Genomic DNA, 57,671 nt, shown 5'->3' on the forward strand with positions numbered 1-57,671 from the left:
GGTTGCCGGTTTTCAAGACCGGTGCTTTCGACCACTCAGCCATCTCTCCGTGTTGATGCGCATAATAATGGGCATCTTACTGTTTGTAAACCCTTATTTTTACTGTTTGCTTTATTTATAAGCAAACAGTAAAAATAAGGGTTTGGGTGTCTAAAAACTACACATTTAAGTAGTAAAAAGCCCTAAGACGAGTCTTAGGGCTTGAATATGGTCGGACTGACAAGATTTGAACTTGCGACCCCCGACACCCCATGACGGTGCGCTACCAAGCTGCGCTACAGTCCGATGGGATTAATCTAAACCAGAGCGTTTTACTGGTCAAGGGCAATTAATGTGATTAACTGCTTGATTTACTGACTTTTAGCGTAGAAACGTTGCAGCTCAGTGAAGCCTTGCATCAAGATAGGAAGCTTCGGATTCTTGTTATCCAGCTTATTGTAATCTTTGTCATACAGGCTGTAGTTACCAAACTTGTCGACGACCGTGGTGTCATTTTCAGTCACCAGCGCTAGCTCTCTTGTATCACCTGCGATGATCCACTTACGTTTTCTTTCATCAAACAGGTTACGTCCGCTGCTGAAGTGCCTCGCATTGCTGGACACACCGCTTAGATCTTCCAAAATTGTGGCAGCAAGATCGAGGTGGCTTGTCATATGTCCATAGTCGGCAGCAAGCTTTCCTGGCCAATGAATAACCATAGGCACACGCAGTTGATATTGGCTGTAGTTGGTGTTCGAGCCCCAGCTTCGAGTTTTTGTTTCGTTAAACTCGGTGCCGTGGTTTGATGTCAAAACCACAATGGTGCTGTCTAGCAAGTCTTGGTCAACTAGCGTTTGCAGGATCTTACCAAACTCGGCATCAGCAGCGGTTGCAGCGGCAGAGTAGGCACTCACAAAGCGCTCTTCTGCAGATTGTGCATCGCGTTGTGGTTGGTAATCACTGAAGTTATCCACCGTGGTTAACTCGATAAAGCCAAACCATGGTTGGCTTGAGTCATTAATGATGGCATCACTCCACTGTTCAATGGCTGCGTTGTCTGAGATGGTTTTATCCAGCGTCTCTGACTTTGTTGCAGTCAAATCAATCATCGGGAACTTTCTAAAGATGGTTTCGCTGTAGAGGTCATCTTCAAAGTTATCGCCACTATAGAGTTCAAATCGGTAACCTTGATTGGCTAGGACTGACATGAGTAGAGGTTCAGTTCCCTGAGACTTGATACTGCCCGCATAGCTGCTTGGTAGACCGTACATTAAACCAAACGCGCCGAAGTCGTCATTGCTCGAGCTGTAATGGTTAATGAAGTTTTGATTGTTGAGTGCAAACCCATACGCAACAGGCATAGTCTCTGGGTTGAGCATGTCACCGCGCAGGTTGTTAATACTGACAATTAACACGTTTAGGTTCTCAGAGCGGCGATTGAACTCAATCTCTGTTAGTGGGTAGCGCACTAAATCCGCAGAGCCTTCGTTATTTTTGAGCTTCTGTAGGTATTCTTCTCTGTCTAGTAAGCCATGCTTTTCCATAAATGACTTTGCGGTCATTGGGTAGGAGAGCGGGAAGTTGGCTTTTTGCACAGTAACAGGGTTATAGAAGAATGCATCCGCCCAAATAAAAATCAGGTGGCTGGCAATAAAGCACACAAAAAACAGTGCCGCTAGGGGGCGGCCAATGTGTTTGTGAGACAGTTTGCGCTGCTTACGCCAAACCCACTCAGCAAGCGCGAGCTCGGCTAAGAAAATCGGTGGCAGGACAATGAACAGGTGCTGTAAATCTGAACTAATGGCGCTGTTTTCGTCGCTAAATAGCAGATCCCAAACCACCGGGGATAAGTGTAGATTGATGGTTTGATAGGCCTGGGTGTCAATTAATAGGACAGTGAGGCCAAATGTGGCAAAACACACCGAAATCAATCGAAACAGTTTTCGCGAGGGAACAATAAAAGTCAGCGGAAACAGCACCAACAGATAGAGGGCAAACACCAAAAAGCCAAAGTGGCCGATCCACGACGCGAACAAGTAGAACTGTCCCAGCAATGTATCAGGCCACGGAGAAGAGGCGATATAGCGGGTACCGATGAGCATTGCCGCAATTATATTAAAGAACGCAAACCAGTGACCCCAGCCCACGAGGCGGGAGACCTTTTCTCCGTATGAATTTTCGCTATCTACCATCTGCCGTGTAATCTATCCGTTGTAAAGATTAGTGTTGATCTTTAGTTTCTAATGATGAAATCAAAGCTTTAGAGAATTTTTCCGCAATTGCTTGGCGTTGTGAAGGAGCAACGTTTTGATTTAAGACATTGGTTGCGATATTACCTGCAATCATCAGTGAAAGTTCAGCGCTTGCACCGTGCTTGTCTAGAACAGCGGCAACCTCGGCAAGGATGTCTTCAACTTGTTGGTCGGTATATTTAGATGTAATTGGCATAAAGACTCTGCTAATGATAATGAAAGCGGCTTATGATACCCTACTCTGCATCACAAACGAAACAGCAACCATGATAAATTCACAATGAGTTTGAACCTATCTAACGTTATTTTACACCAGTTAGCGATAAATGAGCAGGAAGAGCTAGTCGTTCAGTATCGCGAAGCGATGTTGCACAACGACAATTCAACCGAAACCTTAGTGGCTGAATTGCATCGTGTGTTTAATTCGAAAGCGGGAAAAGGATTTGGTTCCTTTACCAGTGAGAGCGACTTTCAAATTTGGCTAAGCGAGCTTTTAAAAGGTGAAAAAGACTTTTACAGCTTCTCTCAGCAAAGTGCCGAACGCCTAAAAACCGAGCTTGCGAAGTACCCATTTGCAGAAGCGGGAACATTGGTCATGGCTCAGTATCAATCGCTAGCTACGGATTATCTGTTTATTGGCTTGCTGCCATCTTACAACAGCTTGCAAGTGACGGAAGGTTTGAACATCGGTTCTATCGATTATCTTGATATTGCCAAAATGGATATCGCGGCGCGTATCGACTTAACCAGCTACGATTTAGACAAAGGTTCAAATCGTTACCTTACCTACATTAAAGGTCGTGTTGGACGCAAAGTAGCGGACTTCTTCCTAGACTTTTTGCAAGCCGAAGTGGGGCTGGACACTAAGAAGCAAAACACCTTATTGATGCAAGCGGTAGAAGACTATTGCGCTGATGCTCAGCTCGATAAAGATGAAACCGTTACCTATAAAAAGCAGGTCTACGACTACTGCAACGATCAGCTTAAAACGGGTGATGAAGTGCAAATCAAAGAGCTTTCTGGTGAGCTACCTAGCAATGAAGGTTCAAGCTTTTTAGATTACACTCAAGAACAAGGCTATGAATTGGAAGAAAGTTTTCCAGCAGATCGCTCGACTGTACGCAAGCTCACAAAGTTTGTTGGTGCGGGTGGCGGACTGAATCTTAGTTTTGATAGCCTGCTACTTGGTGAGCGTGTGTTTTACGATCCAGATACCGATACTCTTACGATTAAAGGCACACCGCCGAATCTAAGAGATCAACTGACTCGAAATCGTTAAGCAGAATAAAGCGCTACCATGTAGCGCTTTTTTACAAGTTCAAAAAGGCATGGATAAGCCTTATTGTTGTTGAGAGGGAACGACGGTTGAATATACTAAAACGTCTGAATAGCTTTGCTGTAGCTGTGGTGCTGCTCTGGTCTATTGCCGTGACTACTGTGGTGTATATTTCGTCGCAGGAAGAGAAAATCACTCACCTCATTGACGAGATTTCCTTCAGTATCGACAAACTAAGACAAACCTTGTTTTTAGCCCAGCCATATCGCTCACGTTTTTCTGAGCAACTCGAGCTTGAAATACAGCTAATACACGCGCAAACCGTACAGTTGAAATCACTGACTCAATCAGATCTGCTCTCTGATGTTTCTCATACTGTTTATTTGCTTGAGCGTTTTGTGGAGCAAGCTCAGCTTTTGGCACAAGATGAAGCGCGAATGGACAACTTCATAGCCAGCATTAATGCCAAACCAACACAGTTAAGCTATGAGGCGAATTCGCTCAGTGACCGGCTCTCAGCTGTGGTGTTGGATACATTATTTAACGACACAGTAGAGCCGCGTCAGGTGTACTTAAAACTTGAAGACATTCAGCGCGAAGCTTATGGCCTCTCCGGCAGCGACCGAGTGCATGTTCTAGAACTCAACTCTCAAGCGTCGGTGCTGTTGTCACAAGCCGCAAACACCGAATTTTTGGTCGAGCGTGTGGTGAATCATCCCGTCATGACAGAGCTGTCACTTCGTGAAATGCAATCAGAGCGTGTAGTGAATAGACAAGTGCTGATAGTCGTCTTGGTTAGTTTAGTGGCGATAGCTTGTTTATTGCTTTGTAGTTACAAAAAGCAGCCTGAGCCACTATTAACAGTCACGAGTAATAGCTTAGCGTTCGATAAGGAGACGAGTGAGACTCAGAACTCCCAAGAAACTAACGAAACTCGATCCAATGAAAGATCAACGGTGCTACCTGAAAAAAGCACGTCATCAGATGACGATCAACAGTCTGACTCACAGCAGGAGCCAGTCAATGAAATAGAGCGTGTAAAACTGGAAGTTGTCAGTGACACAGTCGCATCGCAGCCATTGAAGAGTATTTCGGACGACGAACCGATTCAATTTTCTGAAATGCTCAATACTTTGGATGGGGATAAAGAATCAATGCTACTCCTGCTTGGTGTTTTTGTTTCTGAACATCGCCAAGATGCCAACAAACTTCGCACCCTTGTTGAGAGCGATATTGACCAAGCAACCCGTGTTGCCCATACCCTTAAAGGGGTGTCGGGTAGTATCTTTGCTGAGCAGCTTCGTCAAACGGCAATCACTGCGGAGCTACAATTAAAACAGAACCAGGCCATAGAGCCCGAAGCGATTGAAAATCTTGAGCAGCACCTTAACCAAGCGATTGTGTCGGCTGAAGACTACATCACAAAGCAAAGCCAACAATAACGTCTAGTAAATCGCGAAATTTAGACTATAAATATCAATAGTTAACGTGAATTTTACTAGGGTGATTTATAGTGGCGATGTTATACGAACAAGTGGCTTCATGTTGTGGTTGAAGTCACTTGAGTATCGCTACTATTCGACGTTGAGGCTTACAATGAAACCACTGCATCGCTTGCGCTGCGCACTTCTACTGTTCTTTATATCGCTAATTTCTGGCTGTTCATTATTGGAAATTCAGATCGATAGCCAAACCACACCGTTGACGAAGCAAGAACTCAACATGCGTCTTATGACGCGTGAATTTAGCCGTGAGTTTTTCACTCAAATTGAAGCCACATCTGACTCTTTGGCGGCGAAATACGACGAAACTGACATTGTCAATCAATCCCACATCTTACTTTGGAAGATTCACGCTGAAGAAGGGCTAGGGCAGGCGGCCTATCAAGTGTCTCCTACCGCAGGTCTTATCGATACTTGGGTATTTACGGTCCAAATGGAGCAATTTTTCACCAAGGGTAATGGTAAAACGTTATTTGTCACCGAAGAAGCGATTCAAACTGCAACGAAGCTGAGTCAAGAAATCGACCAACTGGCTAAATCGTTGTTTAAATCGGATAGCTATGGCACTACAAAAGCGTTTGTCGAGCAATTTGCAGCGTTACACCCGTTTGAAAATTTGAGCTTCGCTCGCGCACCCGCTTACCGCGAGTGGCTGAAAGCGCAGGGTATTGATGAAAGTGAAGTGGCCACGACTCTTGGTACCATGCCAGAAGCGCTTTCTGATGTGTCGGACAGATTGTCGTTGATGTCGGAGCAGACCCCAAAACTGATGACATGGAAAGCGCAGCTTATTGCACTAAATAGTAACGTGAACGGGGACGATATTCGCGGAGCGATAAAGAGCTTCCAAATCAGTGCGGACGCGTTTAAGGACTTTGTAGAAAATAATCCAGAGTACATGCGCGATTTGGCCCAAATGATGGCGCTTGAACTTCAACCGCTGCTCAACGACTTAGAGGTGAAAACTCAGGACAAGCTGACTCAGCTTAGCGCAGAACGACAGGCGCTGGACGACATGGTAGTTCGTGAGCGTGAAGAGTTTATCAAGATGATTGAGCGTGAGCGTAAAGAAATTGCGGTCATCGTAAACAGCGAACGGCAGTTGTTTGCTCAAGATCTCGACAAAATATCTCAAGATGTCTTGACTCTTGCAATAGAAAAGCTCGTTCAGTTGATTAAGAGCACGATTGTCTACTTTATTTTGTTCATTTTGGTGATTTTCTTTGCTCCATTAGGGCTTGGTTATGCACTAGGGAAAAGGGCTCAGTTGAGAAAAGAAACCAAAATAACAAGCTAATAGTAAAAAGGCTCCGAAAGGAGCTTTTTTATTACGCGTCGAACGAATATGGCGGGCGAACTGGTTGGGTTTGTGAAAAAAGTTGCTTTAATTTGTGAATTAGCTCTTGTGTTATGGCTCGGAAAATTTTATAGATGGGGGAGCCTTTATTTCAATTCACACGGAGAGTAATTCAATGAGAGTAGGTTTAGTCGGTTGGCGTGGCATGGTAGGTTCGGTACTAATGCAACGCATGGTCGAAGAAAAAGACTTTGATGTCATCGAGCCCGTATTCTACAGCACATCTCAAATTGGCATCCCTGCACCAAACTTTGGTAAGGATGCTAGCCTTCTGCAAGACGCTTTTGATATTGAAAGCCTAAAACAACTAGACGCAGTGATTACCTGTCAAGGTGGTAGCTACACTGAGAAGGTGTACCCAGCACTTCGCCAAGCTGGTTGGAAAGGGTACTGGATTGATGCGGCTTCTACTCTCCGTATGGACAAAGATTCAATCATTACCCTAGACCCTGTGAACCTTGGCCAAATCCAAGACGGTCTTATCAAAGGCACGAATACCTTTGTTGGTGGTAACTGTACCGTTAGCTTGATGCTTCTTGGTCTTGGCGGCCTTTACGAGAAAGGCATGGTTGAGTGGATGAGTGCGATGACTTACCAAGCAGCTTCGGGTGCTGGTGCTAAGAATATGCGTGAGCTTATCTCTCAAATGGGTGTGGTGAACGACTGTGTGACGTCTGAACTGGCAAACCCGGCAAGCTCTATCCTCGATATCGACCGTAAAGTGGCTGAAACTATCCGTTCTTCTTCGTTCCCAACGGATCAATTCGGTGTCCCTCTAGCAGGCTCGCTGATCCCATGGATCGATGTGAAGCGTGAAAACGGTCAGAGTAAAGAAGAATGGAAAGCCGGCGTTGAAGCGAACAAGATCTTAGGCTTGCAAGACAGCCCAATCGCGATTGATGGCACTTGTGTACGTATCGGTGCGATGCGTTGTCACGCTCAAGCGCTGACTATCAAGCTTAAGCAAGATGTGCCAATGGATGAAATTGAAGAAATCATCGCAACGCATAACGATTGGGTGAAAGTGATTCCAAACGATCGCGACATCACAGCTCAAGAGCTAACGCCTGCTAAAGTCACAGGTACTATGTCTATCCCTGTTGGCCGTCTAAGAAAAATGGCGATGGGTAACGATTTCCTAAACGCATTCACCGTGGGTGACCAGCTATTGTGGGGCGCGGCAGAGCCACTGCGTCGTACATTGCGCATTATCTTGGCTGAGAAGAAAGGTTAATTTTTTAGTCCTCTCAATCCAAATGTGGAAAAGCCCTCTTCAGAGGGCTTTTTAGTCTCTACTATTTTTTAATCTTCAGAATCGACGTCAACAACTCTTTTGTCAGGTGTCGCCAATTCACTACCGCAATGCTTGCAGTGCAGCGCATCACTTTCGTGACCCGACTTAGAGCAGTTTGGGCATTTCACCAAATTTCGATGAGTTTTCATTTCTTGATTGAGTTCGGCGGTAATGATCCCGGTCGGAACTGCAAGGATGGAGTAACCAAGCAGCATTGTCAGCGAAGCAAGTCCTTTACCAAGTGGTGTGCTTGGCACCAAATCACCGTAGCCGACAGTAGTAATGGTCACAATGGCCCAATAGATACTCTGTGGGATGCTTGTAAACCCGTTCTCGGGCCCTTCGATTACAAAAATAAGCGCGCCAAAAATGGTCACCAATATGGCTACCGTGCTAAAAAATACGAATATCTTGCGGCGCGACATTAACAGCGAACGCAACAAGATATTAGAGTCTTGTAGGTACCTTACCAACTTGAGGATACGGAAGATTCGCATCACGCGAAGCAGACGTATAACTCCCATAAACGTCGCTGAAGGGAAAAGCAGAGCCAAGTAGGTCGGTAGGATCGACAGCAAGTCTACAACCCCGTAAAAGCTGCTGGCGTATGCTTTAGGCTTTGGTGAGCAGTACAGACGTAACAAGTATTCAATTGTAAACAGTGCTGTAAAGAAATACTCGAGCATCACAAAGGTGCGATCCCACTCTGTAGCTATTCCCTCGATAGAGTGCAGAACCAACACCATCAACGAAACCAGGATGGCAATGATAAGAGCAATATCAAAAATTCTACCCGCACGGGTGTGATGACCAAAGATGATGATGTAGAGCTTGTGCTTTAAGCGGTTGTTTTCCATAGCAAGAGTCATTAAGCCTTCGATATGGCTAGTATATACCCAAGATGCGCCAAGGGGCAGTTTTGCTACGTGAAGTGTTGTCTTACTTGAGCCGGGAGAGGACTTTAGTGCTAAGACGAGAAACTCAAGCACCTCAAAGACAAGGTGCTTGAGAGCCAAAATAGGAAAGGGAAATCAACTGACCTGTTTAAGCTAGCCCCGGGAAAAGTGCTTTTAGGCCGTTTGCCATAAACTCAATACCCAATGCACCAAGGATCAGACCCATGATACGCGTGATCACGTTGATACCCGTTTGACCTAAGAAGCGAACAATGAGCGGGGCAGAGCGATAAAGCAACCATGAGCAAAGCGCAAAGACGATGATGCTTATAATGATGCCAACGGTTTCAACCATCCCCGGATAACGAGCGCCATAAACTATGGTCGAACTGATTGCACCAGGACCTGCCATCAAAGGCATGGCTAGGGGCACAACACCAATCTGCTCTTTACTGACGTACTCCGACTTTTCTTGTTTGTTCTGTTTATCTTCACCGAGCTTACCTGACATCATCGAAAAGGCGATGCTAAGAAGCAGTAAGCCGCCCGCAACACGGAACGAATCGAGAGAAATACTGAACATATCTAAAAGTATCTGACCTGCCAGCAATGAGGTGATGAGAATAACGGTAACGGCAATATTGGCCGTCGCCGCCGTTTTGTTCTTGTCTTCTGGAGACATGTGGCTGGTTAAAGACACAAAAATTGGCATGATCCCAACAGGGTTTACCGCAGCGACCAAACCTAAGAAAAACTGCAAATAGATTGCAAATTCGATGCTACTCATAGACGAATCTCGATGATAGAAGAGGGACACAATGCAAGGCATCTATGCCCGGGTAAAAAGTGCGGCTAATGTACGACATTGTGGGAAGAGAATCGACTAAAACTTGACGACTATTTTTGACGTATAACACTAGTGAATTAGCCGGTCAGTATGGTGGGGAAATGTGAATGGGATATGAAAGAAAAGTTCGTGCCACAACTTGGGTAACATACCTTTTTGTTGCCAAAGTGTTGCATTCGTCTAATTTTGATTATTTTTATGTCATGGGTTGAAAGAAATCAATGTCATCTACATATACTTAGTAGCACGAGAGCGACGGTTTACTTGTTTTTCTGGTACAAAAGTGAAACTTTTTTACACAATTGGCTGAGGTTATGAAAAAAAAATGCCGATCGGTGTTTTTTTAATCTTAGTATTTCACCTGAGTAACACCTTTAAAAACAACACCTTACGTCGAGAAACTCTTTGGGGTTACTACTATGTAGGTAAATTACTTTTCAGAACTGATCTGAGTCAATTTTTTTCAAACCGTGAAAGATTATACTCAGCTCTGAAAGCAGTTTACTAAGTAGAGTTGATCTGTAGTTAAGAGATTCATTAGCAGAAGTCGCTAACTTACTAAAAAGTTTTTAGTTTTTTTATTTTAGGAGATTCCTTATGCCTGTAACAAATATGGCTGAACTAGATGCAATGGTTGCACGCGTTAAAGCGGCACAAGCAGAATTTGCAACTTACTCTCAAGAGCAAGTTGACAAGATTTTCCGCGCAGCGTCTCTAGCAGCTAACCAAGCTCGTATCCCACTTGCACAGCAAGCGGTTGAAGAGTCTGGTATGGGTATCGTTGAAGACAAAGTAATCAAGAACCACTTTGCATCTGAGTTTATTTACAACAAATACAAAGATGAAAAGACGTGTGGCATTCTTGAAGAAGACGACAACCTAGGCACAATGACTATCGCTGAGCCTGTAGGCATCATCTGCGGTATCGTTCCAACAACTAACCCAACTTCTACTGCAATCTTCAAATCTCTAATCTCTTTGAAGACTCGTAACGGTATCATCTTCTCGCCACACCCACGTGCGAAGAACTCTACTAACGACGCAGCGAAACTAGTACTAGACGCAGCAGTAGCAGCGGGTGCTCCAAAAGACATCATCGGTTGGATCGACCAACCATCTGTAGAGCTTTCTAACGCTCTTATGAAGCACAACGACATCGCGCTTATCCTTGCAACTGGTGGTCCAGGCATGGTTAAAGCAGCTTACTCTTCTGGTAAGCCAGCAATCGGTGTAGGTGCAGGTAACGTTCCTGTAGTTATCGACGAGACTGCCGACGTTAAACGTGCAGTTGCTTCTATCCTTATGTCTAAAACGTTCGATAACGGCGTAGTTTGTGCTTCTGAGCAGGCTGCAATCGTTGTTGATTCTGTATACGACGAAGTTAAAGAGCGTTTCGCTTCTCACAAAGCATACGTTCTAAACAAAGCTGAAGCTGAGAAAGTACGTAAAGTGCTTCTAATCGACGGCAACCTAAACGCTAAGATCGTAGGTCAACCAGCTCCAGCAATCGCTGAGATGGCAGGCGTTAAAGTTCCAGCTGACACTAAAGTTCTAGTTGGTGAAGGTCTAGGTAAAGTATCGATCGACGACGCATTTGCTCACGAGAAACTATCTCCAACTCTAGGTCTATTCCGCGCTGACGATTTCGAAGATGCTGTTGCTCAAGCGGTAACTATGGTTGAAATCGGTGGTATCGGTCACACATCTGGTCTATACACTAACCAAGACGTAAACGCTGATCGCATCCGTTACTTCGGTGACAAGATGAAGACTGCACGTATCCTTGTAAACATCCCAACTACTCACGGTGGTATCGGTGACCTTTACAACTTCAACGTAGCGCCTTCTCTAACTCTAGGTTGTGGTTCTTGGGGTGGTAACTCTATCTCTGAGAACGTAGGTCCTAAGCACCTAATCAACAAGAAAACTGTAGCGAAGCGAGCTGAAAACATGTTGTGGCACAAACTACCTAAGTCTATCTACTTCCGTCGTGGTAGCCTTCCAATCGCAATGAGCGACCTAGAAGGTAAGAAGCGTGTATTCCTAGTAACTGACCGCTTCCTATTCAACAACGGTTACAGTGATGAAGTAGTGAAGCTACTTAAAGCTCAAGGCATGGAAGTTCAAACTTTCTTCGACGTAGAAGCGGATCCAACGCTATCTGTTGTTAAGAAAGGTGCTGAAGCAATGCAAAGCTTCCAACCAGACGTAATCATCGCTCTAGGTGGTGGTTCTCCGATGGATGCAGCTAAGATCATGTGGGTAATGTACGAGCACCCAGAAACTCACTTCGAAGAGCTTGCAATGCGCTTTATGGATATCCGTAAACGTATCTACAAGTTCCCTAAAATGGGTCAAAAAGCTGAGCTTGTATGTATCACTACAACGTCTGGTACTGGCTCTGAAGTTACTCCATTCGCAGTTGTTACAGACGACGAGACTGGTGCTAAGTACCCACTAGCTGACTACGAGCTAACGCCTAACATGGCTATCGTTGACGCGAACCTTGTTATGAACATGCCTAAGTCTCTAACAGCGTTCGGTGGTTACGATGCAGTAACTCACGCTCTAGAAGCTTACGTATCAGTTCTAGCGAACGAATACTCTGACGGTCAGGCTCTACAAGCACTTAAGATGCTTAAAGAGTACCTACCTTCAAGCTACGCGAACGGTGCAAACGACCCAATCGCTCGTGAAAAAGTACACAACGCAGCAACTATCGCTGGTGTAGCATTCGCGAACGCATTCCTAGGTGTTTGTCACTCTATGGCTCACAAGATTGGTGCTGAGTTCCACCTACCACACGGTCTGGCGAACGCACTACTAATCTCTAACGTTGTTCGTTACAACGCGAACGACAACCCAACTAAGCAAACTGCGTTCTCTCAGTACGACCGTCCACAAGCACGTCGTCGTTACGCTGAAGTTGCTGACCACCTAGGCCTAAGCCAAGCTGGTGACCGTACTGCTCAGAAGATTGAACGTCTACTAGCATGGTTGGAAGAGCTTAAGAAAGACCTAGACATCCCAACGTCTATCCAAGCTGCAGGTGTTGCTGAGTCTGACTTCCTAGCTAAGCTTGATGAGCTAGCGGTTGAAGCGTTCGATGACCAATGTACTGGTGCGAACCCACGTTACCCACTAATCTCTGAGCTTAAAGAAGTTCTGAAAGCGGCATACTACGGTAACGCATTCGTTGAAGGCGAAACTTTCGAAGGTACAACTGTTATCAAGAAGAAAGCAGACCAAGAAGCGAAGCCAGCTGCTAAAGCTAAAAAAGAGAAAGCTGAAGCTTAATTCAGTAGTAGATTTTCGCTAGCACGAAATTTACGGGAAAAATGACAAAGCCCCTTCAGAAATGAAGGGGCTTTTTACGTTTAAGGAGAGTATGGATGCTTCCGTATTAGTTACCTAGGCCTCCGCACTTACTACACGGCCGCTAAAGTAGTCGTTACTAACGATGTATTCTGTCGTCCGTGTTAATTCATCTTGAATCTGAGACCAGTTGCCGTTGGCATGATGGCTACTCACAGGTATCACCCCACCAACTCGAATGTTGTGCTGCTTTAGTTCTTTCGCCCAGCTCTTAGTAAATCCAGTCACCATCGACGTAGTGTTCTCTAAATCACTGTAATACTGGTCGTGCTCTTGGGCGACCACATTGACAATCACACCTGATTGACTCTGTGACATTCGCTCTGCGGCGACTTGGCCGAATAAGAACAGGTTGGATGCGAGTAAGGAGAACTGGGTAATGAATTTACCGCCCGAGTGCCCACCGGTTAGGGTTTGTTTCGGTAGAGAAGTCCAATGGTTAACTAGAACGTTCGGGGCTCGGCCTAGTTTGGATTCGATGGAGGAAAACAGTGTCTCGATGGTTTGAAGCGATAGGTCACTCACGTGTGCCTTTTCCACTTGCTCAGTGACCTCTAAGCAGCGTCGGTAGGCTGAAGTCAAATTGCTTTCGTCGACATCGCATAAAACGACATAGGCGCCAAGCCTAGCAAAATGCAGAGCAATCATCGCACCTAAACTGGTACCAGCAGATGTCACTAGCACGACTGAATTTTTAATGATCATGTTTATCCCCAAAAAGTAGGCTACTAATTACGTATGCCATTCCTTAGGTAATAACTTGGTAGAAAAACTGTGATTCAAATGTGAATAACTTCAAGTTTTTGTGTTTATAAATCGGAAAGGATTAGTAACTTTGCATTGAATCACATTCTAAACAGAAAGAGTGGTCAGCGTTACATTAGAAACCACTAAAGAAATGTGGCTTTAAGAGAGGGTTGTAGTGAGGGAACTAAAGTTGAATTGATAGCGCGTCTTTTCGATTAGCCGTGGTCAATTGGTTGTATAGCACATCAACGGTCGGTTTTGGCAATGATTTCTGACCCAGTTGACGTCGTGTATGACCTGATAGGTTGTGATACACCTCTTCCGCAAGACCATGGGTATCAGTTGGGTTGTAGTTCAAAGGCTCTGGTGTGCTGTAATGCTGAAGCTTCGCACTAGAGAGGCCACCATCATGAAACTGTTTAGCGATAGACGCAGACACTGCGTAGTCATCAAGCTCACCTTGCAGTTTCTGAGCTGTCGGTACGTCAAAGCGTTTTCTTAATACTGCTTCATCGGTGATGGTGGTATCGACATCCTCTGTTACCGACGTTTCACGTGAGTCTTGTGAGAACATAGAGAGCATTAGAGCAAAGTCGGCGCGTCTGCCTTGTTCTACGGCGCGATTAAGCGACGTACCACATTGCAGTTCGTTGATTAAATTTGCTTTGTCTAAGTGATGAATTTGCATAAAGCCCTCTCGTTACAAAGACTTTATCGGCAAAAGAGTAGGGAGCTTTAGCCTAGAAATAAAAAAAGACCTGTCGAGACAGGTCTTTAAACGAAACTTGGGAAGAGCGGATTACTTAGCTAGGTTTTCTTCTACGAATGCCCAGTTAACTAGTGCCCAGAAACCATTCATGTAGTCTGGACGAACGTTACGGTAATCGATGTAGTAAGCGTGTTCCCATAGGTCTACTGTTAGTAGTGGAGTTACGCCTTCTTCTGTTAGTGGAGTCGCTGCGTTAGACGTGTTAACGATGTCTAGAGAACCGTCAGCTTTCTTCACTAGCCAAGTCCAAGAAGAACCGAAGTTGTTGATTGCTGAATCAGTGAACTTCGCTTTGAACTCTTCGAAAGAACCGAATGCTGCGTTGATTGCGTCTGCTACTGCACCTGTTGGTTCGCCGCCAGCGTTTGGCGCTAGGCAGTGCCAGTAGAACGTGTGGTTCCAGATTTGAGCTGCGTTGTTGAATACGCCACCAGAAGATGTTTTAACGATCTCTTCTAGAGTTTTACCTTCAAACTCAGTACCAGGAATTAGGCCGTTTAGCTTAACCACGTAAGTGTTGTGGTGCTTACCGTGGTGGAAATCTAGTGTCTCTGCTGAGATGTGTGGTTCTAGAGCATCTTTTGCATAAGGAAGTGCTGGTAGTTCGAATGCCATTGCTCGCTTCTCCATTGATTATTAGTGGGTTTTTACCCTGATTGCTTCCAAGTATATTTATTGTTGAGTCATGTGATGATCGACTGCTTGCTATTTTAGCAAGTTTTTACTTTATTAAAAGAGTCCGTGATAAAATAATTGTGATGATTTGTTTACATCACCTTTGTTTGCAAGGTATTTGGGTATACTACATCACAACCTAGTAACAAAGATATAACCACACTATTAATGTGCTTTTTATTCTCCGGCGATTCGCTAGAATGTGAACACATTCGCAGTACAAGTATTTCGAGGACGTAATGGAAACGATCGACAAAATTAAGCAGCAAATCGAAGAGAACACGATTCTTCTTTACATGAAAGGTTCACCTAAGCTACCAAGCTGTGGTTTCTCTTCTCAAGCAGCTCAGGCATTGATGGCATGTGGCGAAAAATTCGCTTATGTAGACATCCTACAAAACCCAGACATCCGTGCTGAACTTCCAAAATACGCACAATGGCCAACTTTCCCACAACTATGGGTTGAAGGTGAGCTAATCGGCGGCTGTGATATCATTATGGAGATGTTCCAGAAGGGTGAACTTCAGCCGATCATTAAAGAAGCTGCAGCGCGTAATGCTGAAGAAGGGGACGCTTAATTCCTTTTAGGCTTTTAAGTATTCCGGCTACCGCAGCTTCGCTCGCTAGAACATAAGCGAGGCGCAGCGGGCCATAGCTCCTCCCCATATTAAGGGGAGGACTACAGGCTAGCGGCTACCGCCGCATTGCCCGCAAAACACCCACCCAACACCCCTCAAGTCCATACCCTATTAGGGTGATACCACGATCCCCCTATCACAACTTACCCTTCCAGCCATTTCCATTTCCCACACCAATGCTACCGTTATAAAACAATAACGAGAAATATAGCACGAACCAAAAAGTGGTCTTATGTTTGCATCAAAAAAACAAGTACAACAACTCCAGCAGCAGTTGCAGTCTGAAACCGAACAGAAAGATGCCTTCGCTTGCCAACTAGCGCAATTGCAACAAGAGTTAGCTGATAAAGAACAGCAAATACACAAACTAGAATCCCAACTAGAAAGACAAAAGCAGCGCTCGCGACTGTTTTTAAGTAGCGTCACTTCGCAGCTTGTTGGCGCCACCGCCAATATCGAGCAGGCGAATAACCAACTGATCAACCAAAGTGATCAATTGCAGGCGAATCTAGGTGTGTTTGATAGTACTCAGCAGCAATTGGAAGAGATGTACCAATCTTTGGATCAAGTGTCGCAATCGGCGATGGCGAGCAAAGAAACCGTCGCGGCGCTTCAAGTGCTGACCGGCGATATCACGCAATTTATTAGCATCATTCATCAGATCTCAGAGCAAACCAACTTGCTTGCGTTAAATGCTGCCATTGAAGCGGCTCGAGCGGGTGAGCATGGACGTGGATTTGCTGTGGTTGCAGATGAAGTGCGCTCATTGGCGGGGAGAGCGAACGAAGCAGCCAGTGAGATCTCGGGTTTGGTAGAGCGAATCGAAAGCAGCACCAACCAAGCGGGTGAAAATATTGAATTGGTGTCAGCGCAAGTCGCGGATGCTTCCACAGGTGCTTCTGATATTGTCCGCGATACCCAATCGATTTTGTCGCTATCTTCTGACACCGTTGATGTGATTTACACCACCACCGTCGATATCTATGCCTCAAGCGCCATCGCGCAATACACCAACATGTGGGCGACTGCGCACTCGAAACTGATTGGCGCTGACTTTGATGCATCACTGCTAACGTTGGGTGAACACGATACGATTTTTGGTCAAGTGATAGCTGGCCATGAGGAAACAAAGCAGTTGGCATCGGCTGGTGGTCCTTTAGAATATTTCCATATTAAGGCAATGGCGCTTCACGATGGGCTGAGAATGATCGCTGATGGCAGCCATGATGTGGGTATTGTGGAGCAAATGGATATCGCGTATCGCGATTTAGTCTCTTACATCGCTCTAGCGCAGGATAAAGTGAAAGCGTCATACGAACGCAACTAACGTACAAAAAAGGGAGTGACGAATCACTCCCTGCCAACTAATTGTTGTTATTTTAAATATTCGTCATCAATCCAAATGACAGCTGTTAGGCCAACTCACCGGTTGCTTCGAATGTTTCGAGCTTGTCCAGGTATGGGCGCAAGTCGCCAATATTGTCATTGATCCACTCGTGGTTGTAATAAGTATCAAGATAGCGCTCGCCACTGTCACACAGTAGGGTCACAATCGATCCAGTCTCACCACGTTTTTTCATTTCACTCGCCAGTTGCAGCACACCATAAAGGTTCGTACCCGTAGAAGCGCCGACCTTGCGACCCAAGGTCTTCTCTAGCCAATGAATCGTTGAGATGCTTGCCGCATCCGGAATGGTGCGCATTTCATCCACCACACCGGGGATAAAGCTTGGTTCAACGCGCGGACGACCAATGCCTTCAATCTTGCTACCACAGTCGCCAGTGATGTTGGCATTGCCTGTTTTGAAGTAGTCATGGAACACTGAGTTCTCAGGATCAACCACACACAGTTTGGTGTCGTGCTGCTGGTAGCGGATAAAGCGTCCAATGGTTGCAGACGTGCCGCCTGTACCTGGGCTCATCACAATCCAGCTTGGTACAGGGTGATCTTCCATCTTCATTTGGCTGAAAATAGAGTTCGCAATGTTATTGTTACCACGCCAGTCAGTCGCACGCTCAGCATAAGTAAACTGATCCATGTAGTGACCGTCTAACTCTTCAGCAAGTCGGCGTGACTCAGCATAGATTTGATCCGAGCGATCAACCAGGTGTGCTTTACCACCATAAAACTCAATTTGTTCGATCTTTTTTCGTGCGGTGCACTTTGGCATCACGGCAATAAACGGCAACCCAAGTAGACGCGCAAAGTACGCTTCCGATACCGCGGTACTGCCAGAAGAAGATTCAATGACCGTTGTCTCAGGACCAATCCAACCATTACAAATCGCGTACAGAAACAGAGAACGTGCTAAACGGTGCTTTAGTGAGCCTGTAGGATGTGTACTCTCGTCTTTCAGATAGACATCAATCCCATCAATGCTTGGCAAATCCAGCTTGATTAGGTGTGTGTCAGCCGAGCGTTGAAAGTCAGCTTCAAGTTTACGAACAGCGTTGTTAATCCATTGATGGTCAGTACACATAGCGGCGGTTTCCTGCTTCACGATTTCGATGATAATAATTTACCTACTGATCGAGAGAAAAAATTTGCTATATTTACTTTTTTTTTGTTAATAAGTAGAAAAATTTTCTACTCTGGAGCTATTTTGGATATAGATAGTACAGATAAGAAGCTGTTGTCGCTGCTTCAGCAAGATGGCACGTTATCACTGAACGACCTTGCTGAAGCCGTAAACCTCACGACAACGCCGTGTTGGAAGCGCCTAAAGAAGCTTGAAGAAAGTGGGGTGATTGATAAACGTGTCGCACTTCTAGACCCTGAGAAACTAGGGTTGTCGTTTACCGCGTTTGTGCAAATCAAGACGACGAATCACTCCCATGAATGGTACCAGGCGTTTGTAGAAACGGTATCGCTATTCCCTGAAGTGATGGAGTTCTATCGGATGGCAGGGGAGTATGACTATATGGTGAAAGTGTTGGTCAAAGACATGAAGTGCTTTGATGAATTCTATAAAAAACTGGTCAACAGTATCGATGGATTGTCGAATGTCACGTCGACCTTTGCAATGGAACCATTGAAATACACGACGGCACTGCCAATACGTTGATTCGCCTATACGTTGCTTTGCCAATATATTGATTTGGTAATAGTTCTCAACTTAGACTCGGCAGTCTTGCCAGCTCTGAGTAATCACTCTATAACCTATAGACAGTTTCAGCTATCCATTGATAGTAGCGGCGCAAATATAGGTTGATAGATAAAGACAAAGGAGTGTTTTTATGTTGCATCAGATGTTGGTCTCGGTGAAAAAACCATTTATCAAAATGGTACCTGTTCCCGAGCCTCAATGCATCGTTGGCAATGGTAAAGTGCTTGATGTAGCAAGCTATTGCCGTGATCTTTCTGTGACGAACCCCTTCATCGTTACTGACAGCGTGCTGCGTGAATTAGGATTGCTTGATGGTATGCTAGAGGCGTTAAAACAAGCCGATATGCCGTTTACCGTGTTTGATGAAGTACAGCCCGATCCTGACTACGCGACGGTTCGCGCTGGGGCAGAACGTTATCGTCACTCTGGCTGTGATGGGATTATTGCGTTTGGCGGCGGTTCTCCTATGGATTGCGCGAAAGCCATTGCGGCAAGTGTAAAAACTAAGAAAGATGTCGCAAAGCTACCAGGCTTACTAAAAGTGCATCGCCCAATCATGCCGCTAATTGCCATTCCGACAACTTCGGGCACTGGCTCTGAAGGGACCGTTGCTGCCGTTGTCAGTGATATTGAGTCTAAAGCCAAACGCGCCATTACCGATCCATTTTTAGTGCCTAAGGCTGCCGTATTAGATTCACAAATCATGCTAGGCCTTCCGCCACAAATCACGGCAGAAACCGGTATCGATGCACTCACACATGCGATTGAATCCTATCTAAGCCAATATGCCAACGCCAAAACCGAAACCTTGTCGCTAAATGCGATTAAAGCCATTTTTGAATACTTGCCGCGCGCATATCAAAATGGTCAAGACAGCGAAGCTAGAGAGAAAATGGCCGTGGCGAGTTTTGAAGCAGGCCTAGCGTTTACTCGAACGTATATCGGGTACGTACATGCCATCGCCCATCAGCTTGGTGCGTTTTATCACGTACCTCATGGCAGAGCGAACGCTATGGTGTTGCCACATGTGCTCAAGTTTATTGCACAAAGAGATAACCAGAGGCTGACAATGCTGGCGTGCACCCTCGGTTATAAAAACAGTCAGGCATTCATTCAAGATGTCGAAGCGCTTTTGGAGCGACTGAACATTCCAAAACACATTACTGCGTTGAGTGCAGAGGACATTCCGGCGCTTGCTCAGCAAGCAATTAAAGAAGCCTTCGGAGAATATCCGGTTCCTGAAGAGATGAACGTACTTCAATGCCAACAAATACTACAAGCGTTACTTGTTAAAGGAGCACAATAAATGAGTATGGTTACCCTAAATGAACAGCAAATGATGACGCGACTAAAAGAGCAGCAAGCAGCTTTTAAAGAAGCGCCGTTTATCAGTCGTGAGCTAAGAAGGGCAAACTTACTCAAGCTCGAAAAAGTATTGCGAGATAACCAAGAAGCCATTTGTGAGGCGATTGGCAAAGATTTTGGTCATCGCTCGTCTACCGAGACGGCGTTACTCGAACTGTTTTCTTCTATTGAAGGTATTGTCGATTCTCGCAAGCAGCTTAAAAAGTGGATGCGTGACAAAAAGCGTCATACCTCGATTTGGTTCTGGCCGGCAAAAAACAAAGTGGTCCCTCAGCCTCTGGGTGTCGTGGGGATCATCGTGCCATGGAATTACCCACTCTTTTTAGCGATAGGGCCAATGACGGCAGCGCTAGCTGCGGGCAACCGTGTGATGGTCAAAATGTCAGAAAACTCCCAGCATCTTTGCCAAACACTTGCCAAAATTTTCGCGAGTGCGTTTACCCAAGATGAGATTTGCTTTGTTGCTGAAACGGGCGGTACCGGACAGGCATTCGCTAAGCTTCCTTTTGACCATCTGATTTTTACCGGCTCGGGTGGTACGGGGCGCAAGGTAATGGCGGCGGCTGCGGAAAATCTCACGCCAGTGACTTTAGAACTTGGCGGAAAATCGCCGACGATTATTGGCCCTGATTACGACGTCAAAAAAGCCATCAAAAGGATTTTAGGAGGGAAAGTTTACAACGCAGGGCAAACCTGTGTCGCCCCTGACTATTTGTTAGTGCCAGAAGATAAACTGAAACAGGTAGTGAAAGCCGCGAAATCCGTAATGAAAAGCCGCTTTAAAACCATCGACCACCCTGATTACACCGCCGTGATTGACGCTGTCTCTTTTGAGCGTTTGCAGGACACCCTTGCATTAGCAAAAGAGGGGCAGGGGGAAGTGATCAACCTCATCCCAGCAAGCGAGCCCGATCCAGAGACGCGTCGTTTTCCTCTTCATTTAGTCGTATCACCGAACAGCGATGAAGCGGTCATGACACGTGAGATTTTTGGGCCGATTTTACCGGTGCTCACTTATAAGTCGATGGACGATGTTTATCACTTCATTGGAGAACGTGATAGACCGTTGGCGCTTTACCTATTTTCTGACGACAAAGAGCTGCAAAATGCAGTGATGGAAAACACCATGTCTGGTGCGTTTACTATTAACGAAGTGATGATGCATGTGGCTCAGCATGACTTGCCGTTTGGCGGTGTAGGGCCAAGTGGAATGGGGCACTACCACGGTAAAGAAGGGTTTGAGACTTTTTCAAAAATGCGCCCTGTGATGCAGCAAGGAAAGTGGGCTTCGACAGGCTTTTTGTATTCTCCGTATTCTGGGTTTGCAAGACGTGTTATTAACTATCTGATTAATCGAAAGTTTGGTAAATATCCAAACCCAAAACAGTAACGCGAATCACCGTAAACTAAAAAACGCGCCTTATCGATTTGATAAGGCGCGTTTTCGTACTACTCGTTAAATCGAAGCACACCTTCTTGAATCGTCGAGGCAACCAGTTCACCTTTCTGGTTAAAGATCTCGCCTCGCACTAACCCACGGGAATTGCTCGCGTTAGGACTATCAATGGCATATAGCAACCATTCGTTAGTGTTCACTGGACGGTGGAACCACATAGAGTGGTCAATGGTGGCCATCTGGAATTTAGGTGCAAAGATAGAGACGCCGTGAGGGTGTAGAGCGGTAGTGAGGAAACGCCAGTCAGAAGCGTAACCGAGCACATACTGGTGAATGAGCTCATTGTTTGGAACCTCACCGTTCGCACGGATCCAAAGATACTGTTTGGCTTCAATCTTCTCAGGCTTCAATGGATTAACAACGTGTACAGGACGCACTTCAATCGCCTCTTCGCTGCAGAACACTTCACGGATTTGCTCTGGCAAGAAGTCAGCAATGCGCATCGCGAGTTCTGATTCAGAGGCAAAGTTCTCTGGCCCTGCCACTTCTGGCATTGTACTTTGGTGTTCAAAGCCTGGCGCCTCACAGTGATAGCTAGCCGTAAGATAGAAAATAGGGCGACCATTTTGAATCGCTTTTACGCGGCGGGTGCTAAAACTGCGGCCATCTCGAAGGTTTTCAACATCGTAGATAATCGGTTTTAGAGGATCACCAGGGTAAAGAAAGTAGCTGTGGAATGAGTGCACGGTGCGATCTTCTGCCACAGTATAACGCGCAGCAGACAGCGCCTGGCCAATGACTTGGCCGCCGTAGACTTGAGGCAAGCCTAAATGTTGGCTTTGACCTCGAAATAGCCCTTGCTCTAATTGCTCTAATTGCAGCAGTTCGAGTAATTCTGTTAATGGTTTGCTCATAAATAGGTCTTTTTTGTTTGTAATGGGCAAAGTGTGGATTTTACTGATGGATTCGTCAAGGGATACGGTGGTTTGTAGGAATTGAGTCGTTTTTTCCGCAAAATGACCGAGCAGAGACGTCGTAACGGTAGAATTCTGTTATCTTTATTGCATAACTTAGCGATGTGCTTTTAATAAAGCTATCGCGAACAGAGTTAATCGCCCCATCAAGTGAGGTCTCATGAAACTACTAAAATTTGGCGCATTGGCGCTGATCTTTGGCCTAGCTGGCTGCCAAACTGCACCGCAAACCGACGAGAAAATAGAAAGCCAACAAACGACAGTCTCAGAGCAAGAAACAATGGCATCAGTGAAAGGCACCATCGCTTACCGAGAGAGAATTGCATTACCTGCTGATGCCGTTGTGACAGTGAAACTTCAAGACGTATCGCTACAAGATGTGGCGGCGAAAGTCATCAGTGAGCAAACTTTCACAACAGATGGAGCGCAGGTGCCGTTCGATTTTGAGCTGAGCTACGACACTCAAGAGATCAATCCAAAGCATACCTACAGTGTGAGCGCACGTATTGAAGTGGAAGGTAAGCTGCGGTTCATCTCGGACACCTCTTACCCAGTTATTACCGACGCGAACAGCACTGAGCAGGTGAACTTGCTGCTGGTGGGCGTGAGATAACGAATATGAGTTGGCAGTCTTAGGGCTGCCAACCAAAATCTTTTAAGCGCACACGACCCTTCACTGAAAACTCCACGCCTTCTTCCATTAATGTCGATCTCTGTCTCAAAAACGAATCCCCCTTTAGTGAGATTCCTCCCTTACCGTTGATGACGCGGTGCCAAGGTAAACGACTTCCTTCAGGCAAGCCGCCAAGCGCCTTGCCAACATGTCTTGCGTAACCCGGATAGCCCGCCATTTTTGCAACCTGACCGTAAGTTGCTACTTTTCCAAATGGAATTTGGTGAATTACTGCAAAGATTTGCGCTTTGAATTGATCCATACTGAAACTGTCCCAGTTTTATTTGCCACGGAAAGGTATGAGGGGGGAGCTATGGTATTTTCGGTGTTTCAATTCGTAATCACAAGTGTGCTGGCGATGATTTGTGCCAGAACCATTGGTGTTACTGAGGGTGATATACCCGTGTTAGCAGTCATGATCCCTGCATTGTGGATTTTGCCGCAAGGTGGTATCGCAGGCGTGATGCTGCTGGCTTCTATGGTCGTGTATGGCTTGACCTTGCCGCTGCAATCTATTGCTATGTCTGTCGCAGTCTGGATATTGGTGCCGGTACTTATGGTCGCGTTTTCAAAGCGCAGCAATATTTGGATAGTCAGCATTGTAGGGCTTATCGTTCTCACGCTGAACGTCGGTATTATGCTGACACAATCGGCAGGCAAACTCGGCGGTACCCCAATGGTGACACTCGTCCAAGCCTTCTCGGTATTCGTTGCTTGGTTTGCTGCTAAGAATTGGAAAGGCTCTACCGAACACAGTTGGTGGTCATTGATGCTAATCTTACCTATGTGGGCGGCAGGACTTCCATACGCCGCGCTCATCGCACTGTGTATGACCGGCATGCTTGCCTCAATGGAAAGCCTTGGCAAACTGACTGGCTTTAAGTGGAACAAATTGCTTTGCTGGACGCTTCCAAGTGTTGGCTTTGCAGCGCTGGTGGTGGTGCCAACCATTGATGTCCCTAAGCCAGTGTTTGTCGTTTGGCTCTGTTTACTTGGTACAGCTTGGATCACCGACTACATCCTCAACATCGAGGATGAACAACAAGAAGTGTAGTTTTTAAATAACCCCCTCCTTTTGAAGCGCCTAACATCTTAAGAAACGAAGCAATGTTGGGCGCTTTGTTTAATCTGTAAGCACTTAACAGATAAAGCAAACAGTTTTGCTCGCAAGCCCTTGCAATCGTCGCTCCGATGCCAGATAATCCTCCCACGCTTTGCAGCAGTGACCCTTCACAGCGCAACAGCAACAAAATCTATGGAGGCCCTGGTCCTCCCGCAACAATAGCTCGTGAACTCGGTCAGGTCCGGAAGGAAGCAGCCGCAGCGAGTGACTTGTGTGCCGGGATGTGGCTGGGGCTTCCACCCATCTAGCGTTTAGTAATTTGTAATCAACGAGTTATAACGCACCACACCTTTCAAATAGCATAGAAAACGCGACTGGTACTGAACTTAGGTACTGAGCTATGCGCTATCTCACTCAATCTAGTAATCATTCTTGGACTTTCCGTTTCCAATTTCCTCGGCGTGTTCGTGACTATTTTTATGGTCAATTTGAATATAAATATTCGTTGGGTAAAGTGACGCCAAGAGAGGCTCGTTCGAAAGCTCTAGAGCTTGAAAAACGGCTTGTTGACGTCATTTGCAGGGTAGAAGACGCGATAGATCGACCGTCGTCTTGTGAAGGAATAGAGCTTGTCACTTGCCAACTGGTTGCCAGAATGAAAGTGGATATGTTCCTAGCTGTAGACGCATACAAAAGGATTTCAGCTTCGCCAAGGCTTCAAGGCGCACTACGAAGGTTAATGTCAGGTAAGGACAAGCAGACCCTCTCCTTATCCGCTTTTAGAGACCTACAATGCATCCATAAGCTGTATCCAAGCACCACATCACCAGATACAAGAGCCCAGCAAATGTGGGCACTGATTTCCGACGAATGTTTGACCTGTCAGGAACCCTTCAAGAATAAAGCACAAAAGATGCTTGTTCGTCACTATAAATTAATGCTGGAAGCTCGTAACAGTTTGGAATATTTCGACTTTTCACGATTTTCGAGAGTACTGAAAGCACTAAGGCAAAACGCTGTCGAGAGTTCAACGGAAGCTGCTCCAGGTGAATGTTTCGAGGAGTTTGAGCAACATCCCCCATTAAAAAACATTGCAGTTGATACCCCTGCTGACATAACTGCTTCGAAAGCGCATGAAAGAGAAGGTAACACTGGTGCAGTGAGCGCGAGTGAGGTGGATATCCGGTGGTATTGCGAACAATACCAGACACACCGAAACAACAAATTAGGGGTAAGAAAAAATAGTGAAGGTGTGGCGCTAGAAGCACAGAAAACGGTTGAGATGTGCCTTCTTGTTCATGAGCTTATTGGGGTTCACGATATTACTCAAATCAACGTCACCCATGCAGATCATGCGCTCTCACAGCTACGAGCGTTTCCTAAAGTTTCCAACTCTAAAATTAACAAGAAACGCTTCCATGCTTTTCCAAAGCATCAATGGGTTAAAATCAATCAAGGTGCCGGACTTGAGGTGATTTCAGAATCGACAGTGGGCAGATACATTGAGAAAACCTCAACGATCTACAGTTGGATACGAGACAATTTTCCTGTTCAATCTATCAACCCCTTCTGCGGTTTGGCATCTAAAAGCGGTGGACCAGTGCTAGATGAAGAGGACAATGTTGCATCGTTTAGCAAAAACGACCTTGTAAAAATATTCAGTCAACCCATTTTCACCGAACATAAAATCAAAAGACATTACACCAAGCGGATTCCCAAATATTCACAATACTGGATGCCTCTCATCGCGCTTCTCAGCGGAATGAGACCTAACGAGATTGCTCAGCTCAAACGCAAGGATTGCGTTCTCAGAGACGACATACTGTTCTTCCAGCTATCAAATCAAGATGAAGACCAATCTCTAAAGAACAAACGCGCACGACGAGCAGTGCCAGTGCACAGCAAACTGATCGAGTTGGGCTTTGAGCGATTCATTGAACCACTTGCTTCTGAAGAGCGGCTGTTCCCTGAGCTGTCCTACAGCAAAAAGGAAGGCTATTACAAATCGTTTGGCGAGTGGTTCAAGAGATATTTTTCTAACTACATTGACTTAACTGGCGAAGGGAAGCGGTTTTACAGTTTCCGCCATACGTTTATCGATCAGTTCAAGCAGCGAGGCTCTATAGCAGCGGTACCCGCTTCGATTGTTGGCCATAAGAATGGAAGCATCACTTACGATACCTATGGCAGTAAAGCAGATTTGGCTACTTTGAGGAACTACATTGAGACGGTGAAATTTGATGAAGTCCTTAAAAAGGTGAAGCCTTTGAAGTAGAGCGGCCAATGTACCTCTGGAGATAGAATTATAAGTGGAACACCCTGGTGCAAGCGTGATGGTGTGGCCAGTCTTGCGGGCTCACACCGGTCTTGCGGACTCAACAGCTCATTTTTGGACAAAAATGAGTTAGCTTAACACCTGCAATAAAGCATTCATGGGAGTGCTGTAGCTGAGCTTGCAATAGATATGGTTTTAGCGCCTCTTGATAAGGCAACATACAAATTTTGGCTATTCATGTTACTTACATCAATGATTAAGCTGTGATCTGCTTCCAAGCCTTTAAGCAATAAAGTACTGCCTATAGCCAAATTTGGAATACGGGTATCACCTCGTTGACGTAGACTTTCTCTGGCTCTTTCCATGCCCTGTTTGAAGCTCAAGGATGGCTCACAAACAACGCTATTTATGGCACTCTTTAATGCACTGAATGCAGCACGTCGATAAACTCTAATATTATCATCAGCTTCAACAGCATTCATAATTGCCAGAAAGTTAGCTGCTGTTTTCGATTGAATAAATACGACTATTGCAGCTTCGGTTAGACTTGGTGCGTTCCTGTTTCTACCAGCTAATATTGTCCTTATTCTTGGAACCCAATGTGAATTTCCCATTCCAGTAGCCAGTGAACCAAAAATACTGATTACGCAAGTCGCTAATTGCTCACCCAGTTCAACGTCTAGTCGCTCAGAAAAAGTAACTAAATCTCTTAAGTCAACGGGCTCAACCACATCAATCCCGTTATTTTGGCTCGCATATAAATGTCGTGAACTTGCGTTGATTGAGTTACCAATAACAAGTAAAGAATCTTGGGGATAAGCGTTTCTAAGCTGGTATTGTGCCGTACTTTTCAGACGCATATTTTCTTGATGATTTTGACTCAGTTGAATATGCGATACTGAGTTAGGGCTATGTGTTAAATCAATATTGTTTCCGGCTACCAACCTCCTACGGCATTCCAACACCCACTCACCCAGTTCTTGGTTTTGTGCATTTATCCAGCGCCAAGGTGTATTCAATTCGGTTAGCAACGGGAAATAACTTAAGACCTCTGCTTGCCAACTGGGAATCTGTGTACCTCGAAAATTGAAAATCAACTGCATAGGATCCCCTAAGACTGTAGTTGGGATACACTGTGAAATAGAGCAAACAATATTGTGTTGCTCTTGGTTACAGTCTTGGTATTCATCAACAATCAGCCGTGAGTATGATGCTCTGATCACTTCATGCAGACTTCCAGTAGCCAAGTAGCGACTTACTGCATTTCTTAACTCAGGGTAATACGTTCGAGAGTTTTCAACGGGTGAGGCTATTTGACAATTTTGGCTAAAACTACTCGCTATTCTCACCGACCAGCCATCAATAGTCGACAATACATAGTTCTTTGCTGGAACATTTGCCCTAGTAAGTCTCTTTCGAAGAGCTGCAACGCCAGCAGTTGTGTGGGTTAAAACCAGATATGGCTTAACAGGTGGAATAGCCAAAGCTTCAACAATTAATTGAGTTTTTCCGCATCCTGCTGGAGCTTCAATAGCTCCAATTTCATTTTCTAATATGATTTCTGCTGACACTTGTATTCCCTATTGTCGTGCCCACACAAGAAGGTTATCTAACACTTGAGTAAATTCAGGTTGTATGGATAGTTTGTTGGGCCAAAGAACTGTTTCTGCAACATTTCCCATAGGCTCAATGTCTTTGAACCATTCTTTTTTCTTTGCTGCTAGACCAAGATACAGTCGGTGAGCATCATGAGGAGTCTGAGTACAAATTGAGAGGTTAAACTGATTTTCAGATGCATTTGTAATGTGTGCATTTACCGCGTTATTAGTTTTTCTCTCAACTGCAATATTTAACAATTGCGGAATTAGATTAACGTGGCAATTATTAAATATTGCCTGCTCAGTAGCTTGGCTATCACCCCATTCAAACATAGGTATGCCCAGTTGTATTGCTTCGTTAATGGATGCTTCCTGCTGATCATTGATATCTGAATCTTTAAATATTGCAACAGGGTAACCTAACTCATTAAAGACTTTAGCTCGCTTAAACATATGACTACCGCCGCCATCTGTGTGCATAACACCAAGCGATTGGATGCTATGCTGCCCCTGTACTTGCTCAACAGCATCAATACCATTTAAAAGTCCAATTTCTGTTTTTCCTTCGCAGACTATTACTTTATTACTCAAAAATGCCTCTGCACATACTCGCAAAGTTGATTGATGCTCGTCACTACCATTCATCGAATACATAAGGTGATTTATTTGAGGTTGCCCGGCTACTGAAAACTTCCTCAGAATATGTAGCTGTGACGATTTTAATTCTCGGAGAACAAATGGGGAATGTGTTGTGATAAATACTTGTTGTATTGGTTGCTGTTCTTTTGCACCGATTTCTTTTAACAAACGACTGATTCTAAATGGCTCAAGGCCAAACTCTACCTCATCAATGATCAACAGTTTTGAGGTGGAAACCAATTTTTGAATTCCCGCTAAAAGCAATCTAGTAGAGCCTGTACCCATTTGCCTAACTGGCGTTGCATTAGCATCATGTAAGCTCACTGCGCCATGCGAAACTGAAACACTCGACACATCAAGTAAAGCTTGTAGCTCACCTAAATTTACGCCGAGTGAAGATGCTACACCTTGAACACTTGCGAGTGCATTGTTAATCCCATCCACATTTTGCTGTGCAAAGGCTTGTCTGGCATTGCGAGAAACTTCGGTGAGTACTTCACTTACATCAAATCTATCGTCTAATAGCTTGTTTAGAAGTGAGTTACGCCCCCACGTAAAATGGCGCGAAGACCCTTCCCCTAATCTGGTGGGTGATATTAGCTCCCTGTGACTCCAAGGAAGCCTCTTCTCTAGTCCTTCCTGAGCAGCGCGATGCGAATATAAGCCCCAGTCTGGGTCTAAACCTTTATCCACGACTAAACTAACTGTAATAACAGTTTCCGCGCCTGCCTGAGGTTCGTCGTAGAATTCCTGAGTAGCAAGGTTGTAGGAACGGAGGAAACTACCATAGCGCTCAATGCTTAGAAGTTCGTCATTTAAGCATCCTAAAGTGACATAAATTTCAATTCGATTATCAACATTGGCGTTATAAAAATCAGCATCTGTAAAACTGATATTTCGCCTAGCACCTAGACAAAAGTCAATTGCATCAAGGATGGAAGACTTTCCTGAGTCACCTGGACCAATGATGCAATTGACACCTTCTGTTGGATACCAGTCTAGAGATTGAATACCTCTAAAATTACGTATACCGATGTGACGAATAATCGACATGAAACTTCCCAGCTCAAATTTCTTTCTTAATTACAGAAACATAACTTAATATGCATCAAAACGCAAAGCTCCCCCGCTGAGACCGATGCTTTCGTTCTATATAGCCATGAATACCAGACTAAAAACACAATATTGCAGAACGTTCTAGGGATAGGAAACATCGTCGCGGAATCTATAATTGGCAACGTACCAAAACTTGGCTACATCACGAATAAACAAGCGGTGTCACTGATAGGTGTCGCTCCAATCACACGCGAAAGTAGACGCTACAAAGGTAAGCGCATAATCCAAGGCGGTCGAGCGCAAGTACGAACCGTTTTATACATGACGATGATGTCAGCCATGCAATTTAACCCTGTTTTCAAAACCACTTATTCACGACTTTTAGAAGCTGGGAAACCCAATGAATTGGCTATCATTGCCTGCGTTCGCAAGATGATTGTAATACTGAATTCAATGTTACGAGATGGCGTCATGTTGGATGAAAATATAGCCAAAATTTAGCTATTGACGCCATAGTCGTTTGCAATATGCGTGCTAATTGATACCAAAATCTTTGGACAAAGAACTCATTAGTGATTGATTTGCTGCAATCAATCTTTCTTTGTCATAACCACTTTCAAATGATTCAAAAAAACTAGGCTTCCAATTATCAAGCCGTTGATAGCGTTCAACTTTAGCGATAATACCAGCGTCTTTACCATGACCTCGATATGCCTTAAAAGACACCTTGATAAACTGTTGATATGCTTCAAAAGCTTCCTTAGACCAATAGGGCTGTGTTGAATGAAAAGTCTTATCCACTTTTCGTTTGCACTCTAAGATGTCTGTAGGTGTGTACTCTTTCCAATCACCCACTCGAAGTATGTATGAATATATAGTATTAATTTCATCTTGTACCGAAGCGTATATCGCCGCACGTTTTTCGATAATCGCATGATCAAGTTGCAGGCGACTCTTTATCTTCTCCAAACGTTTATGAACCCAAAAGCCTGTCAAAACGATCACTAATAGCGGCATAAATGCAGAAATTAGTGGAGCATATTTCAGCAATGAATCAATCATGAAAACTCCGTTTTTATATCTTTACGCAGGAAGCATATACGCCGCATTAACGTGTGAGCAACGCTACCACGAAACTTAAACAAACCACCATAAACACAAAACCCAACGATGGCACAAAAAGTGCCAAGCGTTGCGAATCACTCTTAAATGCTTTGTAAGTTTTCTTACTCTCGGTGTATTGCATCCATTGAACGCATATAATCTTCGAGCTGCCCTGCTTCACTTAATAACCGGAATGGATTACCTGCTGCTGCATCAATCTCATGAGCTTCCGTAATGCTGCACCAAGGACACATTTCATTACCACCACTAACTGGCTCTTCACAATTATCACATAGTTCGTCATGGGCAAGAATGTCTCCATCCTTAAAAGTGCATATAGTCCCGTCATATGATCTGAAATACGGCTGAGGATGGCTTTTACCAATGACCAGTTGATACCAATCAAGCCCCCATTCTTCTACCGCTTCTTGACTTAAAGTAATCAAATTTTCATCAGATTTAGGACCTATAATAACTGATACTAAGCAGTCCATTGGAATATACAATATATCGTTACCAGCCACTTTCTCGATAACACCTGTTGTATCCACAAATCTTAACTCTTCTTCATAGCTCCATTGAGCGTATTTAGAAAAGTATGCTTCGGAAAAGGCAAAACGCTGGAGGTCATATGTGTATCGTGGTTTTTTTAGTTCTGCAGCTCGCTGAACAATGTCCCCAAGCGATTTATGAGGACCTTCACGATAGTCGACGTCCCAAAACGGATTTCCGTCAAAATGTTGTTGGAGTTTTTCTAAATCAAACTCAATTGCGAAACCTGTATGATTATTAGCATAGTGAGCCCACATCGGAGATACAATAGGGGACTTGGAAAAGCATGAGGTAGGAAACTGAGGCATCTCCTGAATGACGTCACTATAGAACGCTAAATATTCAGTTGGAATATTCAAATCCATTGCTAGGAATAACTCGTAAGGGTCATTGTAGTCCTTAGGCAAAGAACATTTAACACCACAAAAACCTTCTTTATCAAAAACCAACTCAAAAACTGAACTTCCAAAGTATTTGTATATCTTGCTCATAAACGCTACCTATTAACCTCACTAAGTACTCAGAAAACTGACGCTTTTTAGACGGATTTCTTCCGTATTTGCATTCCGTCTATATTGCTGGCGTCCATTATGAAACTCAACTGGTATCAACTTGTTATGTGACTAGATCTAGAGTTATGGGGGCGAACTACTTAAAAACCCGTAGAACAGAACAAAGCACGGATTAGATTAACTTGTTTTATTGGTGTACTGCTCAGGTGTTCCGTTTGCAGGTTCTGTGAAGGTTTGGGGCAATTATGAGTTATGAAGCGCCGACTACCAAGGTTCTTCGCCAGCGTTTCAGAAAGAGGGCGATTATTACGTTACCATGCGGTATTGGACTTGCTAACAGCAGCGCCGATGCAATATCTGTAAATGAACTAGAATGCGAAACAGCTTGTTTCCCAATTCCATCTTTATCCAAATTGAGATCCCAAGACTTTCTCAATACTGTTTGTTTTGCTTACGATAGGTCAAGCATGCTGGCAAGCTACGAGCATCACTCACACTATGTCAGCGCTAGTCAGCATGCTTGATTTTAGATGCGGTCTATGAAGAAGATGCGGAACGGTTTTTAAATCGTCTCCAAGTTGAGATTGAAACGCCAGCGAGTTCGCATGCTTTAACTTGTGATAGTTGGTTTACCTCAATGTACTTGTCTACTTCTAAACACTTGTCCACTGTTTCTTGAACTTGTTGTTTACCCTTAAAGTTCGCCTTGTTCTGAGCTATGCCTTCAGCTTGTCGCCTACGTCGGTCGATGTAGTCTTTTGAGGCCATTGCTGCAAGAACATCGAGCATCAAGTTATTTATCCCTTTCAGGACGGCGCTCATCACTTCGCTGGTTAATTGGTCTACTGACGGAGTTAATATTTGATAACTCGTTGGTAAGTCAATTGCGACCACTCTCAACCCATTGAATTTCAATTTATCTTTAAGCTTTTCCCAATCTTCAGTTTTCATTCGTGTTAAACGATCGACTTGCTCCACTAGAAGAACGTCACCTGCGAAAGAGTCTTCAATTAGCCGGTTGAGTTCAGGTCTTTCGTAAATTCGACCACTAGCCTGTTCTACGTAAAATTGTTCGATAACGTGGCCTTGTGATTCTGCAAAGTTGCGCACATATTCTTTAGCTCGCTCAGCATTCTGTTCGCTAGTCGATGCTCTTAAGTAAGCTCTAATTTTCATCACTACCCTTAATGAGTCTTTTAGATACCTTTAAGCACTATGGTTCATTTAGCTACCCTAGCAACCTATATGAACGCGATGGGTTCATGGTGAACTAGGGTAGACTTATATGAACTAGTTTCTTTGAAGTGGATTACTCTAGCCACTCGAATGGCTTTACTTGTTCAAGGTAGTGATCAAATTTGATTGTTTCGACAGCCTCCTTGAGTTTCTCAAGTTCAGCTTTGCTACCGTAACGGTCATACGTAATTGTGCCGTTTTCGTGCCCAACCAAAGCAGCGGGCACCGCGGCGAGTACACCAGACTGTTTAAAATGGTTGATAAAATTGTGTCGGAAGCTAGAAAATCTTTTTTTCTCTGCTGAGAGATCAATTAGCTTAGAGAAGTATCGACTAAACCACTCGCCATGATTTTTATAATAACCGCCTTTTTTGCTATATGTTAGTTCAGGAAAGAGTAGATCATCTGAATGAAAACGTTGAAGATACTTTTCGAACCCTAGTGACAATAGTGTTGAATGCACTGGTACTAAACGCTTAGCTCTTCTATTTTTCAACGATTGATCTTCATCTGAGTTTGATAGGGAAAAATGCAAAATTCCATGTTTGCAATGAATGTTCTTCGCTTTTAGTTGCGCTATTTCATTTGGGCGCATACCTGAAAGTAGCGCAATAAGCGGCAGCCAGAACTGACTGTAGTTATAAATTTTCTTTGTTTTATGTCGCTTTATCGTATGTGATGTAAAAATAGTCAGTAGATCTTTTTTCTCAAAGGGATTTACGTCATCAGCTGTATTGTGGCTTTCTTTTTTCGTCCCTAATCCACTGAATGGGTTATGTGTATCTAATTTTAGGTGTTTTTCAATCCATTTATAAATGGTTGCCGCTTTCTCTAGGTAACGACCAACAGTGCTTTCTAAGACTGTTTTTCGTTTCACCTTTTCATTTATTTTTATCCAGTCCGAAACGGGGTATGGGTGGAATACTTCCTTGTCATGTTTTGACTGATGAACTTTAGGCAACATTCTTAGTTTTTCTAAAGCTAAGTCGCCATCTTCTACTGTGATACTGGTAACATCAAACTTTCCAATTAGCTTGTGAACTACCATGCACATTCTAATCGTCTCTAGCGCTTCAACAGAGTCACCGTCATCATTTTTCTTTAGATTTCTGTCATTGTTTTTTCGGCGTAAGTACATCTTACAGATCGCTTCAATGTTACTTGTTCCAATATTGTTGCTTATCAGTGGTATGGTAGGACAGTGAGCAAAGTTCTCAGGCGCACAAGCCTCATGGAAGCTTTCAATTTCTTGATCTGATCTTTGTCTTACAGCTGTCAACTGTGGAACAGGATTACTTAAAATGTCTTTAACCAGAACATTGATTTTGTCATATTGAGCTGCCTCTAGCGCTAGACGAGCCTGCCGCATCAAATTATAGTGGTCCTCTAGGTAACACAAAACTGTATCGTGTGTTGTATCTTCTATATTAGGGTGGTTATGTTGAATACACTCCATTCGTTTTAAAGCTCGAACTAACGGAGACTCTTGCTCTGGATATAAATCATGGATGAACTGTAGCGTTTTTAAACCGGCTAAGTTTGAAATCCCAATACTTGGCTCTGGGGTACGGCGTTTAGTGCACTCTTTGAGCATATCATGCACCTCACTTGACTCACTCAGCTTACTATATGCATGAAGAACGTCGCTCGAATCTTGATTAGCCATCATTATGATCTGTGTCTGAATGGGCGATAAGTCCGACATTAAATCTGAAGCTTCTATCTTTGATTCGCTCTTGTTGTGCTCTATAACGCCAACGACCATTAATTACCTCTCCAAGTCATTGTTTTGCAACCCAGTTGGGTACGCAAGTGTCAATCTATAATCTAACCAGCATTGAACAATTCCTTGTTCACGTGCCTAGGTCAGGGAAACTCAAGCCGAAAGATATCGTAGGGAAATGTGAGGGGGATTAGTGTGCGAGCATTCTGCGAGATAGCTCAGAGAATATAGAATCACTAGGGGGTTAACCAGTGTCCGCATGCATGGACTCTCCCTAGTACGGAAGTTAAAGTAGAGCTTGCTAGTTGAATAGTATGGACGCGCCGAAGCAACGGAAGTGTTGGCACGACGTTAAACACAGAAATGCCCCATAATGTGTTTAGAGCACGGTAAATCTTCATAAGAAAAATTGGTTCAACAGCCTGCTGCACAAATCAGTTAAACTCAAAGATGCCCTATTCTGTGTAATTATTCCTGCTCACACAAAGTCCTTTTGTATCTGATTTCCAAGGATAAATTAATAAATGGAGCAAAAAGCAAGCTGTGATGTTTTGCTTTGGTTGAAAATTGAACTTCATCACGCTGTGCCCAAACCAAAGCTTCTACACTTTAGATGTCAATTAATATGTAACTTCTCTAATCACGAGAATGTTCAGAACATTAAAACAAGGTATGAATTATGGCTAGGCTATACATATTTAATTTTGATGGTACGTGCAACTCACCAGACGATGCTGTTCAAGATGTGGATTACGAAGGAAAAATTGAAGACGATAGCATAACCAATATCCTTAAACTCCATCTGCTATGTGGCGGTTCACTTTCTGAGCAAGGAAAAGGTTGGCTTAACACGCAACGTTGTTATTATTATGCTGGTGTTGGTACGTACGGTAATCGCATTCAGAAAGCGATCAACACATTATTCTCGCCGGAAGGCGCCGATGTTCGACATATTTTGCTCAGGGCAATGAAAGATTTTAATTCACTCAACTTCAATGCTGATACGGATCTTTTACTAGTCACGGGGTTTAGTCGGGGCGCTGCACTTGCTAGGCGATTTGCCAAACTGGTTGGGGACAAAGTCTCAAAGCCTTGCATCTATGAGGCTGTTTTTGACACCGTTGCTTCTATCAATGCACCGAATCTGAGTAAATGGGACCGGCCGGAGTCTGAGGTTGTCTTCGAAAATCACTCCTTACCAAAGAACGTGATCAAAGCCCTACATCTTGTATCTCTGGATGACAAGCGCAGGGCGTTTCAGCCAACTCTGATGAATCAGGAAGACAAGGTGACTGAAATTTGGTTTGCAGGTGCACACGCCGACGTTGGAGGTGGTTATAACAAGGACGGGTTGTCAGATAATGCGATGGGTTATTATATGAACTGGCTTCATGACCTCGATATTGGAATAGAAATTAGAAAAACGTACCATGTGGATTTCACTTCGGTACTTCCTTTCGGTGCTAATTATGATATCAGCGAAGATGATATTGCCATCAATCCAAATCCGCTCGGTATTAGCCATGAGCAGGAGCGTTGGTTGCCGTTTAGTTTAGTTACCCTTTGCCACCGATGTTGCTGCGTGATAGAGAATGACAAAATATCTACTCGGATGCCACTTGTTCACTGGTCAGTTGCTAACCGAATTTATCATGATCAGGACTACCGTCCTCAGTCGCTAAAAAAAGTGAAACATCAGTTGGTTTATCAGGATAATGAGCGTATCACATGTGCAGGAATTAGGGCTCATATCGAACTCCCTCAGCAGAACCTGACCGTACTGGGAAAAGGTGAAACGAAGTTGATAACCGTATTTGCTTCAGAAAAATACAATCGAACTGGTCTATATCTTCAGTCGGGGAAAACCTACACTTTCCACGTTAAAGGCGGTGAGAAATGGAAAGATGCTAGTGTTGAATGCAACGCTGACGGCTGGGATAGAACGGATGTGAAACTTGGATTAAGGGAAATTCCTATCTCCTCTATGGAGCCGTTTAGGCGAGTCCCAGATGCAGACTGGTTTGAGTTGTGCGCATCCATTGGTTGTGAAGACAAAGAAGTATTCCGGATTGGTGCAGAGATGACTTATTCCCCAAAAGCTTCTGGTGAACTTTGTCCGTTTGCCAATGATCTTGAGCGCTTCTACGGAAATAATCAGGGTAAGATTCGATGTTTGGTCAAACGTATAGAATAACGCTAGAAAAAGAACAGTTGAGGTGGATTGGTTGCTTTGTCACTTTGCTTTTAGTAATAATTTAAGTGGAAAATAGCATGAATATTGATACGACTAAATCAATATTGGAGATAATTGAAAAAGTTCTTATATCGCTTGGTATTTTGTGGTCGGTATATTTTTTCATATATAAAGAAGAGCACAAAACACATGTATTAGTTGAAGCAAATGTCCTTGAGATGAGTAATTGTACTTTCAGGTTTAATGTTGAGGTTAAAAACGCTGGGACACTTCCTTTTACCATCGATGGGGCTTCGATTACTGTTTTTTACCCAGATTTCGAACCAGTTCAACGATTGCAAAACCTAAAGGATAATAAGGTTAATCGACAATCAATAGAGAAGAATAAGACATTAAGAACTAGTGAGATTTCAAGTTTCGGCTTTAACATGACATTATTAAATTTAAAACCGGACGCTAACTATTTGATAGCGGAAGTTGGCTTAAATCTTAGAGAGGATAAACAGAAATGGTTAAGGACTGTTCAGTTGGTTGCTCAAACAGAAAAATGTTCCAAGCAGTAGTAATGCTAGCCTTAGTATCGTTTCTATCAGCATGCGCTAACTATGGCGGATCTGGTGGAGGAGGACATCCTATTCAAGTTTGCAACGGCCTGCAGGAGATAGGGTTCTTTCCCGATTTATCTTCATCAGAGATAGAACACTTGGAAGCCCTTGGCTATGACAACTGCGTGAAATGCGTGATGCGTAATTTAGAGAACCAAGAAACATGCTTCTGAAGCTTTGCAGGAGGTTGGTATGCGAAATACAACAGTTTTAATACTGCTGGTGTTGGTGACGTTATCAGGCTGTGGAAATGGTGGAAGTATCAGTGGCTACTATATATTGGACCCATTTCACTCGTCATCAGAAGTCGTGTATAGAGTTGAAGACTATATGACATATGACATTGTTTTGTCCGACTTTAGAAGCTTGGATCTTAATCCTCAGATTTCGAAAGAAACGTGCTGGGCTGCCGCAATACAATCAGTGTATATGTACAACAATATCAAAGTTTCCCAGTATGAATTGATAGAGAAAGTTAAGGGAAATTTATCATCTACAGAGATCAACTCAGCTACATTGACGGAAGTTATTGAGGGGGTATCAGAGGTGAACTCTTCATGGTCGGTAAATAACGGTATCGGTGCTTTGATCGTTCAAGACCTGATGTACTCCCGTTCACCTGTTATAGTGGGTATTCAGGTCGAAGGTAAGTCTATGGGTCATATAATCGTAGTGTATGGCGTCACAGTACTCAAAGATCAATTAGGGAATCCCACCCATTTTATTGATGAACTTAAGGTGTGGGATCCCGAAGAGGGGGTTGGTTTTATTACCTACTCAGGGGATGAAATGAAGAATGTTATTCAGTTTGCACTGCACTCTTGGAGGCCAATGCGAGGCTATTACTAAATATTGCCATTGAAAACAAAACGTATGCCTTCACGACGATAGTGGTGGAGATAACGCTCTATGGTACGACGGGATTTATAGATTAATAAGGACACACACCATATTGAATAGAATACAAAGCTAACAACGAGAAATAGGCCACCTCTCACAAGCACAATAAACGATGAGTGTTAAACCTTCTCGGAATGCCATTTTAGGGAAGTGGAGTACCAGACGTTAGAGCCTAACGCTTTTTCGAAATGAACGGTATCAGCAGCTGTGCTGCTTTTTTTCGAGGGAATGCCAGAATCAAAACTACTCTAAATGATAAACATGCAGCCGCTCTTTGTTGAACACGGCTTTCGTTTTCAGAGCTACTGTTCGAGTTCCTATCGCTGTGGCTCTTCTCTTTTCCATATGTGTGCACACTTTAAGCCAGTTGGTTTGAGTGACGTCTAATCGATGAAGTATTGTTGGCAAATGCTGACTCATTTGAGCTTTATCTTCACAAAACTGCCGAGCTGTCCAGTCAACAAGCTCGATGTAATCGATAAGCCGAAAAGGGATGCCATCCAACATCGTGTTGGTTGGGGTGCCAATAAATGGATGTAAGCAAGGAGCGGTGGGTTGCTCGCTCTTCAATGCATTTAGTCTCGCCTTAATCGAGGTGTAGTCCGATGTTTCTGGAGTTGATGCGACGCCAGATCGGATGGGATTTAAGTCCACATAGGCCATGGCAGCAGCTAGGGCCTTTTCATCGAGCAGAGCCTGACTTTTGAATCGGCTTTCCCAAAAATGACCCTTGCAGTTATCTTCTCGGTTGGCTTTACAGGCGATATCGAAGTTTAACTCTTTCATAAACCAACTCAAGCTCCACAGCCGCTCGCGCCACGTTTCAATTATATCAGTACATTTTTCTTGCTCTGCTTTGTCTGATAGCTGATTTCTTAACCAACGTTGAATCAGTACAGGTAACTTATGCGTTCTGCCCCAGCGTTCGACCACTTCGCGTTGCGAGAGCGCCGTAGCTCGAACCTTATTGATATTGAGCACCAAATGGTAATGGTTACTCATAATGGCGTAGGCACAGATATCAATACAGTAGACATGTGTCAGTGCGTAGATTTTGTGCTCAATCCATTGGCGTCTATGCTCATAACAAGCCCCTGTTTGCGCGTCTCTACCGCATAGAAAGCTGCGCCTTACACAGCGAGAAACACAGTGATAATAGGATGTGGCATCAACGGATACGAGTTGCTTTCTGGCGGTAGTCATCAATCATTTCTCCATGAATTTAGAGAAACTTTAGCAGGAAGCCTTTAGTTAAAACGGCGCTAGTCCATCGGTTTGTGCAAAATCATACTAATTTCATACTTTTTGGTGTGTGTCCTTTTATTCTCTCGGTCTATCATGCACGGAATACCCAGTGGTCGAAGCTTGCCATTCTTTTTGGGGATGTAAATACGCTTGAGTGGCTTGGCTCTGTATGCCTTTCTACTCAATTGATTGACTGCCTTCATACGGCGCGCATCCGTGTTCCAGATGACACCGTCTATTCCTGGCGTTTTACTGCCTTTGTTTTGCGACACTCGTTTAACAGCAAGAAGCTTTGCTGAGCGAGAGTGCGCCAGTATCCATTGCAGGGCTTTCGCCTTGCCGTGTTTACCTTCTCTAGTTGCCTTTGCGATACGCATCTGAAGCTTTAATACAGACGACTCAACGCGTTTCCAGTCAATAGACTGCCATTGAGCGCTGTCAGAAGAGGCACTAATCTCGTTTGAAATTATCATTTGCTTTTCTTCCTTAATAAAGTTCTTCAAGTTCTTTCGCAATGGAATACCAGTCGGAAGTGGGCTCACTTTCGTGACCAGACAGTAGTCTGTATCTGCATCGTTATAATGCAGCCTTCGCTTTTTCCGACCTCCTATACCTGCATCACTATCGGCTAAAAAGGCTTTCCCAGAGGGAGTGATACAGGCTTACCGTGTTCCGTATGTCGCGCAGTGTCAGGTTAGATGCCCGCTATGGTGCGGAGAGTTCAATGATCACGAATGAGCATGGGGCAATCTCATTCCGACTCTCTTGCCTTTTGGCCACAGCGTATTAACCACTTCCGCTGTTTCATCACATAACGCACCTTGAACGGATTCACTTACATTCATCATGCTGACTACCTAGCACTCACCCAATTGTGGTTATCAGGAGGATCGTCCTCTCACGATTTCAATCCCGACTGGTGCACGACCAGTCTTCGTTACATTGTCAGGCTCGCTACTTTATTCAGAGCCTTAGGTTCATCTGGTGATACAGATGGTTCACTCGTTGAGCGGTGAACAGCGCTTCATACGACTTCACGTCGCACGCCCCGAAGTGAGTTACGCCTCAAAGTTCAAACAATGACGTTCGGTTAACTTTGATATACAAAAGTAATGAGAGTCAAAAAGCAAGACCCGACCCCGCCTGCTAATGACCTATGGCTAGCTGCAAACCAAGCGAGTCCAAAGATCAATAATTATAAATAGATATGGTAAATAATGGCCTAAGCCCGATGGATAAACTAAAGTGAGCTAAGCGCTTGTAAATTATCTACAACACCTAAATACAAGTGCTTACTCTAATAACATTTGCGTTTTAGTCGGTAGAAATATCGCTGAGCACTCATGCGCAACATAGCCTAAATTACAAGGTAAATTATCGATGAAAAAAGTATTAGTGACAGGCGTTTCGGGGTATATCGGCCAACATTGTGCTGCTGAACTATTAAAACAAGGTTACGCGGTTAAAGGCTCTCTGAGAAGTTTATCTAAAGCCGATGAGGTGACGCAAGGCATTGCAAAGGTGGTTGATCCTCAAGGTAATATTGAATATTGCGAGCTGAATCTGATGGAAGATGAGGGTTGGGATGACGCGATGCAAGGGTGCGATTATGTTTTACATGTTGCGTCTCCCTTTTTGACTAGTGAACCTAAGGATGAAAATGAACTAATAAAACCAGCTGTTGAGGGGACACAACGCGCACTAAAAGCGGCTAAGCGAGCAGGCATTAAACGTGTCGTACTTACCTCATCAATGGTGGCAATGCTGGGAGATGCCAATGGTTCAATTGATATCGACCATACTAGCTGGACCAATGTGGAGGCCAAGCGTGTTTCTGCCTATTTAAAAAGTAAAACGTTAGCAGAGCAAAGTGCATGGGATTTCATTAAGGACCAGAAAGGCGATAAGCCAATGGAGCTGGTGACGGTGCATCCAGGCCCGGTTTATGGCCCAACACTTTCCGGTAATCTCACCGGCGAATCGATGTCAACTTACAAAAATCTTATCGATGGTAAAATGCCTGTATTACCAAAAGCTGCCATTAATATGTCTGATGTACGTGATATCGCTAATATTCATGTGCAAGCGTTAGAGAATCAAGAAGCCAATGGCAAACGATTTATAGTGAGCACTGAAAAAGCCCATTCATTTCAAGAGATGGCGCAGATTTTAAAATCGAACGGCTACGATAAAGTGAGTACGCGTGTCGCACCCAGTTTTTTCCTGCGTTTAATGGCTAATTTTAATAATGACCTTAAAGGCATGCTTCCATATATTGGCAACACATTTAACGGCGATGTGACTGAAACCATGCGAATCTTTAATTGGATACCTATCGATTTTACTAAAACAGTATTGGATACTGCTAAATCGGTACAAGCGGCAATGAATAAGTAACGTATTGATTATACCTAAAAGTGGTGAAGCACTGACGGCATAATGTGCGAATCAAAGCATTTAATAGTAAGTGATACACGTGGCATTTTTACTATGCGTTTAGTGGAGTCTTTAAGGTTTCAGGGTGCTTTTTCTACTCCCACTTAATGGTTTAGTGTGTTTGAGCTAAACCATTTTTGCCCCGTTTCGTGTTTCAAAGCACCCCAAAATTACCGTCATCCCCTTGAAAAAGGGGATCTCATTCAGCGCGTCACGAAGCTGATTTACGTGACTTGGTCGAATTTTTTGAGTTACTTACATGCGGTAGGATATCCTCACTTTCGTGAGGATGACGGCTACTTGGGGCATGTTAAAACGAACGGACGTAGACTATTTCTGTCCAAAACCGTGCTGTTTGAGGTGTCTGACTCGAAAATGCCCCTTTGTGAGTCAGTGTAGAGTTAGACCTGACTTTAAATCCTGAAATTTGACTTACTTTTCCTTATATATAGAACTCTAACTATGTGACCAAATTCAGGCAACCAAAAACGTGCACACACGATTGCGAGTAGCACGCTTTCATCCACGGTGTTAACAACTATGTCAGTAGAGGCGAGGCTGTCGCATTACATTGTATTTTACGCCTTACGAAACATCGAACTCAGCGATAACACATTCTGAATCCGTTGCAGCATCTGCTGTTGTTCCTCTTCTTGACGAAACTAGCCCGGAGTATTGCCCCAAACCGGTCCCGGCCATGCAATGTCGTTTTTAAATCGTGCGATATGATGGATGTGCAGCTGTTTCTCCATGTTACCCAGAGCCCCTAAATGGAGCTTATCTGGACGGAAGGTGGCTTCTAGAGCTTGGCTTACTGCTCACACAATTTTGGTGTGTCCTCAAAAGGCATTCTAGAAATGATTCAAGCGAGAGTGTCATCCGCAGGAATGTCATGAATAAACAAATTATTACGCTTAAATCATTCATATTGAGCATGGGTGGACTATCGAGTGTCTCACTCCCCTTTTGCTCCGACGATGACGGTACACAATGACCCAAATAGCACCTCAAACAAGCAGTGGATTATCTCTGGCAGAGTAAATAATATATGGGCACAGGTCGAAGTGATCGGCAAATCGAACCAATCGTTAGCTCGAAAAATGTATCACTTCTTGTTTTGGGTTAGATCTATTCGTTTCCCAGTTTATTCGAGCTGCGTATTACTCTATTTTCAACTGTACGAGCGCAATCCGGCCAATTAATCTTCAGTTCGTCTCCAGCTTCGTTCTGGCTAGGGACGAAGTCGACCAAGTCTTCATTCGTAACAAAGATATAGCTATGTAACTATATGATTGCAAGATAATAAAAAGTGAAAAGTATGTGATGGAATTGTAGTCTAGAATTACTTATGTATGTTGGTACGCAATTATGTTTATACCTTTTCTTATCTTAGAGGAGTAGCAGCGATGCGATTTGTTTTAGTCTTGCTCATAGCGTTCATGGTGAGTGCGTGCGGTGATGGTAGATCATCACCAATTCTGCCTCCAAGCGCCTCTCTTGACCTCCCAATAGCTGATGCAGGGCAAGATGTGACTCTCCAGCAAGGCATGACCGTTGTGCTAAATGGCAGTGCTTCACACGACCCTAAAGGTGCCTCACTCAGTTATCAGTGGTCCGTGGTCAGTAAACCTGCGTCGAGTTCGAGCGACTTGAGTGACCCAAGCAGCCCGTTTCCAAGTTTCTACCTAGATGCTGTAGGCGACTATACCTTCGAGTTGGTTGTTAACAATGGCGAGGCCGACAGCTTACCAGCCAGGGTAACCATCAGCGATTCCGACTCAACGCCGGTTGCGAATGCGGGTCCCGATTTAAACTTTGCGCTGAATATGGCAGTTACGCTGGATGGCAGTCGCAGCTACGACAGCGATGGCGACGCGCTAAGTTACGCTTGGGCTGTAGTTCAATCACCATCGGGTAGTACCGCGACCTTAAATCGAGCAGATACAGCGTTCCCTGTCTTTGCGCCCGATGTCAGTGGTGATTACAGCTTCGAACTCGTCGTTTCAGATGGGCAAAAATCAAGCGCTCCTGACATCGTTATCCTTTCCAGTAATAACATTGCGCCGATCGCGAACGCAGGCGCGGATCAGCGTTTTACCGTTGGAGCAATGGTCTCCTTAGACGGCTCTAAGTCCAGTGATGTTGATGGCGACACCTTAGCTTACCAATGGCATATCGTGTCGGCACCCGCAGGGAGTGCAGCGGCACTGCAAGATGCAGATCAAGTTGTCAGCACACTGACACCCGATGTCTGGGGAGACTACGTGATTGCATTGGTTGTGAATGATGGCACCGTTGAAAGCAGTCCCAGTACCACAACCCTTCGAGCGGGAGGACACCGTCCCATTGCAAGCGCAGGTATGGATCAGTCGGTCGTGCTCGGTCAGACAGTCCATCTTGATGGATCGTTATCAACCGATCTCGATGGTGACTCGCTCACCGCGTCTTGGTCGATGGTTTCGAAGCCGAAAAATTCCGCCGCGAGCTTGACTGATATCCATACTATGCATCCGCAGTTTACGCCGGATGCCGACGGTGACTACGTGGTGGCGTTGACGGTATTCGACGGCTCGCAAACGAGCGCGACCGATACCGTGGTGTTATCAACCAAAAACCTAGCGCCGGTTGCTCATGCCGGTCAGTCAATGAGCCTGTCGGTTGGCACTGTCAGCCACTTAAATGGTTCTCAGTCGTCAGACCCTGAAGGACAACCGTTAACGTATTCGTGGTCTATTTTGAGTGCGCCGCGCGGCAGCACGGCGTCATTATCAGATACATCGGTAGTCGCGCCCGATTTTACCGCTGATGTCGCAGGCACGTACAAGTTTCAACTTGTGGTGAATGACGGAGCGCGCGATAGCGCACCGAGCACTGTGATACTCACAGAAACAGATTTACCACCGGTGGCCGACGCTGGTTTAGATCAGACCGCACGAAATAATGTTACTGTTTCGCTCAGCGGAACGAGTTCATCCGACCCTGAAGGACAAGCGCTAAGCTACGCTTGGTCGTTTATCTCAATACCTGCTACCAGCAGCGCCCAGCTTAGTGACGCCGATCAGGTGGTCGCTTCGTTTACGCCTGATGTGACGGGCGATTATGTCGTTCAGTTAGTGGTAACCGATGTTGCTGGTCAGACCAGTGTTGATGCCGTGGTCATTCGAGATTCGTCGCGCAACACCTTACCCGTAGCGAATGCGGGTAAGGATCTTCAGGTTGATCTGAATGCGAACTTGGTTCTCGACGGCTCAGGCTCTTCAGATGCAGACGGGGATTCCTTAGCGTACAGCTGGGCAATATTAAGTCGTCCGGCAGGCAGTACGGCGCAACTGAATGATGCGGATACTCGATCGCCGAACTTTACGCCCGATGTGGAAGGCGATTTCGTGGTTCAACTGGTGGTCAGTGATGGCCAAAGCGTGAGTCTTCCGGACGTCGTGATGATTCACGACACCAAGCGGAACTTGGCTCCGGATGCGGTTATTGTTAATTCGGGTGACGGTATAACAGGCCAAAGCTATCAATTGTCGGGCCTGTCGAGCACGGACCCGAATGGCGACCCACTTACCTATCGTTGGTCATTCTTCTTTAAGCCAACAGGCAGTAGCGCGTCGTTCGATGATGCAACGGCCGCAGAACCCACGTTTACGCCAGATGCCGCAGGATATTATTATATCTCGCTTATCGTTAACGATGGCGTACTCGATTCATTCTCTACTGCGACGACTGTCCTAGTGGCCGACCCAGCACAAGGCGCGGCGATCTCAATTCCGTCTGGCCATAACTTAATGATGCTCAGTGCAATTGGTGGGGCAAGTGGCTCGGGCGCCCTCGTTTCCATGCCAGAGAAAGATCTTAGCAACACGACGGAGATCTTTAGCTTCCACGGCGTATCGGGTATGGTCGAAACCTATTCACAATCAGTGGTCGCCCACGAACCGGAAGGGCTAATGTACGCCTTGATTGCTGAAAATGGGGCATATCGCGCCGGATCGATAGTAACTTATGACCCTGCCACAGACGAATTGAAAACCTTTGCGCATATCCCCAATACGATGGTGAATGGGCATCGCTTGCGTTTCACAAAGTCGAAATTACTCTTTCATCACAACGGCAAGGATATATTTACTTTTTCTTCAGACGGAGGATTAAAGGATGCTGGTTTACTTCTCCACATTAATAATGACTCCGCAAGTAGCCATTATCGACGCGTTTCAGTTATCGGTGAATTCGGTGCGGTGTCAAATAACTTCCCCGGTTCATTGCGAGCACCAGTAACTGACCTATATTGGAATGGCGGAGATAAACTTCTGGCACTCTACGGTCGTAATTTTTCTCAGCAGCTCCTCCCAGGTATCGAATTTACGCCAACTAATGCTAATGACTTTTCACAATCCTGGGTTGCCGATACTTGGGGTAGTTCAACGGTCTGGAGCCGAACTCGAAGCTTTGTAGTTGAAGATGGTGGAGACAGCTTAGTAACCGTAACTTCGATTTCACCGCCAATCGTGGAGAACACCACCAAGGATGGCGGTGGTGGCACTGCAATGCGTGATTGTCGGGACCCAGAGTCTATCTTCCGCTTAGGCTCGGTTCGCGTGTTTATTTTATGTGAGTCTGGGTCTAGCGATGTACCGGTTCTAATTGAAACCAACATGCGCGCGTTCGGCCCTTCGGTTGTGCGAACTTTCGGAACTTGGAATGATGTAGAGATTGGCGGGGCGGCGGCAAGTAATTCGCTTGAGCAAATTTATATTGTTAATTCGGATGAAAACTATCGCCTTTTTGGTAGTGCGAGCCTCCTAAGTTCAGTTGGAATTTCGATAAGACCTCCTGAGTTAGCTGTGGTGACTAGACCGAACTATACAGACAGGCCCCTAATTACAGGTAATGACACATATGGATGGTTTTTTCTCGGAGACCCAGCGGTATTGAGTGGAGGAGCGACGACAATAGATGATCAGTACGTTACGGCACTCAGTCTTGATGGTGGTGATTACGACGCTGGTGCGCTGCTCACCTATAACCGTGCTGAAGATAAAATCACTATGGCGACGTTTGGCTTTGAAGCAGGCGGCTTTCCGTTCGGTCGACCATTGAAGATGGCGAGCGGAGACTTTGTATTTTCCGCCCTAGAGACTCGAAGTTCACAAGGGTCAGGCGGGATTATGCTTTATAACTCGGCATTTGGAGTAGTTACTGAAGCCGTGGCGCCTAGCCGAATTAGAACAGGAATAGCTCATGCTTTGGCAGCAAATGGCGATCTCTATGGTGTGGGGATCGATCTTCATCATTCTCAATATGTGCTCTACAAAGTGGACGGGAGTAATATGGGGTATACAAGTATCGGTGTCTTAGCGGCGACGAGTGATAGAATTCCCAATTATGAGGCGACCGTTGATGAGCAGAACGTCTGGGGGCTGGACGACTACAGCTTGTATTGTTTTGCTCTCGATGGTTCAACCAAGTCATCCTACTTTCTTCCCGCAGCGGGGCTGGAAGAAGCGGTGTATGGGATTGTGTTTCCAACAGCCGGGGGGGATGGTTTTATCGCCACACGTGAGAGTCATGTCGCGGGTCAGGGCACGATACAACGAGTGTCTAACCAGTGTTCTGCAACAAGTGTTACGGCTTCGGTATCAGGCTTAAGCGATTTGCCGTCAACTGCTCTATTGGCGGCGAGCGATGGTTTTATGTACTACGGTACCGATGGCGGTAAGTTGATGAAGTATGACGAATCATTGAATGCCGTATCAGAGGTGGCTGTCTTTGCGAATACCTCGGTCGTTGGCTTCTTAACTGAGGATTCAAATGGCGATATTGTCGGTGTGTTAAGTGATGGAGATGCTGCGAACGATCAAATCTTCGCTTACTCGCTCGCAACATTCGCTACGGTGACGAAGGCGGTTCCCGCCGACACGCCTGTTGATGTGCACTATCCCGGGTTGATTGAGATTAACTGAGGTATAAAAACTTATTGCGCGATGCGACTCTAGTGAGTTCGTGTTGCGCTGTTCTTTTACCATGGCTGATTGACGTCTACAAATCGGCGATTACGTAGAAGGAAGTAACACCATATGCTTCTGGAGAGGCTCTATCATAGCGTACCTTTACGGCTTTATTCGTCACTGATTTTCACATGAAACCTATTTTGGGTTCGGTCAGAATACGTAAAGTAATGAGTAGAGTGTTATTTAGATTATCGACCTAAATGATTTATGTCCAGAACCTTCGTGACGGGTACTTCTAGCTCAGAAATGCCCCGTTTCGTGTTTCAAAGCACCGCCAAATTACCGTCATCCCCTTGAAAAAGGGGATCTCATTCAGCGCGTCGCGAAGCTGATTTACGTGCCTTAGTCGAACTTTTTCAGTTACCTACATGCGGTAGGAGATCCTCACTTTCGTGAGGATGACGGCTACGTGGGACATGTTAAAAACGAGCGGACGTAGATTATTTTTGTCCAAAAACGATTTAGGTGGCTAACTGAATTTGTGTGATCACCAAGCGATTCTGTCGTACCGTAAATGCAACGAATGCTATAGAGAGCAGTGGCTTTATTATGTAACTTTCTTTCAGTGTGGTGCACAGTTTCGTGTACGATCAGAATTAGGACGCTTTATGGTTTCAATTTGGGACACTTTATAGTTTTAGTGTGTTTCTAACTTATTGATTTTAAACATGAGGCTAAACACCTTTTGGTTTTAACCACACCCATCTAGCGTTTAGTAAGTATCCGCCCCATGAACCCACGGGGCGATATGACTAATGCTTGAAGTTCCAAGGCAGGAGCGCATCGACATCTGGCTCTGCTTTCGCCAGCTCTTTCATACACTGACCATGTAGTCGTAAAGGATAAGGCCGTTGGCTTTTGCAGTTTCGACTATACTGTAAAGCATCGCACTTGCGTCTGCACCATTTGGTGTGTTAGAGAAGAGCCAGTTTTTCCTGCCTATAACTAGCGGTTTTATTGCGCGTTCATCACGGTTGTTATCTATCGACAAGTGACCGTCATCGATATAGCGGATGAGCTTCGGCCATTGGCCGAGCGTGTATTTTATCGCTTTACCCAACGGGCTAGACGCTATCACTTGTTGAGTTGTCATCCATACGTACAACTCATCCAGTATTGGCTTGGCATGCTGTTGACGTTCTGCTTTTCGTGTTTCGACAGACGCCCCTTTTAAGCGGGATTCTATTCCATAGAGCTTCTGGATTTTGGCCAACGCTTTATCTGCTTTGCCTGACTTACCTTTACCTTGAAGCTTCTTAGCATCCATGAACTTACGTCGAGCATGCGCTAAGCAGCCAACATTGGTCACTTGGTGAAGACCGTCATAGGCACCATAGCCATCGGTTTGAAGATAACCACTGTAACTCCCTAAGAAGGTAACAGGGCACGCCCTCGCGCGACTGTTTTGATAGTCGTACAAGGCGATATTTTTCACGTTGGGAAGTGCAGCTTCTGGCGAGTCTGCGCCCGAGCAGTAGAGCCACATGTAGCATTGCTTATCTTCCTTGAGGACATTGAGCGGCGTTTCATCCACCTGAACCACGTAGGTGTGTTTTCAAGGCCGCATAAAGCGGTGCGAACTTCTCACTGAGTTGTATAATCCACCTTGCCATAGTAGTTCGTGACAGTTCGATACCCGATTGGGTAAACAGTGACTCTTGGCGGTAAAGTGGCATCGCGTATTGGTATTTGCCAAGGACGATATTGGCTAGCAAGCTTTCTGTTGCGAAGCTCTTAGGGATAATGCTTTGCGGCGCTGGCTTTTGAACGATACGGCTTTTGTCTTCAGTTTGCTCGCACTGGCGACAAGCATATTTAGGACGAACATATTCGAGTACTTTGAGTACCGCTGGCGAGAACTCTAGCTTTTCACTTCGGTCTTCGCCGATTTTATGCAGACTATGTTTGCAGCACGCACACTGCTTTTCATTGTCATCTAAATCGAGTTCGATAACCTCACGAGGCAAGGTCTTTGGAAGTGGCTTACGTTTACCGCGCTTCTTCGTTGTGGTGGTCGTCGTGACCTCAACCTCATCTTCCTTAGCGGCTTCACACTCCACTTCGTTGAAGAGGTCACCTTGAGATTCATCGTAAGGCTTTAACGCCTCCGAACGTTTAGCGAACTGGCGGTCGAAGGCAAGCTTGAGTTGTTCAAGTAGCGACTGGCGCTCTTGTTTCCACTCTGTTTTCTCCGACATCAAGGCTTTCACCATCGCTTGTAGCTCGGCAACATCTTGACTTTCTGGGTTGATATTTGGCGTTTTTTTCATGGCATTTATTATACTAAAATCATGCCGCCAACGCTTGGTAGATAAGGCTTTATTATCGTTTAAGTCATTGTAAAACCGTTTATTCTTACGGGTTTGTGGCCGATAATCGTGAAGCCAGAAAGCAGTCTATCAAGCTCGAATTGAGTCAGAGTAAACACCTCTTTTTTCTCTGTTGATGGCCACTTGTACTTGGCTTTTTCGAGGCGCTTGTACCAAAGAGCAAAGCCTGTTTTATCCCAGTACAACACTTTGATTTTGTCGCGCTGTTTATTGGTGAATAGGAACAGTGCGCCACTTCCCAAGGGTAAGTCGGTGTCACTTTCGATAATCGCAGCAAGACCGTTGATCGACTTTCTAAAGTCGACACTCTCACGATACAGATAAATCTCTGGAGCGCTGAGCATGCGTTTCATGATAGCGCACCAATGAGTTCTGCGAGATAGGCCGCTGGCGTGCCTTGTGGAATGCTCAGCTCAACATCATTGACGAGCAGAGTCATGTTAGCCGTTGCCACTGTAGCTTGATATTTCGTTGTCTTTTCGATGACTTCAGCTTTAACGAAGCCTTGAGAAGTCGCAATTTTGTTAAGTTGCTGGCGCTTGGCATAAAACGTCGAAGGATTGATTTCTTTGAGCTTGCAAAAGGCTAGCGTTGACAACGAACTCGACTCAGATTGCGCGATAAGCGTTTGCCATTCTTGATTAGTACGTCGTTTTCCCATTTCAAATCTCCTTATGGTTGGAGGTTTGATCTTATTGTTCGTGATGAGCGATTAGAATGCGGGGTTTATGACGCGCTTACTTTAGTAATTTGTAATCAACGAGTTATAACGCACCACACCTTTCAAATAGCATAGAAAACGCGACTGGTACTGAACTTAGGTACTGAGCGATGCGCTATCTCACTCAATCTAGTAATCATTCTTGGGCTTTCCGTTTCCAATTTCCTCGGCGTGAAGTGTGAGGGGGATTAGTGTGCGAGCATTCTGCGAGATAGCTCCAGAGAATATAGAATCACTAGGGGGTTAACCAGTGTCCGCATTCATGGACTCCCTAGTACGGAAGTTAAAGTAGAGCTTGCTAGTTGAATAGTATGGGCGCGCCGAAGCAACGGAAGTGTTGGCACGACGTTAAACACAGAAATACCCCAAAACTTTCTCAGAACCTTCGAGCGGAACACCTGACCAGTAGACCAATAGAAAAGTTAACCTAACCAGTACTATCCATAAACTCTCTGCTATATTTGCAATGTATGTTACGGTGTCTGCAGTTATGTCTATCCACCTGAGTGGAGTTATCATGAAAAAAATCATTCTATTAGTAAGTGTTTTATTAGTTTCTTTCATTGTGTTTTTAATCGGGCCAAAAACAATACTTTTGCTTTTAAATTACCCAATGCACGATTTTGGCGATAAAAAAATAGCGGATACGCCAAATTACGTACTCGAAAGTGATTGGGAGTTATATGGACAAGAGCCCACTCAAGATTTAGGGGTCGATGTGTTTTTTATTCACCCTACAGGGTATTTTAGAAGTGAGTATTGGAATAGCCATTTACTAGAAATGAGTGCTGCTAGCCATAATAGAAGTTGGATGATGGCTAATATGGCTGTTGTTTTTAGTGACTTTTCTGTATATGCACCAAAATATAGAGAAGCATCAATCTACGCCTTTTTTGATGTGGAAGGCCAGAATGGTCAATCTGCCCTAAACCTTGCATATAGTGATGTGAAAGCGGCCTTTTATGCTTTTCTTGAGAAAACTAACGGTAGGCCATTTATTATCGCAGGGCACAGTCAGGGTTCAGCGCACGGCATTAGATTATTAAAAGAAATTGAAAAAAGTTCTTATTATTCTCGACTAGTTGCAGCCTATTTTCCTGGTGGCTTACAAGCATCGATGGTCACAGAGTTGATTACTCCCCTTTGCTCTAAAAGTACAGAAACCAGCTGCTACGTTGCATGGTCAACTTATGGGGCTGACTACAAGCCAAATGATGACGAATTAAGGGATCCGTTCGTTTGTGTTAACCCTATTTCTTGGACTATTAATGGTAGTGCAGAAAAAGAAGAACATTTAGGTATGGTTACTGAGGTTGGCCAAGTTAGTTTTAAGGTCATGGGTGATGATCGAGTTCCCGACTATACCTTTACTCAACTATCGCCTCCAATATCAAAGTATACGGATGCAGATTGTGATCAAGGAGTACTTCGAGTCCATATACCTAATCCTGAAAGCTATAAAGTATTTAGTGATAATGACTATCACAATTACGATTACTCTCTTTTCCATATGGATGTCAGAGAGAATGCTCGGTTAAGGGCGGAGCAATATCATGAAGATTTTAATAGTAAGGCGCGTAATTAAACATGCATAACAAGAGGATATGTCAGTAGAGGAAGGCTTTGTTGCCGAAATCGAATGAACTAAACCAAAATCTTACGATCAGATCAGGAATATTCATTCACTGACTTTGATTTCATGCCTAAGCCTCGCTATAAAACCACCAACTGGTGCAAGTACAACAATTCCCTAGTCAATCGAGGTTCACTCTCGTTTTGGATTGACGAAGAAGCAATAAACGAGTGGAAACAATCTAAACAGCATAGACGTGGTAGACCGCGATTGTTTAGTGACTTAGCTATCACGAGCGCTCTCATGGTGAAGCGTATCTTTTCCTTGCCCTTAAGGGCGCTACAAGGCTTTATAGACTCAGTATTTAAATTAGCGAATGTCCCATTGGTTTGTCCTCACTATACCTGTATAAGTCGGCGAGCCAAGGATGTAGACGTTAATTTCAAAGCCTCAACACGAGGCGCTATCCAACACCTAGCTATTGATGCAACTGGGCTCAAGGTATACGGTGAGGGAGAATGGAATGTGAAAAAGCATGGAACTGATGGCAACTACCTTGAAAAACACCGTTCATAGTGACCGAGGTAATCAGTACTGCTCCAAAGATTATCGAGACATCATAACTGATTATAATCGGACAAGAAGGCACAGTGCTCTTGGGTATCTAAGCCCAATTAACGTTGAAAACCAAATGTTGCTTAATGAAGTGTCCAGTCTGGCTGGAGCAGATCAGTAAAGACATTACAATGATTTATACTAAGATAATAATGTTAATTCTATAATGCTAAGTCCAGCGTTACATGTTTTGCTTACTTAGAGTTTGATAGGAGACCATTATGAAAAGAATGATCGTGTTGTGCTTGCTCTTTCTCTCTATGGATGGAAAAACATCTGATAAGCAACTGGTTTATCTTGTTTCAGATTTGAGAATACCTTTTTGGGAAATTATGAGTAGAGGAGTTACTTCGAAAGCAAACGTATATGATTATGACGTGCTTGTCCTCTCTGCCAACAATGATGCTAAACAAGAATTAGAAAATCTTGTAGTGGCCATCGATATGAAGGCTGATGCAATTATCATGTCTCCTACGAATTCTTCTGCCGCAGTGACCTTGCTTAATTTGGCAAAACAAGCCCAGATCCCTGTTGTCATTGCCGATATTGGAGCTGAGAGTGGCGACTACTTGTCCTACATAAAATCAAACAATCTCCAAGGAGCTTATGATTTAGGAAAAATGCTTGCAGCTAAGATGGAGCGTAGCTCAAGTGTTGACGGTACCGTAGGTATTATCGCTATTCCCCAGATGAGAGTGAATGGTCAACAGAGAACACAAGGTTTCATCGCTGCTCTTGATGAAAGTGGTATAGACGTTAATGGCCTTTATCAGCAAGTGGATTTTAGTTACCAGGAAACATTTGATTATACAATTGAAATCTTAACAAAAAATCCTAAAACGCGTGCTATTTGGCTACAAGGTTCGAACAGATATCAAGCGGCTCTTGATGGTATCGCGAAAATGGGTAAAGAGAAGGAGGTTTTGTTGATTTGTTTTGATGCAGAGCCAGAGTTTCTGGAGTTGCTCAGAACGGATGTTATTGTTGGAGCTGCGATGCAACAACCTTTTAAAATAGGAGAGCGTTCAGTCGAGACTGTTTATGAGTTTTGGCAGGGTGCGAAGGTTGAATCAACACAAGAGCTTAAGGTGCTTGCTGTAGACAAAAATACTCTTGATAGCCAAGAAGAAGAAATTAAAAGAAATGTCCTCGGTTTGGATTAGGAAGGAACCTAATGGGGAAAATGAACGCTTCTTCCAAGTCTGTCGCTCTTATCAGAGTGACCATGCTAGTTATTATGCTCAGCATCAGTCTTGTGATCGCTATTTATACAATGATTACTTTTTCAATTGAAAAACAAACACTCACTAAGCAAATTAATAAACAACTTGATGTGAGCTTAGTTACGATAAGTAATAATGTCGCTCCTTTGATGCAAGCATATGCTATTAATGAATATAAGAAAATCATTCTAAACGAAGCTAAAGAGCGAAACTACCAAGCTATTGTGGTTTACGACTATCAGTTTGCCAAAATACTTAATCGAGATAATTATGTTTCGAGTGTAACAAAAATAGATGGGGAGATTTTAGAGAACGATAATGAAAATGGCTATTTATTTGGTGATGAGTTTGTTATAAAAAGCATGCCTATCGAATCATCGGGTGGTGAGAATATTGGTAAGGTAAAGATCAGTGTTTCTGATCGCATTATCAAGGATAAAATGTACGAGTCGCTTCTTCATGCCATATTATCAGGTTTAATACTTAACACTATTATCTTGTCGATACTGTATTTTCTTTTACAGCGATTTGTGTCGACCCCCTTAGAGAACTTAAAACATCAGTTAGAAGTAGATGAAGTCAATGCAATTCCAAATCAGGAGTTGAAACTCAGTGGGTATAATGAAATTGATGGTTTTATTCGGGTTGTAAACCAGATGTTTTCAACAATCAAAGCAACACGAGCGAAGCTGCTAGCAGAGCAGAGAGATTTGAATAGCGTTATTGCAGCAACCAAAATTGGCACTTGGTACTGGAATATGAAGTCGGGTGAAGTTAAATTTAATGAAAGATGGGCAGAGATGCTCGGCTATCGCTTAGCAGAGCTTGAACCACTCACTTTCAAGACTTGGGAAAAGCTTTGTCATCCAGAAGATTTTGTTCAATCAGAACAACAATTAAAGCGCCACTTTGAAGGTTCTCTTGAAGTTTATGAATGTCAATGTCGTGTTCAACATAAATCTGGACAATGGCTTTGGATACTCGCTCGAGGACAGGTGGTGAAATGGGAAAAGACTGGTGAACCGATAGAGATGTTTGGGACACATCTTGACGTAACGGAAAAGAGCCAGGCAGAAGAAGAATTGAGAATGTCAGCGAGTGTTTTTGACAACACGAGAGAAGGCATTTTAATTCTTGATAATTTGGGGTTAGTTCGAAGAGTTAATGAAGCGTTTATTTCAGCTAATGACTACAGTAGAGAAGAACTATTAGGTCACTCTTTAGAGTCAATGATAGATGAAAACAAATCTCAGGTGCGCTATGCCGAACTGAAACAAAAAGTGTTAAGAAATGGGTTTTGGCGTGGTGATTTATGGCTCGTAAGAAAAGATGGTAAGGCTCATCCTGAACTTGTTAGCCTAACAGCAGTTAAGGATTCTCAAGATAAGCTATCTAACGTTGTTGCCCTGTTTACAGATATATCACGCCTTAAAGAGCAAGAAAAGCAACTAGAGTTACTTGCACTCTATGATCCCCTCACTCAACTGCCTAATCGTAACTTATTGGTGACCAAAGTCAGTGAGTTACTAAAATTCAATGAAATTGGTCGATATATGGCAGTCCTTTTTATTGACCTCGATGACTTTAAAAAGATTAATGATTCCTTTGGACATGAAGTTGGTGATGAGGCGCTAAAACTACTCGCTTCTACCTTGAGTAAGAACATTCTTTCAAATGACATTCTCGTGAGGTGGGGTGGAGATGAATTTATTATTATCCTTAATGATGTGAGGAATGAAACTAAAGTAAACTCATACGCTTCAAAGCTGCTCAATATTATTTCTAGTATAAGGTTTAAAACAGATCTTGTTCATCCATTGACCTTTTCTGCAAGTATTGGCGTGACTATGACACAGGCAGATAGTGTCTCAGATATAGAGTGCCTTATTCGACAGGCGGATCTCGCTATGTATGAATCGAAGCTGCAGGGAGGGAATAGTATGTCATTCTTTAACCCTGAGCGTGATAGAAGCAAGCGAAAACGACATGCTAAAAAGCGACAGTTGGAACAAGCTGTTTCTGAAAATGAGCTGGAACTATACTTTCAGCCAAAAATGAACCTGAGAAGCAATGAGGTGATAGGAGCAGAAGCCCTTCTTCGTTGGAATCACCCCGATAAAGGAGTGTTAACCCCCGACCAATTTTTATTTGATCTAGAGACTCCTGCGCTACAACGTAAGATTGGTGACTGGGTAATGACTCAAGCCGTGCATCAAGTGTCCGAGTGGATGAAATGCGGCATGGATATACAATTGTCTATTAACGTATCTAGCTATCAATTGGATGATATCAATTTTACTAGTCGCCTAAAAGCACTCTTGTCTCAATATAAAGTCCCTCCGAGTTATTTGCAGATAGAAATTCTTGAGTCGAGTGCTTTAGAGCTTGTAGACAGAGCTCAGATTGCGATAGAGCGTTGTCAGTTGCTAGGTGTAAGTGTAGCCATTGATGATTTCGGTACGGGTTATTCAACCCTCTCTTATTTAAGAGACCTTCCCGCTGATGTATTGAAAGTCGATAAGAGCTTTATTATTGGCTTGCAAAAAGACAGTAAGAATTGGGGGCTTTTGAAAGCGGTGATGAGTTTGGCCTCGACCTTTGATAAAACAGTTGTAGCGGAAGGTTTGGAAAATTGGGAAGCAAAAGAGTTACTATTGGAATTAGGATGTGAAATAGCCCAAGGTTATGCGATAGCGCGACCAATGAAGGTAGATCAATTTAACCGGTGGTATCGACAAGACAAGGTAGCGGTATGAGAAAAAAGAGCCATTGTTACGTATGACTAAATGGAGAAATGACTTCGAATTGCCTTTCTGCACCCTATTTGGCTTTGTTGCGTAATTCGGTCAGAAAACCAAACTGTCAGGACTTGAGTGGTTCTTATACAACTGATCCGCACCAGCAGTTTTGGACACCGAGTTAAGTGAGTGCAATTACT

Annotated in this window: 40 protein-coding genes, 1 tRNA gene, 1 other RNA gene and 5 pseudogenes; 24 read left to right on the top strand and 23 right to left on the bottom strand. The window is 44.3% G+C overall.

What is annotated here, in order from left to right; translation table 11 throughout:
- Positions 1-208: 208 nt before the first annotated feature.
- The 3 genes from ACJB0T_RS16115 to ACJB0T_RS16125 form a co-directional block, all read right to left on the bottom strand.
- Positions 209-285, bottom strand: a tRNA-Pro gene (locus ACJB0T_RS16115).
- 65 nt (positions 286-350) lie between these two features.
- Entirely contained in the window at positions 351-2,171 is a 1,821-nt protein-coding gene (locus tag ACJB0T_RS16120; RefSeq protein WP_479289176.1) for a DUF3413 domain-containing protein, read from the bottom strand.
- Positions 2,172-2,199: 28 nt separating this feature from the next.
- Positions 2,200-2,427, bottom strand: a complete 228-nt coding sequence (locus ACJB0T_RS16125; protein ID WP_042474173.1) for a YejL family protein — start codon at positions 2,425-2,427, stop codon at positions 2,200-2,202.
- An 84-nt stretch (positions 2,428-2,511) separates the two neighbouring features.
- On the opposite strand from ACJB0T_RS16125, the gene yejK reads away from it, so the two are divergent.
- The 4 genes from yejK to asd all read left to right on the top strand — a co-directional run bounded on the left by yejK (position 2,512) and on the right by asd (position 7,600).
- Complete coding sequence (gene yejK / locus ACJB0T_RS16130) at positions 2,512-3,510, top strand: nucleoid-associated protein YejK (RefSeq protein WP_479289179.1); 999 nt, start codon at positions 2,512-2,514, stop codon at positions 3,508-3,510.
- Positions 3,511-3,596: 86 nt separating this feature from the next.
- Positions 3,597-4,949 carry an Hpt domain-containing protein gene (locus tag ACJB0T_RS16135; RefSeq protein ID WP_479289180.1) on the top strand — a complete coding sequence of 451 codons (1,353 nt, stop codon included), beginning with the start codon at positions 3,597-3,599 and terminating at the stop codon, positions 4,947-4,949.
- Positions 4,950-5,103: 154 nt separating this feature from the next.
- Positions 5,104-6,306 carry a chemotaxis protein gene (locus ACJB0T_RS16140; protein WP_479289182.1) on the top strand — a complete coding sequence of 401 codons (1,203 nt, stop codon included), beginning with the start codon at positions 5,104-5,106 and terminating at the stop codon, positions 6,304-6,306.
- A gap of 175 nt (positions 6,307-6,481) precedes the next feature.
- The gene (gene asd / locus ACJB0T_RS16145; protein ID WP_479289184.1) at positions 6,482-7,600 is read left to right on the top strand and encodes an aspartate-semialdehyde dehydrogenase; all 1,119 of its coding nucleotides are present in this window, start codon (positions 6,482-6,484) and stop codon (positions 7,598-7,600) included.
- Between the two features lie 68 nt (positions 7,601-7,668).
- Here asd and ACJB0T_RS16150 read toward each other — a convergent pair whose 3' ends face one another.
- Both ACJB0T_RS16150 and ACJB0T_RS16155 read right to left on the bottom strand, forming a co-directional pair.
- Positions 7,669-8,517: an ion transporter gene (locus ACJB0T_RS16150; RefSeq protein ID WP_479292208.1), complete on the bottom strand. Its 849-nt coding sequence runs from the start codon at positions 8,515-8,517 to the stop codon at positions 7,669-7,671.
- Positions 8,518-8,704: 187 nt separating this feature from the next.
- Positions 8,705-9,343, bottom strand: coding sequence for a YchE family NAAT transporter (locus tag ACJB0T_RS16155; protein WP_479289186.1), 639 nt, complete (start codon positions 9,341-9,343; stop codon positions 8,705-8,707).
- Positions 9,344-10,000: 657 nt separating this feature from the next.
- Between ACJB0T_RS16155 and adhE the strand changes: the two genes are divergently transcribed.
- On the top strand, positions 10,001-12,700 hold the full coding sequence (gene adhE / locus ACJB0T_RS16160) for a bifunctional acetaldehyde-CoA/alcohol dehydrogenase (protein ID WP_479289188.1): 2,700 nt from the start codon (positions 10,001-10,003) through the stop codon (positions 12,698-12,700).
- A 114-nt stretch (positions 12,701-12,814) separates the two neighbouring features.
- On the opposite strand, the gene ACJB0T_RS16165 is transcribed toward adhE, so the two are convergent.
- The 3 genes from ACJB0T_RS16165 to sodB form a co-directional block, all read right to left on the bottom strand.
- Positions 12,815-13,483 carry an SDR family oxidoreductase gene (locus ACJB0T_RS16165; protein WP_479289191.1) on the bottom strand — a complete coding sequence of 223 codons (669 nt, stop codon included), beginning with the start codon at positions 13,481-13,483 and terminating at the stop codon, positions 12,815-12,817.
- A gap of 226 nt (positions 13,484-13,709) precedes the next feature.
- Positions 13,710-14,213 carry a VC2046/SO_2500 family protein gene (locus tag ACJB0T_RS16170; protein WP_479289193.1) on the bottom strand — a complete coding sequence of 168 codons (504 nt, stop codon included), beginning with the start codon at positions 14,211-14,213 and terminating at the stop codon, positions 13,710-13,712.
- 111 nt (positions 14,214-14,324) lie between these two features.
- On the bottom strand, positions 14,325-14,909 hold the full coding sequence (gene sodB / locus ACJB0T_RS16175) for a superoxide dismutase [Fe] (RefSeq protein WP_042499104.1): 585 nt from the start codon (positions 14,907-14,909) through the stop codon (positions 14,325-14,327).
- A 299-nt stretch (positions 14,910-15,208) separates the two neighbouring features.
- Between sodB and ACJB0T_RS16180 the strand changes: the two genes are divergently transcribed.
- Together ACJB0T_RS16180 and ACJB0T_RS16185 are read left to right on the top strand one after the other, a co-directional pair.
- Complete coding sequence (locus ACJB0T_RS16180; RefSeq protein WP_479289195.1) at positions 15,209-15,547, top strand: Grx4 family monothiol glutaredoxin; 339 nt, start codon at positions 15,209-15,211, stop codon at positions 15,545-15,547.
- 643 nt (positions 15,548-16,190) lie between these two features.
- Positions 16,191-16,934, top strand: a complete 744-nt coding sequence (locus ACJB0T_RS16185; protein ID WP_479292209.1) for a methyl-accepting chemotaxis protein — start codon at positions 16,191-16,193, stop codon at positions 16,932-16,934.
- A gap of 85 nt (positions 16,935-17,019) precedes the next feature.
- Here the strand turns inward: ACJB0T_RS16185 and ACJB0T_RS16190 are convergent, their stop codons facing one another.
- Positions 17,020-18,087 (bottom strand): PLP-dependent cysteine synthase family protein, encoded by a 1,068-nt coding sequence (locus ACJB0T_RS16190; RefSeq protein ID WP_479289197.1) that lies wholly within the window; start codon positions 18,085-18,087, stop codon positions 17,020-17,022.
- A 123-nt stretch (positions 18,088-18,210) separates the two neighbouring features.
- Between ACJB0T_RS16190 and ACJB0T_RS16195 the strand changes: the two genes are divergently transcribed.
- From ACJB0T_RS16195 to ACJB0T_RS16205, 3 genes are all read left to right on the top strand, one after another.
- Entirely contained in the window at positions 18,211-18,672 is a 462-nt protein-coding gene (locus ACJB0T_RS16195) for an Lrp/AsnC family transcriptional regulator (protein ID WP_479289199.1), read from the top strand.
- Between the two features lie 172 nt (positions 18,673-18,844).
- Positions 18,845-20,020: an iron-containing alcohol dehydrogenase gene (locus tag ACJB0T_RS16200; protein WP_479289201.1), complete on the top strand. Its 1,176-nt coding sequence runs from the start codon at positions 18,845-18,847 to the stop codon at positions 20,018-20,020.
- The gene (locus ACJB0T_RS16205; RefSeq protein ID WP_479289203.1) at positions 20,021-21,469 is read left to right on the top strand and encodes a coniferyl aldehyde dehydrogenase; all 1,449 of its coding nucleotides are present in this window, start codon (positions 20,021-20,023) and stop codon (positions 21,467-21,469) included.
- Between the two features lie 59 nt (positions 21,470-21,528).
- Here ACJB0T_RS16205 and tesB read toward each other — a convergent pair whose 3' ends face one another.
- On the bottom strand, positions 21,529-22,389 hold the full coding sequence (gene tesB, locus ACJB0T_RS16210) for an acyl-CoA thioesterase II (RefSeq protein WP_353498212.1): 861 nt from the start codon (positions 22,387-22,389) through the stop codon (positions 21,529-21,531).
- Positions 22,390-22,609: 220 nt separating this feature from the next.
- Between tesB and ACJB0T_RS16215 the strand changes: the two genes are divergently transcribed.
- Positions 22,610-23,062 carry a YbaY family lipoprotein gene (locus tag ACJB0T_RS16215; RefSeq protein WP_479289205.1) on the top strand — a complete coding sequence of 151 codons (453 nt, stop codon included), beginning with the start codon at positions 22,610-22,612 and terminating at the stop codon, positions 23,060-23,062.
- A gap of 19 nt (positions 23,063-23,081) precedes the next feature.
- Here the strand turns inward: ACJB0T_RS16215 and ACJB0T_RS16220 are convergent, their stop codons facing one another.
- On the bottom strand, positions 23,082-23,384 hold the full coding sequence (locus ACJB0T_RS16220) for an MGMT family protein (protein ID WP_479289207.1): 303 nt from the start codon (positions 23,382-23,384) through the stop codon (positions 23,082-23,084).
- 51 nt (positions 23,385-23,435) lie between these two features.
- Between ACJB0T_RS16220 and ACJB0T_RS16225 the strand changes: the two genes are divergently transcribed.
- From ACJB0T_RS16225 to ACJB0T_RS16235, 3 genes are all read left to right on the top strand, one after another.
- Entirely contained in the window at positions 23,436-24,176 is a 741-nt protein-coding gene (locus ACJB0T_RS16225) for a VP0952 family biofilm-associated protein (RefSeq protein WP_479289210.1), read from the top strand.
- A 208-nt stretch (positions 24,177-24,384) separates the two neighbouring features.
- An RNA gene (gene ffs / locus ACJB0T_RS16230) (signal recognition particle sRNA small type) lies at positions 24,385-24,481 on the top strand.
- 104 nt (positions 24,482-24,585) lie between these two features.
- Positions 24,586-26,460, top strand: coding sequence for a site-specific integrase (locus ACJB0T_RS16235; protein WP_479289212.1), 1,875 nt, complete (start codon positions 24,586-24,588; stop codon positions 26,458-26,460).
- A 155-nt stretch (positions 26,461-26,615) separates the two neighbouring features.
- Here ACJB0T_RS16235 and ACJB0T_RS16240 read toward each other — a convergent pair whose 3' ends face one another.
- Positions 26,616-28,031: a UvrD-helicase domain-containing protein gene (locus ACJB0T_RS16240; protein WP_353498234.1), complete on the bottom strand. Its 1,416-nt coding sequence runs from the start codon at positions 28,029-28,031 to the stop codon at positions 26,616-26,618.
- A gap of 9 nt (positions 28,032-28,040) precedes the next feature.
- A complete protein-coding gene (locus tag ACJB0T_RS16245; protein ID WP_353498235.1) occupies positions 28,041-29,750 on the bottom strand; it encodes an ATP-dependent nuclease in 1,710 nt (569 codons plus the stop codon).
- A gap of 108 nt (positions 29,751-29,858) precedes the next feature.
- Here ACJB0T_RS16245 and ACJB0T_RS16250 point away from each other — a divergent pair.
- Positions 29,859-30,254: pseudogene (locus ACJB0T_RS16250) on the top strand (transposase); the annotation flags it as partial.
- A gap of 33 nt (positions 30,255-30,287) precedes the next feature.
- Here ACJB0T_RS16250 and ACJB0T_RS16255 read toward each other — a convergent pair.
- From ACJB0T_RS16255 to ACJB0T_RS16270, 4 genes are all read right to left on the bottom strand, one after another.
- Entirely contained in the window at positions 30,288-30,815 is a 528-nt protein-coding gene (locus tag ACJB0T_RS16255) for a hypothetical protein (RefSeq protein WP_353498236.1), read from the bottom strand.
- Between the two features lie 164 nt (positions 30,816-30,979).
- Entirely contained in the window at positions 30,980-31,900 is a 921-nt protein-coding gene (locus tag ACJB0T_RS16260; RefSeq protein WP_353498237.1) for a DUF2971 domain-containing protein, read from the bottom strand.
- 558 nt (positions 31,901-32,458) lie between these two features.
- Complete coding sequence (locus tag ACJB0T_RS16265; protein WP_353498238.1) at positions 32,459-33,097, bottom strand: recombinase family protein; 639 nt, start codon at positions 33,095-33,097, stop codon at positions 32,459-32,461.
- A 133-nt stretch (positions 33,098-33,230) separates the two neighbouring features.
- Positions 33,231-34,922 (bottom strand): site-specific integrase, encoded by a 1,692-nt coding sequence (locus ACJB0T_RS16270; RefSeq protein ID WP_479289216.1) that lies wholly within the window; start codon positions 34,920-34,922, stop codon positions 33,231-33,233.
- Positions 34,923-35,559: 637 nt separating this feature from the next.
- On the opposite strand from ACJB0T_RS16270, the gene ACJB0T_RS16275 reads away from it, so the two are divergent.
- From ACJB0T_RS16275 to ACJB0T_RS16285, 3 genes are all read left to right on the top strand, one after another.
- A complete protein-coding gene (locus ACJB0T_RS16275; RefSeq protein WP_479289218.1) occupies positions 35,560-37,074 on the top strand; it encodes a phospholipase effector Tle1 domain-containing protein in 1,515 nt (504 codons plus the stop codon).
- 77 nt (positions 37,075-37,151) lie between these two features.
- A complete protein-coding gene (locus ACJB0T_RS16280) occupies positions 37,152-37,637 on the top strand; it encodes a hypothetical protein (RefSeq protein WP_479289220.1) in 486 nt (161 codons plus the stop codon).
- Positions 37,638-37,871: 234 nt separating this feature from the next.
- On the top strand, positions 37,872-38,528 hold the full coding sequence (locus tag ACJB0T_RS16285) for a papain-like cysteine protease family protein (RefSeq protein WP_479289222.1): 657 nt from the start codon (positions 37,872-37,874) through the stop codon (positions 38,526-38,528).
- 294 nt (positions 38,529-38,822) lie between these two features.
- Here ACJB0T_RS16285 and ACJB0T_RS16290 read toward each other — a convergent pair whose 3' ends face one another.
- Both ACJB0T_RS16290 and ACJB0T_RS16295 read right to left on the bottom strand, forming a co-directional pair.
- Entirely contained in the window at positions 38,823-39,782 is a 960-nt protein-coding gene (locus ACJB0T_RS16290) for a transposase (RefSeq protein WP_479289224.1), read from the bottom strand.
- A 107-nt stretch (positions 39,783-39,889) separates the two neighbouring features.
- Positions 39,890-40,297 (bottom strand): annotated as a pseudogene (locus ACJB0T_RS16295) (reverse transcriptase N-terminal domain-containing protein); the annotation flags it as partial.
- A 907-nt stretch (positions 40,298-41,204) separates the two neighbouring features.
- On the opposite strand from ACJB0T_RS16295, the gene ACJB0T_RS16300 reads away from it, so the two are divergent.
- Positions 41,205-42,221, top strand: a complete 1,017-nt coding sequence (locus ACJB0T_RS16300) for an SDR family oxidoreductase (RefSeq protein WP_479289226.1) — start codon at positions 41,205-41,207, stop codon at positions 42,219-42,221.
- Positions 42,222-42,838: 617 nt separating this feature from the next.
- Here the strand turns inward: ACJB0T_RS16300 and ACJB0T_RS16305 are convergent.
- Positions 42,839-43,078 (bottom strand): annotated as a pseudogene (locus ACJB0T_RS16305) (HIT family protein); the annotation flags it as partial.
- 588 nt (positions 43,079-43,666) lie between these two features.
- Here ACJB0T_RS16305 and ACJB0T_RS16310 point away from each other — a divergent pair.
- A complete protein-coding gene (locus ACJB0T_RS16310) occupies positions 43,667-48,223 on the top strand; it encodes a PKD domain-containing protein (RefSeq protein WP_479289228.1) in 4,557 nt (1,518 codons plus the stop codon).
- An 800-nt stretch (positions 48,224-49,023) separates the two neighbouring features.
- Here ACJB0T_RS16310 and tnpC read toward each other — a convergent pair.
- The 3 genes and pseudogenes from tnpC to tnpA all read right to left on the bottom strand — a co-directional run bounded on the left by tnpC (position 49,024) and on the right by tnpA (position 51,262).
- A pseudogene (tnpC, locus tag ACJB0T_RS16315) lies at positions 49,024-50,541 on the bottom strand (IS66 family transposase).
- A 59-nt stretch (positions 50,542-50,600) separates the two neighbouring features.
- A complete protein-coding gene (gene tnpB, locus ACJB0T_RS16320) occupies positions 50,601-50,954 on the bottom strand; it encodes an IS66 family insertion sequence element accessory protein TnpB (protein ID WP_418642905.1) in 354 nt (117 codons plus the stop codon).
- The gene (gene tnpA, locus ACJB0T_RS16325; protein ID WP_479289231.1) at positions 50,951-51,262 is read right to left on the bottom strand and encodes an IS66 family insertion sequence element accessory protein TnpA; all 312 of its coding nucleotides are present in this window, start codon (positions 51,260-51,262) and stop codon (positions 50,951-50,953) included. The genes tnpB and tnpA overlap by 4 nt, the downstream gene beginning before the upstream one ends.
- A 577-nt stretch (positions 51,263-51,839) precedes the next feature.
- Between tnpA and ACJB0T_RS16330 the strand changes: the two genes are divergently transcribed.
- The 4 genes and pseudogenes from ACJB0T_RS16330 (at position 51,840) to ACJB0T_RS16345 (ending at position 57,489) form a co-directional block, all read left to right on the top strand.
- Positions 51,840-52,907 (top strand): DUF3089 domain-containing protein, encoded by a 1,068-nt coding sequence (locus ACJB0T_RS16330; protein ID WP_479289233.1) that lies wholly within the window; start codon positions 51,840-51,842, stop codon positions 52,905-52,907.
- Between the two features lie 114 nt (positions 52,908-53,021).
- Positions 53,022-53,444: pseudogene (locus tag ACJB0T_RS16335) on the top strand (IS5 family transposase); the annotation flags it as partial.
- Between the two features lie 287 nt (positions 53,445-53,731).
- A complete protein-coding gene (locus ACJB0T_RS16340) occupies positions 53,732-54,673 on the top strand; it encodes a substrate-binding domain-containing protein (protein ID WP_479289235.1) in 942 nt (313 codons plus the stop codon).
- A gap of 11 nt (positions 54,674-54,684) precedes the next feature.
- Positions 54,685-57,489, top strand: coding sequence for a sensor domain-containing protein (locus ACJB0T_RS16345; RefSeq protein ID WP_479289237.1), 2,805 nt, complete (start codon positions 54,685-54,687; stop codon positions 57,487-57,489).
- Positions 57,490-57,671 lie beyond the last annotated feature (182 nt).

It is taken from the genome of Vibrio sp. CB1-5 (genome assembly GCF_059412285.1).

Excerpts from the sequence above, each read along its gene's own strand:
- ACJB0T_RS16290 (WP_479289224.1), bottom strand. The coding sequence starts at position 39,782 with ATGACTACCGCCAGAAAGCAACTCGTATCCGTTGATGCCACATCCTAT.
- ACJB0T_RS16255 (WP_353498236.1), bottom strand. The coding sequence starts at position 30,815 with ATGATTGATTCATTGCTGAAATATGCTCCACTAATTTCTGCATTTATG.
- ACJB0T_RS16155 (WP_479289186.1), bottom strand. The coding sequence starts at position 9,343 with ATGAGTAGCATCGAATTTGCAATCTATTTGCAGTTTTTCTTAGGTTTG.
- ACJB0T_RS16205 (WP_479289203.1), top strand. The coding sequence starts at position 20,021 with ATGAGTATGGTTACCCTAAATGAACAGCAAATGATGACGCGACTAAAA.
- ACJB0T_RS16300 (WP_479289226.1), top strand. The coding sequence starts at position 41,205 with ATGAAAAAAGTATTAGTGACAGGCGTTTCGGGGTATATCGGCCAACAT.
- ACJB0T_RS16330 (WP_479289233.1), top strand. The coding sequence starts at position 51,840 with ATGAAAAAAATCATTCTATTAGTAAGTGTTTTATTAGTTTCTTTCATT.
- ACJB0T_RS16120 (WP_479289176.1), bottom strand. The coding sequence starts at position 2,171 with ATGGTAGATAGCGAAAATTCATACGGAGAAAAGGTCTCCCGCCTCGTG.
- ACJB0T_RS16125 (WP_042474173.1), bottom strand. The coding sequence starts at position 2,427 with ATGCCAATTACATCTAAATATACCGACCAACAAGTTGAAGACATCCTT.
- adhE (WP_479289188.1), top strand. The coding sequence starts at position 10,001 with ATGCCTGTAACAAATATGGCTGAACTAGATGCAATGGTTGCACGCGTT.
- ACJB0T_RS16280 (WP_479289220.1), top strand. The coding sequence starts at position 37,152 with ATGAATATTGATACGACTAAATCAATATTGGAGATAATTGAAAAAGTT.
- tesB (WP_353498212.1), bottom strand. The coding sequence starts at position 22,389 with ATGAGCAAACCATTAACAGAATTACTCGAACTGCTGCAATTAGAGCAA.
- ACJB0T_RS16150 (WP_479292208.1), bottom strand. The coding sequence starts at position 8,517 with ATGGAAAACAACCGCTTAAAGCACAAGCTCTACATCATCATCTTTGGT.
- ACJB0T_RS16180 (WP_479289195.1), top strand. The coding sequence starts at position 15,209 with ATGGAAACGATCGACAAAATTAAGCAGCAAATCGAAGAGAACACGATT.
- ACJB0T_RS16340 (WP_479289235.1), top strand. The coding sequence starts at position 53,732 with ATGAAAAGAATGATCGTGTTGTGCTTGCTCTTTCTCTCTATGGATGGA.
- ACJB0T_RS16200 (WP_479289201.1), top strand. The coding sequence starts at position 18,845 with ATGTTGCATCAGATGTTGGTCTCGGTGAAAAAACCATTTATCAAAATG.
- sodB (WP_042499104.1), bottom strand. The coding sequence starts at position 14,909 with ATGGCATTCGAACTACCAGCACTTCCTTATGCAAAAGATGCTCTAGAA.
- ACJB0T_RS16165 (WP_479289191.1), bottom strand. The coding sequence starts at position 13,483 with ATGATCATTAAAAATTCAGTCGTGCTAGTGACATCTGCTGGTACCAGT.
- ACJB0T_RS16260 (WP_353498237.1), bottom strand. The coding sequence starts at position 31,900 with ATGAGCAAGATATACAAATACTTTGGAAGTTCAGTTTTTGAGTTGGTT.
- ACJB0T_RS16225 (WP_479289210.1), top strand. The coding sequence starts at position 23,436 with ATGGTATTTTCGGTGTTTCAATTCGTAATCACAAGTGTGCTGGCGATG.
- tnpB (WP_418642905.1), bottom strand. The coding sequence starts at position 50,954 with ATGAAACGCATGCTCAGCGCTCCAGAGATTTATCTGTATCGTGAGAGT.
- ACJB0T_RS16235 (WP_479289212.1), top strand. The coding sequence starts at position 24,586 with ATGCGCTATCTCACTCAATCTAGTAATCATTCTTGGACTTTCCGTTTC.
- ACJB0T_RS16140 (WP_479289182.1), top strand. The coding sequence starts at position 5,104 with ATGAAACCACTGCATCGCTTGCGCTGCGCACTTCTACTGTTCTTTATA.
- ACJB0T_RS16285 (WP_479289222.1), top strand. The coding sequence starts at position 37,872 with ATGCGAAATACAACAGTTTTAATACTGCTGGTGTTGGTGACGTTATCA.
- ACJB0T_RS16220 (WP_479289207.1), bottom strand. The coding sequence starts at position 23,384 with ATGGATCAATTCAAAGCGCAAATCTTTGCAGTAATTCACCAAATTCCA.
- ACJB0T_RS16270 (WP_479289216.1), bottom strand. The coding sequence starts at position 34,922 with ATGGTCGTTGGCGTTATAGAGCACAACAAGAGCGAATCAAAGATAGAA.
- ACJB0T_RS16245 (WP_353498235.1), bottom strand. The coding sequence starts at position 29,750 with ATGTCGATTATTCGTCACATCGGTATACGTAATTTTAGAGGTATTCAA.
- ACJB0T_RS16215 (WP_479289205.1), top strand. The coding sequence starts at position 22,610 with ATGAAACTACTAAAATTTGGCGCATTGGCGCTGATCTTTGGCCTAGCT.
- ACJB0T_RS16345 (WP_479289237.1), top strand. The coding sequence starts at position 54,685 with ATGGGGAAAATGAACGCTTCTTCCAAGTCTGTCGCTCTTATCAGAGTG.
- ACJB0T_RS16310 (WP_479289228.1), top strand. The coding sequence starts at position 43,667 with ATGCGATTTGTTTTAGTCTTGCTCATAGCGTTCATGGTGAGTGCGTGC.
- ACJB0T_RS16265 (WP_353498238.1), bottom strand. The coding sequence starts at position 33,097 with ATGAAAATTAGAGCTTACTTAAGAGCATCGACTAGCGAACAGAATGCT.
- ACJB0T_RS16275 (WP_479289218.1), top strand. The coding sequence starts at position 35,560 with ATGGCTAGGCTATACATATTTAATTTTGATGGTACGTGCAACTCACCA.
- ACJB0T_RS16185 (WP_479292209.1), top strand. The coding sequence starts at position 16,191 with ATGGCGAGCAAAGAAACCGTCGCGGCGCTTCAAGTGCTGACCGGCGAT.
- ACJB0T_RS16170 (WP_479289193.1), bottom strand. The coding sequence starts at position 14,213 with ATGCAAATTCATCACTTAGACAAAGCAAATTTAATCAACGAACTGCAA.
- yejK (WP_479289179.1), top strand. The coding sequence starts at position 2,512 with ATGAGTTTGAACCTATCTAACGTTATTTTACACCAGTTAGCGATAAAT.
- tnpA (WP_479289231.1), bottom strand. The coding sequence starts at position 51,262 with ATGGGAAAACGACGTACTAATCAAGAATGGCAAACGCTTATCGCGCAA.
- asd (WP_479289184.1), top strand. The coding sequence starts at position 6,482 with ATGAGAGTAGGTTTAGTCGGTTGGCGTGGCATGGTAGGTTCGGTACTA.
- ACJB0T_RS16190 (WP_479289197.1), bottom strand. The coding sequence starts at position 18,087 with ATGTGTACTGACCATCAATGGATTAACAACGCTGTTCGTAAACTTGAA.